The 55201-nt window shown below is 66.8% G+C and carries 50 protein-coding genes (1 of these 50 cut by a window edge); 28 read left to right on the top strand and 22 right to left on the bottom strand.

Features of this window, described 5'->3' with window-relative positions:
* Positions 1-55, top strand: partial view of a ubiquinone anaerobic biosynthesis protein UbiU gene (gene ubiU / locus ACQR1X_RS28785; protein WP_434881304.1) — the final stretch only. 923 nt of this gene lie to the left of the window's left edge; 55 of the gene's 978 nt are visible here — the last part of the coding sequence; its start codon lies off the left edge, out of view; the stop codon is at positions 53-55.
* A 35-nt stretch (positions 56-90) separates the two neighbouring features.
* Positions 91-981 carry a ubiquinone anaerobic biosynthesis protein UbiV gene (gene ubiV, locus ACQR1X_RS28790; RefSeq protein WP_316237552.1) on the top strand — a complete coding sequence of 297 codons (891 nt, stop codon included), beginning with the start codon at positions 91-93 and terminating at the stop codon, positions 979-981.
* A 240-nt stretch (positions 982-1221) separates the two neighbouring features.
* Here the strand turns inward: ubiV and ACQR1X_RS28795 are convergent, their stop codons facing one another.
* Positions 1222-2157 carry a LysR family transcriptional regulator gene (locus ACQR1X_RS28795; RefSeq protein WP_316237551.1) on the bottom strand — a complete coding sequence of 312 codons (936 nt, stop codon included), beginning with the start codon at positions 2155-2157 and terminating at the stop codon, positions 1222-1224.
* A gap of 108 nt (positions 2158-2265) precedes the next feature.
* Here ACQR1X_RS28795 and ACQR1X_RS28800 point away from each other — a divergent pair, with 108 nt between their 5' ends.
* Both ACQR1X_RS28800 and ACQR1X_RS28805 read left to right on the top strand, forming a co-directional pair.
* A complete protein-coding gene (locus ACQR1X_RS28800; protein WP_316237550.1) occupies positions 2266-2679 on the top strand; it encodes a hypothetical protein in 414 nt (137 codons plus the stop codon).
* 274 nt (positions 2680-2953) lie between these two features.
* On the top strand, positions 2954-3199 hold the full coding sequence (locus ACQR1X_RS28805; protein WP_316217440.1) for a hypothetical protein: 246 nt from the start codon (positions 2954-2956) through the stop codon (positions 3197-3199).
* Between the two features lie 138 nt (positions 3200-3337).
* Here ACQR1X_RS28805 and ACQR1X_RS28810 read toward each other — a convergent pair whose 3' ends face one another.
* Entirely contained in the window at positions 3338-4675 is a 1338-nt protein-coding gene (locus ACQR1X_RS28810; RefSeq protein WP_315803397.1) for an MFS transporter, read from the bottom strand.
* A 437-nt stretch (positions 4676-5112) separates the two neighbouring features.
* Between ACQR1X_RS28810 and ACQR1X_RS28815 the strand changes: the two genes are divergently transcribed.
* On the top strand, positions 5113-6138 hold the full coding sequence (locus tag ACQR1X_RS28815; RefSeq protein ID WP_315803398.1) for a histone deacetylase family protein: 1026 nt from the start codon (positions 5113-5115) through the stop codon (positions 6136-6138).
* Between the two features lie 223 nt (positions 6139-6361).
* Entirely contained in the window at positions 6362-7789 is a 1428-nt protein-coding gene (locus tag ACQR1X_RS28820) for a lysophospholipase (RefSeq protein WP_434900106.1), read from the top strand.
* A 13-nt stretch (positions 7790-7802) separates the two neighbouring features.
* On the opposite strand, the gene ppsA is transcribed toward ACQR1X_RS28820, so the two are convergent.
* The gene (gene ppsA, locus ACQR1X_RS28825) at positions 7803-10256 is read right to left on the bottom strand and encodes a phosphoenolpyruvate synthase (RefSeq protein WP_316217437.1); all 2454 of its coding nucleotides are present in this window, start codon (positions 10254-10256) and stop codon (positions 7803-7805) included.
* Positions 10257-10430: 174 nt separating this feature from the next.
* Between ppsA and ACQR1X_RS28830 the strand changes: the two genes are divergently transcribed.
* The gene (locus ACQR1X_RS28830) at positions 10431-11558 is read left to right on the top strand and encodes an SbmA/BacA-like family transporter (protein ID WP_315803401.1); all 1128 of its coding nucleotides are present in this window, start codon (positions 10431-10433) and stop codon (positions 11556-11558) included.
* Here the strand turns inward: ACQR1X_RS28830 and ACQR1X_RS28835 are convergent.
* The 3 genes from ACQR1X_RS28835 to ACQR1X_RS28845 are packed head-to-tail and all read right to left on the bottom strand — an operon-like array spanning position 11518 to position 14798.
* The gene (locus ACQR1X_RS28835) at positions 11518-12456 is read right to left on the bottom strand and encodes a 1-phosphofructokinase family hexose kinase (RefSeq protein ID WP_434900107.1); all 939 of its coding nucleotides are present in this window, start codon (positions 12454-12456) and stop codon (positions 11518-11520) included. The two genes, ACQR1X_RS28830 and ACQR1X_RS28835, sit on opposite strands and share 41 nt — an antisense overlap.
* A gap of 6 nt (positions 12457-12462) precedes the next feature.
* Positions 12463-13443, bottom strand: coding sequence for a glucokinase (gene glk, locus ACQR1X_RS28840; RefSeq protein WP_434900108.1), 981 nt, complete (start codon positions 13441-13443; stop codon positions 12463-12465).
* Positions 13444-13445: 2 nt separating this feature from the next.
* Positions 13446-14798 (bottom strand): GH1 family beta-glucosidase, encoded by a 1353-nt coding sequence (locus tag ACQR1X_RS28845; protein WP_316217434.1) that lies wholly within the window; start codon positions 14796-14798, stop codon positions 13446-13448.
* A 212-nt stretch (positions 14799-15010) separates the two neighbouring features.
* On the opposite strand from ACQR1X_RS28845, the gene ACQR1X_RS28850 reads away from it, so the two are divergent.
* The 5 genes from ACQR1X_RS28850 to ACQR1X_RS28870 are packed head-to-tail and all read left to right on the top strand — an operon-like array spanning position 15011 to position 20414.
* Entirely contained in the window at positions 15011-15961 is a 951-nt protein-coding gene (locus ACQR1X_RS28850) for an ABC transporter permease (protein ID WP_316217433.1), read from the top strand.
* 8 nt (positions 15962-15969) lie between these two features.
* A complete protein-coding gene (locus ACQR1X_RS28855; protein WP_316182444.1) occupies positions 15970-16836 on the top strand; it encodes an ABC transporter permease in 867 nt (288 codons plus the stop codon).
* Positions 16833-17843, top strand: a complete 1011-nt coding sequence (locus tag ACQR1X_RS28860; RefSeq protein ID WP_434900109.1) for an ABC transporter ATP-binding protein — start codon at positions 16833-16835, stop codon at positions 17841-17843. The genes ACQR1X_RS28855 and ACQR1X_RS28860 overlap by 4 nt, the downstream gene beginning before the upstream one ends.
* Before the next feature lie 14 nt (positions 17844-17857).
* Positions 17858-18892: an ABC transporter ATP-binding protein gene (locus tag ACQR1X_RS28865; protein ID WP_434885088.1), complete on the top strand. Its 1035-nt coding sequence runs from the start codon at positions 17858-17860 to the stop codon at positions 18890-18892.
* 34 nt (positions 18893-18926) lie between these two features.
* Positions 18927-20414 (top strand): ABC transporter substrate-binding protein, encoded by a 1488-nt coding sequence (locus tag ACQR1X_RS28870; protein WP_434894694.1) that lies wholly within the window; start codon positions 18927-18929, stop codon positions 20412-20414.
* 288 nt (positions 20415-20702) lie between these two features.
* Here the strand turns inward: ACQR1X_RS28870 and ACQR1X_RS28875 are convergent, their stop codons facing one another.
* Complete coding sequence (locus ACQR1X_RS28875; protein WP_315714266.1) at positions 20703-20864, bottom strand: hypothetical protein; 162 nt, start codon at positions 20862-20864, stop codon at positions 20703-20705.
* A 225-nt stretch (positions 20865-21089) separates the two neighbouring features.
* Here ACQR1X_RS28875 and ACQR1X_RS28880 point away from each other — a divergent pair, with 225 nt between their 5' ends.
* Both ACQR1X_RS28880 and ACQR1X_RS28885 read left to right on the top strand, forming a co-directional pair.
* Positions 21090-21983 (top strand): NAD(P)/FAD-dependent oxidoreductase, encoded by an 894-nt coding sequence (locus ACQR1X_RS28880; protein ID WP_434894695.1) that lies wholly within the window; start codon positions 21090-21092, stop codon positions 21981-21983.
* Between the two features lie 109 nt (positions 21984-22092).
* Positions 22093-22260, top strand: a complete 168-nt coding sequence (locus ACQR1X_RS28885; protein WP_315803409.1) for a hypothetical protein — start codon at positions 22093-22095, stop codon at positions 22258-22260.
* Between the two features lie 6 nt (positions 22261-22266).
* Here ACQR1X_RS28885 and ACQR1X_RS28890 read toward each other — a convergent pair whose 3' ends face one another.
* From ACQR1X_RS28890 to ACQR1X_RS28915, 6 genes are read right to left on the bottom strand one after another with little or no spacing between them, the layout of a single operon-like run.
* Positions 22267-23124: an ABC transporter permease gene (locus ACQR1X_RS28890; RefSeq protein ID WP_315803410.1), complete on the bottom strand. Its 858-nt coding sequence runs from the start codon at positions 23122-23124 to the stop codon at positions 22267-22269.
* Positions 23121-24050, bottom strand: coding sequence for an ABC transporter permease (locus ACQR1X_RS28895; protein WP_316217428.1), 930 nt, complete (start codon positions 24048-24050; stop codon positions 23121-23123). The genes ACQR1X_RS28890 and ACQR1X_RS28895 overlap by 4 nt, the downstream gene beginning before the upstream one ends.
* Positions 24050-25042, bottom strand: a complete 993-nt coding sequence (locus tag ACQR1X_RS28900; RefSeq protein WP_434900110.1) for an ABC transporter ATP-binding protein — start codon at positions 25040-25042, stop codon at positions 24050-24052. The genes ACQR1X_RS28895 and ACQR1X_RS28900 overlap by 1 nt, the downstream gene beginning before the upstream one ends.
* Positions 25039-26013 (bottom strand): ABC transporter ATP-binding protein, encoded by a 975-nt coding sequence (locus ACQR1X_RS28905; protein ID WP_434900111.1) that lies wholly within the window; start codon positions 26011-26013, stop codon positions 25039-25041. The genes ACQR1X_RS28900 and ACQR1X_RS28905 overlap by 4 nt, the downstream gene beginning before the upstream one ends.
* A gap of 4 nt (positions 26014-26017) precedes the next feature.
* Complete coding sequence (locus tag ACQR1X_RS28910; RefSeq protein ID WP_315803414.1) at positions 26018-27655, bottom strand: ABC transporter substrate-binding protein; 1638 nt, start codon at positions 27653-27655, stop codon at positions 26018-26020.
* A 49-nt stretch (positions 27656-27704) separates the two neighbouring features.
* A complete protein-coding gene (locus tag ACQR1X_RS28915; protein WP_316182448.1) occupies positions 27705-28526 on the bottom strand; it encodes a sugar phosphate isomerase/epimerase family protein in 822 nt (273 codons plus the stop codon).
* A gap of 215 nt (positions 28527-28741) precedes the next feature.
* On the opposite strand from ACQR1X_RS28915, the gene ACQR1X_RS28920 reads away from it, so the two are divergent.
* The gene (locus ACQR1X_RS28920) at positions 28742-29881 is read left to right on the top strand and encodes a hypothetical protein (RefSeq protein WP_434894697.1); all 1140 of its coding nucleotides are present in this window, start codon (positions 28742-28744) and stop codon (positions 29879-29881) included.
* A gap of 30 nt (positions 29882-29911) precedes the next feature.
* Here the strand turns inward: ACQR1X_RS28920 and ACQR1X_RS28925 are convergent, their stop codons facing one another.
* Together ACQR1X_RS28925 and ACQR1X_RS28930 are read right to left on the bottom strand one after the other, a co-directional pair.
* Complete coding sequence (locus tag ACQR1X_RS28925; RefSeq protein ID WP_434894698.1) at positions 29912-30556, bottom strand: Vgb family protein; 645 nt, start codon at positions 30554-30556, stop codon at positions 29912-29914.
* 32 nt (positions 30557-30588) lie between these two features.
* The gene (locus tag ACQR1X_RS28930; RefSeq protein ID WP_315803418.1) at positions 30589-31809 is read right to left on the bottom strand and encodes a helix-turn-helix domain-containing protein; all 1221 of its coding nucleotides are present in this window, start codon (positions 31807-31809) and stop codon (positions 30589-30591) included.
* Between the two features lie 87 nt (positions 31810-31896).
* Here ACQR1X_RS28930 and ACQR1X_RS28935 point away from each other — a divergent pair, with 87 nt between their 5' ends.
* Both ACQR1X_RS28935 and ACQR1X_RS28940 read left to right on the top strand, forming a co-directional pair.
* The gene (locus tag ACQR1X_RS28935) at positions 31897-32658 is read left to right on the top strand and encodes a DUF899 domain-containing protein (protein WP_434900112.1); all 762 of its coding nucleotides are present in this window, start codon (positions 31897-31899) and stop codon (positions 32656-32658) included.
* Between the two features lie 11 nt (positions 32659-32669).
* Positions 32670-32936 (top strand): hypothetical protein, encoded by a 267-nt coding sequence (locus tag ACQR1X_RS28940; protein WP_315803420.1) that lies wholly within the window; start codon positions 32670-32672, stop codon positions 32934-32936.
* A gap of 316 nt (positions 32937-33252) precedes the next feature.
* On the opposite strand, the gene ACQR1X_RS28945 is transcribed toward ACQR1X_RS28940, so the two are convergent.
* From ACQR1X_RS28945 to ACQR1X_RS28965, 5 genes are all read right to left on the bottom strand, one after another.
* The gene (locus ACQR1X_RS28945) at positions 33253-34038 is read right to left on the bottom strand and encodes an ABC transporter ATP-binding protein (protein ID WP_315803421.1); all 786 of its coding nucleotides are present in this window, start codon (positions 34036-34038) and stop codon (positions 33253-33255) included.
* Positions 34035-34808: an ABC transporter permease gene (locus tag ACQR1X_RS28950; protein ID WP_434900126.1), complete on the bottom strand. Its 774-nt coding sequence runs from the start codon at positions 34806-34808 to the stop codon at positions 34035-34037. Before ACQR1X_RS28950 ends, ACQR1X_RS28945 begins: the two co-directional genes overlap by 4 nt.
* A 254-nt stretch (positions 34809-35062) precedes the next feature.
* Positions 35063-36007: an ABC transporter substrate-binding protein gene (locus ACQR1X_RS28955; RefSeq protein ID WP_434900113.1), complete on the bottom strand. Its 945-nt coding sequence runs from the start codon at positions 36005-36007 to the stop codon at positions 35063-35065.
* A gap of 127 nt (positions 36008-36134) precedes the next feature.
* On the bottom strand, positions 36135-36872 hold the full coding sequence (gene hutC / locus ACQR1X_RS28960; RefSeq protein ID WP_434900114.1) for a histidine utilization repressor: 738 nt from the start codon (positions 36870-36872) through the stop codon (positions 36135-36137).
* Positions 36869-38227: a formimidoylglutamate deiminase gene (locus ACQR1X_RS28965; RefSeq protein WP_434900115.1), complete on the bottom strand. Its 1359-nt coding sequence runs from the start codon at positions 38225-38227 to the stop codon at positions 36869-36871. The genes hutC and ACQR1X_RS28965 overlap by 4 nt, the downstream gene beginning before the upstream one ends.
* 88 nt (positions 38228-38315) lie before the next feature.
* Between ACQR1X_RS28965 and hutI the strand changes: the two genes are divergently transcribed.
* The 10 genes from hutI to ACQR1X_RS29015 all read left to right on the top strand — a co-directional run bounded on the left by hutI (position 38316) and on the right by ACQR1X_RS29015 (position 50558).
* A complete protein-coding gene (gene hutI / locus ACQR1X_RS28970; RefSeq protein WP_434900116.1) occupies positions 38316-39530 on the top strand; it encodes an imidazolonepropionase in 1215 nt (404 codons plus the stop codon).
* On the top strand, positions 39527-41074 hold the full coding sequence (gene hutH / locus ACQR1X_RS28975; protein ID WP_316182457.1) for a histidine ammonia-lyase: 1548 nt from the start codon (positions 39527-39529) through the stop codon (positions 41072-41074). Before hutI ends, hutH begins: the two co-directional genes overlap by 4 nt.
* Positions 41075-41083: 9 nt before the next feature.
* Entirely contained in the window at positions 41084-42754 is a 1671-nt protein-coding gene (hutU, locus tag ACQR1X_RS28980) for a urocanate hydratase (RefSeq protein ID WP_434900117.1), read from the top strand.
* Between the two features lie 85 nt (positions 42755-42839).
* Positions 42840-43886: a magnesium chelatase ATPase subunit I gene (bchI, locus tag ACQR1X_RS28985; RefSeq protein ID WP_434900118.1), complete on the top strand. Its 1047-nt coding sequence runs from the start codon at positions 42840-42842 to the stop codon at positions 43884-43886.
* Complete coding sequence (locus ACQR1X_RS28990; RefSeq protein WP_434900119.1) at positions 43883-45625, top strand: magnesium chelatase subunit D; 1743 nt, start codon at positions 43883-43885, stop codon at positions 45623-45625. Before bchI ends, ACQR1X_RS28990 begins: the two co-directional genes overlap by 4 nt.
* A gap of 136 nt (positions 45626-45761) precedes the next feature.
* Positions 45762-46730, top strand: a complete 969-nt coding sequence (locus ACQR1X_RS28995; RefSeq protein ID WP_434900120.1) for an alpha/beta fold hydrolase — start codon at positions 45762-45764, stop codon at positions 46728-46730.
* A gap of 33 nt (positions 46731-46763) precedes the next feature.
* Positions 46764-47669, top strand: a complete 906-nt coding sequence (gene bchO / locus ACQR1X_RS29000; protein ID WP_434900121.1) for an alpha/beta fold hydrolase BchO — start codon at positions 46764-46766, stop codon at positions 47667-47669.
* Between the two features lie 52 nt (positions 47670-47721).
* Entirely contained in the window at positions 47722-49260 is a 1539-nt protein-coding gene (locus ACQR1X_RS29005; protein WP_316237534.1) for a phytoene desaturase, read from the top strand.
* Complete coding sequence (locus tag ACQR1X_RS29010) at positions 49257-50297, top strand: phytoene/squalene synthase family protein (RefSeq protein WP_434900122.1); 1041 nt, start codon at positions 49257-49259, stop codon at positions 50295-50297. The genes ACQR1X_RS29005 and ACQR1X_RS29010 overlap by 4 nt, the downstream gene beginning before the upstream one ends.
* A gap of 117 nt (positions 50298-50414) precedes the next feature.
* The gene (locus tag ACQR1X_RS29015) at positions 50415-50558 is read left to right on the top strand and encodes a hypothetical protein (RefSeq protein ID WP_315803434.1); all 144 of its coding nucleotides are present in this window, start codon (positions 50415-50417) and stop codon (positions 50556-50558) included.
* 782 nt (positions 50559-51340) lie between these two features.
* Here ACQR1X_RS29015 and ACQR1X_RS29020 read toward each other — a convergent pair.
* On the bottom strand, positions 51341-52180 hold the full coding sequence (locus tag ACQR1X_RS29020) for a hydratase (protein WP_434900123.1): 840 nt from the start codon (positions 52178-52180) through the stop codon (positions 51341-51343).
* A 20-nt stretch (positions 52181-52200) separates the two neighbouring features.
* A complete protein-coding gene (crtD, locus tag ACQR1X_RS29025; protein ID WP_434900124.1) occupies positions 52201-53730 on the bottom strand; it encodes a 1-hydroxycarotenoid 3,4-desaturase CrtD in 1530 nt (509 codons plus the stop codon).
* Positions 53731-53852: 122 nt separating this feature from the next.
* Between crtD and ACQR1X_RS29030 the strand changes: the two genes are divergently transcribed.
* Entirely contained in the window at positions 53853-54722 is an 870-nt protein-coding gene (locus tag ACQR1X_RS29030) for a polyprenyl synthetase family protein (RefSeq protein WP_434863819.1), read from the top strand.
* Positions 54723-55201 lie beyond the last annotated feature (479 nt).

Below are 55201 nucleotides of genomic sequence, written 5' to 3' on the forward strand. Positions count from 1 at the left end.
GTTCACCGAAGGGCAGGCCACCACGCAGGGCGCCTACCGCAAGACCTGGCGTTAGACGACATGACAATGGCGGATCAAGGCGTAGAGCGAATGCAACTCACTCTGGGACCCGTGCTCTACAATTGGCAGCCGGAGCGCTGGCGTGATTTTTACTTTCGCATCGCCGACGAGGCCCCGCTCGACCGGGTCGTGGTCGGCGAGGTCGTCTGCTCGAAGCGCGCGCCGTTCTTCGAACCCCATTTGCCTGAAGTCATCGAGCGGCTTATGGCTGCCGGCAAGCAGGTGCTGCTGGGGTCGCTGGTCCTGGTGTCGTTGCGGCGCGAGCGCCGGCAGACGGCAAGCCTCGCCGAGTTCGGCCACGGTCTGGTGGAGGTCAACGACCTCACCTGCCTCAAATCGATCGCCGGCCGGCCGCATGCCATCGGGCCATTCGTCAACATCTACAACGAGGCCAGCGCCGCGTTTCATGCCGCCCAAGGCGCCACCCGGATCTGCCTGCCGCCGGAGCTGCCGCTGTCCTCGGTTGCCGCCATCGCCGGCGCCGTGCCGGAGGTGGCGATCGAAGTATTCGCCTTCGGCCGTGTGCCGCTCGCGATCTCCGCGCGCTGCTATCACGCCCGCCTGCACAAGCTCGCCAAGGACAATTGCCGCTTCGTGTGCGAGCAGGACCCCGACGGCCTCGTCGTAACGACGCTGGACAACCAGGCGTTCCTCACCATGAACGGCGTGCAGACGCTGTCGCATGGGTGCTCAAACCTGCTCGGCGATCTCGATCGTCTGAAGCAGAGCGGCGTGACATCGCTGCGGCTATCACCTCAGGCCTGCGACATGGTCGCGGTGTCCGAGCATTTCCAGGCGGTCCTGGCGGGGCGCGTGGAAGCCGAAGCCGCAACGGGCCGCCTGCGCGAGATCTATCCGGACGTTCCATTCGCCAACGGCTTCCTGCACGGCGCCCCCGGGGCGTCCTACGTCTCGGGATAGGTACTGCCGCGTCCTTTCGAGGTGAACTCAGATGTGCTCAGTCTGCATGTTGACTGACCACGGATGGACGACGTTGCGAGACGACGCGCAGCCCGTTCTTGCCGGCATGCTGCAGATTGCTGACCGCGCCAAGGCGGAAGCCCAGGAAGCCGGGGAAATCGTGGTCTGTCCCCGATTTCCCCTCCCAAGCCGGCTGACGTCCTACACGCCGACCGCAGAGCCCAGCTGACGGCCGGCGCCTCATCCCGACTTGTCGCTGAACGTGGCGGGAAGCGTCGCGAGGAACGCCATGACGCGCTGCGTGCGCAGGGGCGGCCGGCGGTTGGAGGTGCGCAGCATCCATAGGGGCTCCGCCGGCGCCCGCCAGGGCATAAGCACTTCGACCAGCTGGCCGGTGCGTAGGTCGTCATGAAAGAGCCACGCCGGCCCCCAGCCGATGCCGAACCCATTCGCGATCAAAGCGACCGACGCGTGCGCGTCGTCGCAAATGTGCTTGGGCTTGGGCGCGACGCGAACGAGCTTTTTGCTGCGCGGATCGGTGAAACGCCAGGTCAGGATCTGCCCGCTCGCGGGATTGCGGAAGCCGACGTGGTCATGTTCGGAAAGCTCGTATGGAGTCGCCGGCGCGCCGCGCGCGTTCAGATACGCGGGCGAGGCGCAAGCGATCCAGGAGAACGTGCAAAGCCGCCGCGCCAGATGACCGGGCGCGCGATCGAGGGGGCCTGAGCGGATGGCGATGTCGACGCCTTCCGCCGCGAGATCAAGAATCTCGTTGCGGAACTTGATCTCGATCTCGATTTCCGGCCGCTCCCGCAGGAACGCGGGAAGTCTCGGCAGGATGCAGGCACGCGCGAACGAGGCGGGGGCGGTCACTCGCACCCGTCCGCCATCGTTACGCGTGGCTTCGCCGAGCGCGGATTGGACGCGATCGAGACTTTCGGCCAGCGCGCGTCCCGCCGCCATCAGCCGCTCGCCCTCTTCGGTCAGCGCCAGCGAATGGGTGGTGCGATGCAAAAGCCGTATTCCGCGAGCCTGTTCGAGGCGGGCGACCGCCTTGGACATCGCCGAGGTGGTCGTCCCCGCCCGCCGCGCGGCTTCGGCGAAGGAGCCCGCCTCGACGACGCGGACGAAGGCGAGGAGACGCGAGAGGTCGGGAGGCAAGGCTGTTGTGGACATTCAGTCCACATAGTCATGGCGACGGGGTCGCTACAAGAGGCCGTTCCGATGGGCCAAATGGGGAGCGTCAGCGCGCATGCTGCGCCGCTAGAAACCGCGAGAAGTCCCATGAACGCCATCGAAATCACGCTGCAAGCCCTCGACGCCGCCGAGCGCGCGATTCCCCCCGGCCAGCCGGTCTACATGCTCAATCTGCTGCGCTACCGCGCGTATGCGCGTTACGAGGACGGCTTCGACGCCGCGCCCTGTTCGGGCCGCGAAGCCTTCAACGAACGCTATAGACCGGCCTTCCGGCGTCTCGCAGCCGGTAAGCCGCTGGTGCGGATGTTTTCCGTGCCGGTCCTGGCGAGCCTCGTCGGCCCGCAAGGCGAACGCTGGGACGAAGCGGCGATCAATGAATACGGCGATTTCGCCGCCTTCCGCTCGATCGTCGACACCGAGACCTACCAGCGCGAAGTCGCCCCGCATCGGCACGCGGCGCTCGAGGATTTCCGGTTGTTCGCGCTCGCCAAGGCGATGTGAACGCATCGGGGCGCCGGCCTTCATTTGGCATCTCAGGACGTGGTTGGATCGCGCGCAAATGCGGTATTGGCGGACTATCCAACCGCCGCGAGGCCAGTTGGGCCGTTCGCAGGCAAAGAAGCAGAGCTTCCAAAATAGTGGGTCTCGCGATGTAGCGGACCCCCGCTACCCGCTTTCCTCGCATTTCCCTTGCTGGCGTGATATGCCTCTGCGTCGATCAGCAGGTTGAGATGGTGAGACTGAGTCCGTTTCCACCAGGTCCGGATTGCTCCAGTTGGCTCTGAAAATCTTACTTGCCGGCTTTGCCGTGTTTCCCTTGGTGCTGCTCTGGTTCGGAGGTCCAATTGTCTGGACCGCCCTGCGAACCGGGCGGCTGCTCGCTCGTGGAGCCGTCTACGATCGCGAGGTGCAGCCTAAGATGTACTTTTTTGGGTTGGTATTCTGGTTTTGCATATTTTTCGTTATGGCAGGGATTAGCTCATCCGTGCTCGTGCATGTCGACGACTGGATTCTCAATTAGACGCTATCCTGCGATTCTTCGTTCCTTCCGCCGCGCTGCCGCGCATCGCCCCGGAATGACGGCGAGGCACCGAAAAAAAACGGCGGCCCGGGGGGGGCCGCCGTTGGAGTCGAGACCACGCGAAGCTAAGCGTGGTGCTCAGGAGGCTCGGAGCTGGACGCGCTGGATCTTGCCGACGATCAGCAAGTAGGCGCACGCCGCGACCAGGGCGTTGAGGCCGACGAACACTAGTGCGCCGTTGAAGGAGCCGGTGGCCGACAGGATGTAGCCGATCACGATCGGAGTGGTGATGCTGGAGAGGTTGCCGAAGGTGTTGAACAGGCCGCCGGAGACGCCGCCGGCTTCCTTCGGCGAGGTGTCGGAGACCACAGCCCAGCCGAGCGCGCCGATGCCCTTGCCGAAGAACGCCAGCGCCATCAGGCCGACCACCAGCGCCTGGCCGTCGACATAGTTGCAGCCGATGATTGCCATCGACAGCAGCATGCCGCCGACGATCGGGATCTTGCGGGCGAGCGTCAGCGATCCCGTCTTGCGCAGGATGGCGTCGGAGATGAAACCGCCGAGCACGCCGCCGATGAAGCCGCACAGCGCCGGCAGGGTGGCGACGAAGCCGGCCTGCAGGATCGACAGGCCGCGCTCCTTGACCAGATAGACCGGGAACCAGGTCAGGAAGAAATAGGTCAGCGTGTTGATGCAGTACTGGCCGATATAGACGCCGAGCATCATGCGGTTCGACAGCAACTGTCCGATATGCGACCAGGTCGGACCACCGGAGGTAGCCTTGGCGTCCTTCGCGCCCTCCATGTCGACCAGCGCGCCGCCGTCCTTGATGTAGTCGAGCTCGGCTTGGTTGACGCTCGCGTGCTCCTTCGGTCCGTACATGGTCCTGATCCACATCAGGCCCATGAGGATGCCGAGCGCACCCATCACTGTGAAGACGTGGCGCCAACCGAACGCATGCGCGATCCAGCCCATCAGCGGCGCGAAGATCACGGTCGCGAAATACTGGCCCGAGTTGAAGAAGGCCGACGCCGTGCCGCGCTCGTTGCTCGGAAACCAGGCGGCGACGATGCGGGCATTGGCCGGGAAGCTCGGCGCTTCGGCGAGACCGACCAGGAAGCGCAACGCGAACAGCGCGGTGACCGCGGCGGCGCCGGAAAAGAAGCCGATCCAACCCTGCATCATGGTGAAGATCGACCAGATCACGATGCTGCAGGCATAGACCCAGCGCGAACCGAAGCGGTCGAGCAGCCAGCCGCCCGGCACCTGCGCGAGCACATAGGACCAGCCGAAGGCGGAGAACACATAGCCCATCGCGACGGGATCGAGATGCAGCTCCTTGGACAGCGAAGGTCCTGCGATCGACAAGGTCGCCCGGTCGGCGTAGTTCACGGTCGTGACCAGGAACAGCATGGTCACGATAAACAGCCGCACGCGTGATCGGCGCAATTCGGCCGTGGTTACGATAGCGCTCATGCGCTCCACCTCTCTTGTACGTTCCTCGATGACTGTCCTAGAGGAGAGGGAGGGCCGGGGTCCAAACCGAAGCCTGTATCAATCGATGCAAATTTTGGATCGATCCCCGGGGTCTCCATGCCGGTTGAAGCCTGGGGCTCGTCACCAGCCGCGGCTTGCGATGCATGAGCTGGTCAGGCTTGCGCGCCGAGGTTTTGCAGATTTCGTGGCGCAGTCGACCGCCGTCGCGGCGGATCTCTCCCCACATCCACCGCGCCTCACGCGCCGGATCGCCTGGATCCCGACGCACTCGCTGCCGAGAAGATACGATGCACAGCGTACCGTTCCGCCGGTTGGAAGCTGCCGGCACGGACCGATCGACGTGCGAACCATCCGTGCTTGTATCCGTCGTGACTGCGTGCACAATCGTCGGTGCGAGCGAACAGGAGCCATTGCGCGTGAAGGCCGTCTACACCGAGCTGCATCGCAGCCATGATCCGCAATTCTATCTGGTGCGTGGCGTCGTCAAGCGCACCACCGAGCAGCCCGAGCGGGCGGATCGTTTGCTTGCGGGATTGAAGGCCGGCCATCACGAGTTGGTCGCGCCGCTTCATTTCGGCCAGGAAGCTCGCGCGCGCGTGCACAGTCCGGAATACCTCAATTTCCTGGAAGAGGCGTGGGACGCCTGGGCCGCGCTCGGCGATGCCGGTGCGGAAATGATCCCGAACATTCATCCCGTTCGCAATGCCGCCACCTATCCGACGCACATCGTCGGGCGGCTGGGCTGGCACACGACCGATACCTCAGCGCCGATCGGGCCGGGGACGTGGGAAGGCGCCTGCGCCGCGACCGACGTGGCTGCGACCGCAGCGCAACTGCTGCTCGACGGCGAGGATGCGATGTACGCACTGTGCCGGCCGCCGGGCCACCATGCGTATCGGGACATGGCCTCGGGCTTCTGCTTCATGAACAACTCCGCCATCGCGGCCGCGCATCTGCGTCAGCGCCACGAGCGCGTCGCCATCCTCGACGTCGACGTCCATCACGGCAACGGCACGCAGGGCATCTTCTACGAGCGGCCCGACGTGCTGACCATCTCGATCCACGCCGACCCCACGCATTACTATCCGTTCGTCTGGGGCTATGCGCATGAGCGCGGTGCAGGCGCCGGGCTTGGCGCCAACCTCAACATTCCGCTGCCGCTCAAGAGCGGCGACGACACCTATCTCAAGGCGTTCGAGACCGCGGCCAAGACGATCCATGCGTTCGCGCCCGGTGCGCTCGTGGTGGCGCTCGGCCTCGATGCCTCTGAGCACGATCCGCTCAAGGGGCTCTCCGTGACCACGCCAGGTTTCCGTCGCATCGGCGGCGCGATCGCGCGGCTCGGCCTTCCCACGGTGTTCGTGCAGGAGGGCGGCTATCTCTCGGACATTCTCGGGCAGAACCTGACCGCGGTGCTCGGAGGCTTCGAAGCGGCGCGGTAGGCCTTCATCTCGTCCTCGCGATCTCTTCCTGGTGTGCCTGCAGAACGCCATCGCAAATCATTCGCATGGCGGCGCTTGACGTGCGGAGGCGAGCCGCGACGCGACCACGCGAGGCTCGACAGAGCAGGTGACTGGCGAAACATCCGGCTCCAATTGCTGCACCATTTAGCAAGTGCTAGGCTTTGCGAACTACCCTCGGCTGTAGTCGGCTCGGAGGGACGTGATGAAGCGGCGAATGATCGGCCTGGATACCCTGGTCGGGGGACCCGAAGAGGCATTGGCCCAGCCGACGGCCAAGCTGACCCCGTCGGAGCTCAGCTCCGCAGCCTCGGCCGGCCGGCCATCCCGCCGAAGGCTGCTGGCCTCAGCCGGCCTCGGCGCTGCGGCATTTTCTTTTTCCTCCGGCCCGTCTTTCGCGCAGCCACGTGACGGCGCAAGCCTCGGCCGGCCGGTGCGCGTCAGCAAGGATCGGCTCGATGCGCTCGCAGCGAAGCTTCACGCCGTCTTCAATGAGCAGAATATCTTGCCGCCATTCTCGGCCGACAAGCACGGGGCGCGGGTCGACGTCGAACTGCGCCGGCTGACGACCTACACGCGCATCCCCGGCACCGGTGAGCGCGTCAAGGTCAGCGGCCTGCTCGCGCTTCCCGCCGATCACAAGGGCGCACTGCCGGTCGTGTCGTGGCAGCACGGCACCATCCTGTCGTTCGACCAGGTCCCGTCCAATCTCGTCAAGCTGGCCGATCCGAACTACGAGCCGCGCGACAATGTCGATTCGATCGAGACGCTGTTCAACGTCCAGCGCCTGGTCGGCAACGGCTTTGCGTTGATCGCGGCCGACTATCTCGGCAAGGGACCGTATCGCCAGGGGCGCGGCGAGGCCTATGCGGTGAAGGACGCGACCGTGCAGTGCTGCCTGGACGTGTTGAACGCGGGTCTGCTCGCGCTCGATCACCTCGGCCTGCGAAAGACCGGGCTGTTCCTGAACGGCTGGTCGCAGGGTGCCTTGAACACGCAATGGCTGCGCCAGGAGCTGCAGCGGCGGCGCGTCGCGGTGGCGGCGAGCGCCACGCAAAGTCCGTTCAACAATCTTGCGGATTCGATGCGCTATTGGGTGTCCGCCCAACCGGGCAGCGCGTCGACCGACAGCACCTATCCGAAGCAGCCGATCTGGATCACGCCGTGCGTCATCGTCCTCCTGGGCAGCTATCGCCAGTATTACCGGCTCGGCGACCTGTTCAAGACTGCGATCAAGCCGCACCACGTCGCGCTGGCCGAGAAATACTGGGCCGGCTATAGCATGGACGAGACGTTCGGCAAGTCGGTGCCGCAGCCCTCGGATCTGCTGGTCGACGGCTTCTTCGAGCGCTTCACCCACGAGACCAACAGCCGCTTCCTCCGCCGCCTGGCCGGCAACAGCTCGACCTATTGGGACTATGACGCCCCGATGCGGTTCTACTACGGCCTTCTCGACGAGGCGCTGCCGCCGAGCCTCGTCAAGATGCCGCTGGCGGCCGACGGGCGCTTTGCGCAAGGCATCGCGGTCGCCGGCGCCAGCCATCGCGGCACGTTCCTGGCAAGCCTCTATGGCGGCGGCGACGTCATCGGCGGCGCTTCGACCGTGCTGGACTTCTTCAAGACCAGTTCCTGAATTTCGGCGATGATCAACTTGCCAGCGCCTGCGGCCTGTGGGTCGCGAGCTCCCGCTCGGCGGTGCGGACGATCTCCATGGTGCGCACGACGCTCGCCGGATTGACGCTGATCGAATCGATGCCGAGTTCGGCCAGATAGCGCGCGACTTCCGGATAGTTGGCCGGCGCCTCGCCGCAGATGCCGACATGGCGATGGTTGCGGTGCGCGCCCTCGACCGCCATCCGCAGCATCGCCAGCAGGCCGGGATCACGCTCGTCGAAATCGAAGGCGACGATGTCGGAGTCGCGGTCGACGCCGAGCGTGAGCTGGGTGAGATCGTTGGAGCCGATCGAGAAGCCGTCGAAATGTTTGGCGAACTCGTCGATCAGGATGACGTTGTTCGGGATCTCGCACATCATGTAGATCTCGAGCCCGTTTTCGCCTCTCACGAGGCCATGCCCGGCCATCGCCGCAATCACCTTGCGTGCCTCCTCCACGCGGCGGCAGAACGGGATCATGATCTTCAGATTGGAGAGCCCCATCGTGTCGCGCACGCGCTGCAACGCCGCGCATTCCAGCGCGAAACCGGCGGCGTAGGCGGGATGCGCATAGCGCGAGGCGCCGCGGAAGCCGAGCATCGGGTTCTCTTCCTTCGGCTCGAAATCGGAGCCGCCGATCAGGCTGGCATATTCGTTGGTCTTGAAGTCCGAGAGGCGCACGATCACCGGCCGCGGGTAGAATGCCGCGGCGATGGTGCCGACGCCTTCCGACAGCCGCTCGACGAAGAAGTCGGCGGGCTTCTTGTAGCGCGCGGTCAGGCGCTTGATCGTCGCGCGATCTTTTGCCGTGGTTACCTTTGCGGGCGTCGCCAGCGCCATCGGGTGGATGCCGATCGCCTGGTTGATGATGAACTCCATGCGCGCAAGGCCCACGCCATCGTTCGGCAGCAGCGCGGTCTTGAAGGCCAGTTCGGGGTTGCCGAGATTGACCATGATCCCGGTGCGCGGCTTCTCCAGTCTGTCGATCGCCAGGCGCTCGACATCGAACGGCAGTGCGCCGTCGTAGACATGGCCGGCATCGCCCTCCGCGCAGCAGACGGTGACCGTCGTTCCGGTCTTCGCGCGCTTGCTGAAATCCTCCGTGCCAACCACGGCCGGCACGCCGAGCTCCCGAGCGACGATCGCGGCATGGCAGGTGCGGCCGCCATGATCCGTGACGATCGCCGCCGCGGTCTTCATCACCGGCTCCCAGTCCGGACTGGTCGACGCGGCGACCAGCACCTCGCCGGGGCGGAACGCGTTCAGATCCTTGGGATTGCGGATCAAGCGGATCTTGCCGGTGGCGATCTTTTCGCCCACGGCGCGGCCGGTTGCCAGCGTCCTGCCGGTCTTCTTCAGAACGTAGGTCTCGATCGCCTCGGGCCGCCGCTGCGAGGCCACCGTCTCCGGCCGCGCCTGGATGATGTAGAGCGCACCGTCGCGGCCGTCCTTGGCCCATTCGATGTCCATCGGTGTCGGCCTGCCGGCCTTCTGCGAGTAGTGCGCCTCCACGACGATGGTGGCCTGCGCCAGCTCCAGCACGTCGGCGTCGCTGATGCAGAATTTCGCCCTGTCGGCCGGCGGCGTCGTCTCGGTGCGCGTCGTGGGGCCGCGGCTTCGTGCGCCGGCCTTTACGCCGGCTTTGGCATAGACCATCCGCTTGTCCTTGGCGCCGAGCCGGCGCGACAGCACGCTGCGGAAGCCGGCCGCGAAGGTCGGCTTGTGGACGTAGAACTCGTCCGGATCGACCGTGCCCTGCACGATGGTCTCGCCGAGGCCATAGACCCCGGTGATGAAGGCGACGTCGCGAAAGCCGCTCTCGGTGTCCAACGAGAACATCACGCCGCTCGCGGCGCGGTCCGAGCGTACCATCTTCATCACCGCCACCGAAAGCGCGACCTTGTCGTGGTCGAAACCGTTGTCGATGCGGTAGGAGATCGCGCGGTCCGTATAGAGCGAGGCGAAGCAGCGGCGGCACGCCTCGAACAGGTCCTTGGCGCCGCGAATGTTGAGAAAGCTCTCGTGCTGGCCTGCGAAGCTCGCATTCGGCAGGTCCTCGGCGGTGGCCGAGCTGCGCACGGCAACCGCGACGCCGCGGCCATACTCCTGCTCCAGCTGCTTGTAGGCCTCTGCGACCTCGTAGCGCAGGTCGTCACGGTCGGTCGCCGCGAAAACGATCGCGCGCGCCTTCGCCGCGCGTTTGGCGAGATCGGCGATGCGGCGCTTGTCGAGGCCTGCGAGCAGCTTGCGCAGCTCGTCGTCAGCGCCGGTCGCGCGCAAGGCATCGCGATAGGCGGCGGCCGTCAGTGCGAAGCCGTTGGGTACGCGCACGCCCTGCGACGCCAGCGCCGAATACAGCTCGCCGAGCGAGGCCGTCTTGCCGCCGACCCCGGGCACGTCCTCGATACGAAGGTCCTTGAACCAGCGGATGTAGCCGGGTGCCGTCATCAGTGATCTCCCGCATCGCAGCGCGAGCTTCAGTTTGTCGCGACGGGCGGCGGCTGCCTTGCGCAAGATCAAGCAGGGCGCTCCGCGAGCCCCTTAAATCGCGAGATGACAACGGTTCCACCATAGGCAAGGATGTTTGGTAAGACTCATCAATCGCACCCATCCGGATCACCAATGATCTCCGACGACGAGAACGAGGACGGCAATCGCGAATGGTCGCGGTTCTGGCTCACGGCGCGGCAATTCTGGCTCGGATCGACGGCATGGCGGGTCTGGCTGCTCTGCGTCGCCCTGATCGTCCTCGTGGTGCTTCAGCTCTACGTGCAGTTTCGGTTCAATTACTGGAACAGGGATTTCTTCGACGCATTGGAAGGCCGCGATCCGACGCGGCTGCGGCAGCAGGCCACTCTGCTCATTCCGCTCTGCCTGGCGAGCGTCGTGCTGGCGATCGTCTCGGTGTGGGGCCGCATGGTGATGCAACGCAACTGGCGGCAATGGTTGAGCACCAAGGTGATCAACTATTGGGTCGAGAACGATCGCTATGCGCGGCTCGCGACGGTGCAGGGCGATCTGAAGATTCCGGAGTATCGTATTGCCGAGGACATCCGCATCGCCACCGATGCACCGATCGACTTCGTGGTCAGTGTGATCTCCTCGCTGCTGACGGCGGTCGTGTTCGTCCAGGTGCTGTGGCAGGTTGGCGGATCCATCGGTTTTGCCGTAGCCGGGCACCAGTTGTGGATTCCAGGCTATCTGGTGGTCAGCGTCGTCATCTATTCCGGGCTGGTGACCGGGGCGATGCTGTGGGTCGGTTCGCCGCTCACGCGCGTCATCCAGACCAAGAACCAGGCCGAATCGGAGCTGATTACCGCAGCACATCACTTGCGCGACATCGGCGAAGGCATCGCGCCCAAGCAGGAAGAGCGCAGCGTCATTGCTGGGCTGTGGATGGCGCTCGACCGCACGATCCGGCAATGGAAGCGGCTGTGCTGGCAGCTGATGCGCAATACCCTGGTGTCTCATCTGAATTCGCTGCTCGCGCCGATCATCGGTCTCGTGCTGTGCGCGCCGAAGTTCCTCGATGATCAGATGACGCTGGGCGAACTCACCCAGGCTGCCGCCGCGTTCACGCTGGTGCAGGGGTCGTTCAATTGGATGGTGGACAATTTCAACCGCCTCGCCGAGTGGATGTCGTCGCTGGAGCGCGTCGGCGGGTTGCTGCTCTCGCTGGATCGGCTCAACGGTGATACGGCAAGCGATGTCACGCCGTCTCGAGCCGCACATCAGCCAGCAGACGGCTGACGTCGGCGGGATCGGACAGCGCGGTGCCGGTGCGCAGCAGCGCCGCGGCACCTGCGGCGACTGCAAAGCGAAACGCTTCGTCCAGCAGCTCGCCCGCGGCGAGCTTCGCGACCAGCGCGCCGAGAAAACTGTCGCCGGCGCCGACTGCGTTGACCGGCACCATCGTCAGCGGCTGAGCGCGCAGCACGCGGTGGCGGGTGACCAGCAGGGCGCCGAGATGACCCATGGTCAGCGCGACGGCGCCGGCCTTGCCGCTCGCGACCAGCGCGTGGGCGGCTTTCTCCCAGGCCGTTGCATCGGGCAGCGCGCCGCCGACCAGCTCTTGCATCTCGTGCAGCGACGGCTTGATCAGGTCGACCCCGCCGGCAACCGCCGCAGCCAAAGCTGGTCCCGAGGTGTCGAGCACGAATTGCGCGCCGTTTGATCGTGCAAGCGTCGCAACGCGCGCGTAGAAGTCGGCCGGCACGCCACGCGGCAGGCTGCCGCTGCCGACGACGAACCGGGGGAACGGATCCTGGGCCGCGAGCAGGGTAAGGCCGGCCTGCCACTCGGCCTCGGTCAGCGTCGGACCCGGCAGGATGAAGCGATAGGGCTGGCCGCTGACGCGCTCCTGGACGAAGAAATCCTCGCGCGTGTCCTCGGCCGTTGCCCAGGTGTGGCTGGCGACGCCTTCCTTCTCGACGAGTTGCTTCAGCAGCAGGCCGGTCGGGCCGCCGACCGGATAGAGCGCAGTGACGTCGCCGCCGAGTCGGGCGATGACGCGGGCGACGTTGATGCCGCCGCCTCCGGGATCTCGCTGTTGCGTCGTGCCGCGCAGCTTGGCCACCGGCACGATTTTCTCGACGGTCGTCGAGACGTCGACGGCCGGGTTCGGCGTGATCGTGACGATGTCGCTCATTCGATCTCAGTGCGTCGGGGAGCCGCCGCTCGCGGTGATGCCGGCCTCGAAGAACGATTTGAGGCCGAGAAAGCTGATGTCGGGCTTGGTGACGAGATGAACCGGGATCGGACGCAGATAGCTGTCATAGCGCCCCTTGCTCTCGAACTGCCGGCGGAAATCGGATCTGGCAAAGTAGTCCGGAAACCGCGGCGGAATGCCGCCGGCGATGTAGACGCCGCCGCGGGCGCAGAAGGTGAGTGCGAGGTTGCCGGCGACAGCGCCGAGCCAGGCGCAGAACATGTCGAGCGTCGCGCGGCTGGTGGCGCAGCTGCCGTCGAGCGCGGCGTGGGTAATCGCTGCGGCATCGCGCTGCGGCACGTCGACACCATCCACTGCCGCGACGGCTCGATAGACATTCTCGAGGCCCATGCCGGACAATGCGCGCTCGATCGAGACATGGCCGAAGCGCTCGCGCATCTTCGCCAGCACGGTGGCCTCGCGCGCCGTCGTCGCCGGCAGCGTGGCATGACCGGCCTCGGTTACGGCAACCGTGGGGTGGCCGTCGCCCGGCAGATAGCAGGCGGCGCCGAAGCCAGTGCCCGGGCCGATCACCAGCATCGGTGCGCCGTCGACCGCGGCGCTTCCGCCAAGCGAAAACAGGTCGTCGGGATGTAGCGCTGGCAGCGACCAGCCGACCGCCTCGAAATCGTTCAGGAGCTTGGCCGAGCGCAGCTTGAACCGCTCCGCCAGCTCGGCGCCGTCGATCACCCAGGTCGAGTTGGTCAGCATGCCGCGATTGCGTTCGATCGGGCCGGCGACGTCGAGCACGGCCGCGTTGGGCGCTCCGCCGGTTGCTTGGCGCGAGAGGAAGTCGGTGATCGCGTCAGCGATGGTCGGAAAATCCGCGACCTTGAGATGAGCAACCTCGCCGATGGTGCCGCCGTCAAGCAGCGCGAAGCGCGCATTGGTGCCGCCGATGTCGCCCAGAAGAACGCGTTCGCTCATCCTCACTCTTCCGCCCGGTTGTGCCGCCCGGCGGGATCGTCGGATGCCCGGTGAGCCGCAATCATGTTCGAATACCACCGCGCCGACGCCTTGGGAATGCGGCGCTGGGTGGCGCGATCGACATAGACAATGCCGAAGCGCTGCGAATAGCCTGCCCCCCATTCAAAATTATCCAGGAGCGACCAGACGAAATAGCCGCGCACGTCGGCGCCCGCCGCGATCGCCTGTTCCATCGCGGTCGTATACGCCTTGAGATAGCCGATCCTGCCGTCGTCCTGGATGCTGCCGGATGCATCGACGATGTCATTGGCCGCCGTTCCGTTCTCCAGGACGTAGATCGGAAGCCGGAACCGGCTGTGGATGTCCAGGAGCGTATCGCGGAACGCCTCGGGCACGACAGGCCAGCCGATTGCGCTGCGCGGCACTTCCGCGGGAGGCGGTCCGAAGCTGGCGCCCATCAGGTTGCTGCCCGCCTTGACGTAGTGCGGCGAATAGTGATTGAGGCCGAACCAGTCGACGGGGCGAGCGATCTGCGCCATGTCGCCGGCTGCGATATAGGGTGCGACGGCCTCCTGGAGCTCCGGCGGGTAGCAGGCAAAGGCCTGCGGAAACGGGAAGGCATCGTTCCAATAGGCGGCGAGCCGCAAGGCGGCCGCGGCGTCCTCCGCACTGTCGCTCGCAGGGTAGCAGGGCTGCCGATTGTGGATGGCGCCGATCGAGGCGCCGGCCACGTCCCTGCGCAGCACGTCGACGGCGCGGCCATGGCCGAGATTGACGTGATGAATGGCCTTGTGCAGGGCCGCGCCGTCGGCGATCCCCGGCGCGTGCCAGCCGAGGCCGTAGCCGAACAGGGTGAACACGCACGGCTCGTTGAAGGTCGCGAAGCGCTTGACCCGGTCGCCATAGCGCCGCGCGACCAGCGCGGCATAGTCGGCGAACCAGCCGGCGATGTCGCGGTTCTGCCAGCCGCCGAGCGCCTCCAGCGCCTGCGGCAGGTCCCAGTGGTAGAGACAGAGCCACGGCTCTATCTCAGCGGCAAGCAGGGCGTCGATGAGGCGGTCGTAGAAGGCGAGACCGGCTTCGTTGGCCGCGCCGCGGCCCTGCGGTAGCAGCCGCGGCCAGGCGACCGAGAACCGATAGGCATTGAGGCCGAGATCGCGCATCAGCGCTACGTCCGCAGCGTAGCGATGATAGTGATCGCAGGCGGTCTCGGCGGTGTCGTTGTGGCTCACCCGGCCGGGGGCGCGCAGATAGACATCCCAGATGCTGTCGGCGCGGCCGTCGAGGTGCGCTGCGCCCTCGATCTGGAAGGCCGAGGTCGAGGCGCCCCAGAGAAAGCTCGGACGGATGGTCATGATCGAGATGGGCCCTTGCGTTGTTGCGATCAGCCGCATGATGGCGGTCGCCGGCGCTCCGCCGTTGACCGGGATCAAGCGGGAGATACCCCGGCCGGTGCGGTGTGCGAAGGTGCCTGCGTCGGGCAATGGCAATCATGCAGGCAACGGGCTTGCATCAGAGCCGAAAGCTGTGGAACGTGCGGCCGCCGAAAACTGGAGTCCCGGCGCGAATGAGCGTTTTTCTGCTGCGGCGCTTCCTGACCCTGCTGGCGACCCTCGTCGGCGCGTCGCTGATCATATTCCTGGTGCTCGACGCGCTCCCGGGTAACGCCGCCCAGATGCTGATGGGCGCGGATGCCTCGCCCGATGCGGTGAGGGCGCTGACCGTCAAGCTCGGGCTGGATCAGCCGCTGGCCTGGCGCTACCTGCACTGGATCGGCGGCCTGCTGACCGGCGATCTCGGCAACAGCTACGCCTATGGAACGCCGGTGGCCGAACTGATCCGCGAGCGGCTGGCGATGACCATTCCGCTCGCGATCCTGGCCATGGGACTCACGACCGCGCTGGCGCTCGCGGCCGGCATCTACACCGCCGCCAATCACAACCGGCTCGGCGACGTCGGCGTGATGTCGCTGACCCAGATCGGCATCGCCTTGCCGAACTTCTGGTTCGCGATCCTCCTCATCCTGTTGTTTGCAGTGAAGCTGCAATGGCTGTCGGCCGGCGGCTTCCCCGGCTGGGAGGACGGCATCTGGCCGGGCCTGCGCGCGCTGCTGTTGCCGGCTGTGGCGCTGGCCGTGGTGCAGGCCGCGATCCTGGCGCGGGTGACGCGCTCGGCCGTGCTCGACGTGCTGCGCGAGGATTTCGTGCGCACCGCGCGCGCCAAGGGCCTGACCAAGCGCGAGGTGCTGTGGCAGCACGTGCTGCGCAACGCGATGATCCCGGTGCTCACCGTGATGGGGCTGCAATTCGCCAATCTGCTCGCCGGCACCATCGTGATCGAGAACGTGTTCTATCTGCCCGGCCTGGGGCGCCTCATCTTCCAGTCGATCGCCAACCGCGACCTGATCGTCGTGCGCAACTGCGTGATGCTGCTGGCGGCGATGGTCATCATCGTCAACTTCGTGGTCGATGTGCTGTATGCGGTGATCGATCCACGCATCAAGGTGCACGAGTTGTGAGTTCTGCCGTGGTCGTTCAAACGGGCGCTGCGCCTGCGTCCAATGCGTTCTGGCGCCGCGCGCTGCGCCATCGCAGCTTCACGGTCGGCGCGCTGCTCTGTCTGCTGGTGCTTGGCGCCGCACTGCTGTCGCTGGTATGGACGCCATGGTCGGCCTATGAGATCGACGTCGCATCCAAATTGCGGCCGCCATCAGCAGCGCATTGGCTGGGCACCGACGTGCTCGGCCGCGACATCGTCTCGCTATTGCTGGTGGGTGCCCGCGCGACCATTCTGGTCGGCGTCATCGCCGTCGGCATCGGTCTCACCTGCGGCGTCTGCCTCGGCCTGGTCGCAGCCGCCCGGCGCGGCTGGACCGAGGAGCTGATCATGCGCTTCAGCGACTTCACCTTCGCCTTTCCCGCGGTGCTGTCGGCGATCATGCTGGCGGCGGTGATCGGGCCGGGCATGGCGACGTCGATCGCCGCGATCGGCATCTTCCAGATCCCGGTGTTCGTGCGGGTCACCCGCGGCCAGGCCGGCGCGATCTGGGCGCGCGAGTTCATCCTGGCGGCGCGTGCCGCCGGCAAGGGCCGCTTCCGCATCACCATCGAGCACGTGCTGCCGAACATCCTGTCGATCCTGATCGTGCAGGCGACGATCCAGTTCGCGCTGGCGATCCTGGCTGAGGCGGCGCTCTCCTATCTCGGCTTGGGTACCCAGCCGCCGCAGCCGTCCTGGGGACGGATGCTGAACGATGCGCAGACATTGCTGTTCCAGTCGCCGAGCCTCGCCGTGTATCCCGGCGCCGCCATCGCGCTCGCGGTGCTCGGCCTCAACCTGCTCGGCGACGGCCTGCGCGATCTGCTCGACCCGCGGCTGGCGAGGCAGCGATGATTGCAAGCGATCAGCCTCTGCTCGATGTCTCGGGTCTCGGCATCCGGCTCAATACCAGCCGCGGCTCGGCGCAAGCTGTGCGCGAGGTCTCCTTCGCGCTCCGGCGCGGCGAGACGCTCGGCATCGTCGGCGAGTCCGGCTGCGGCAAGTCGATCACCGCGCTCGCTCTGCTTGGGCTTCTGCCCGATAGCGCCGTCGTTAGCGGCAGCATCAAGCTTGATGGCCGCGAGCTGGTCGGTCTTGGTGAGGCCGATTACTGTAAGCTGCGTGGCAACCGCATCAGCATGATCTTTCAGGAGCCGATGACCGCGCTCAACCCGATGCACACGATCGGCCACCAGGTGGCCGAGCCGCTGCTGCGGCATACCGGCTGCACGGCGACCGAGGCGAAGCGCCAGGCAATCGCGCTGCTCGACCGCGTCGGTCTGCCGGACCCCGCCCGACGCTACGACGCCTATCCGCACCAGTTCTCCGGCGGCCAGCGCCAGCGCATCACGATCGCGATGGCGCTTGCCTGCAAGCCCGACGTGCTGATTGCCGACGAGCCGACCACCGCGCTCGACGTCACCATCCAGCGCCAGATCCTCGATCTCATCGCCGATCTGGTCGCCGAGCGCGGCATGGCAATGATCCTGATCTCGCATGATCTCGGCGTGATCGCCGAGAACGTGCAGCGCATGATCGTGATGTATGGCGGCACGGTGGTCGAGAGCGGCACCACCGACGCGGTGTTCTCGCGCATGGGTCATCCCTACACGCAGGGCCTGTTCAGGGCGCGGCCGCGGCTCGGGGCCCGCAAGGGCACGCGCCTCTCGACCATTGCCGGCACGGTGCCGGAGCTGGCCGATCTGCCGGCCGGTTGTCCGTTCGCAGATCGCTGTGGGCTGGTGATCGACGCCTGCCGCACCGCGCTGCCGTCTCTGGGCGAGATCGGCGCCGGGCACGGCGTCCGCTGCATCCGCGCCGATGCCGCGCTCGCGCGTGACCCGGTGGGAGTGGTCGCTTGAGCACCGCCGCGCAGATGTCGGCCGAGACGCCGCTGCTCGAGGTCACGGATCTCGTGCAGCGCTATGCGCTGCCGCGCGAGAGTCTGCTGCGGCCGCCCGGCGAGGTGCTCGCGTTGAACGGCGTGTCGCTGTCTTTGATGGCGGGCAAGAGTCTCGGCATCGTCGGTGAGTCCGGCTCCGGCAAATCGACCTTGGCGCGGCTGATCATGGCGCTGGAGAAGCCGTCATCGGGATCGGTGCTGATGGCTGGACGCGATCTCCACCGCCTTTCGGCGGATGAGTTGCGGCGCGCCCGCCGCGAATTCCAGATGGTGTTCCAAGACCCGTACGGATCGCTCGATCCGCGCCAGACCATTGCGCGCATCGTCGCCGAGCCGCTGACCGCTCTGGAGTCTCCTGATCGCGAAGTCCTGCGCACGCGCGTGGCCACGGTGCTGCGGCAGGTCGGATTGCGCGATGCCGACATGGACAAATATCCGCACGAGTTTTCCGGCGGCCAGCGCCAGCGCATCGCGATCGCGCGGGCGTTGATCACCCAGCCCAGGCTGATCGTCGCCGACGAGCCAGTCAGCGCGCTGGACGTGTCGGTGCAGGCGCAGGTGCTCAACCTGATGCAGGACCTGCAGGAGCAGTACGGCCTCAGCTACGTGCTGATCAGCCATGACCTCGCGGTCGTCGACTATCTCTGCGACGAGGTCGCGGTGATGTATCTCGGCCGCATCGTCGAGCGCGGGCGGCCGGAGGACCTGTTCGGCCAATGCGCGCATCCTTATACGCGCGCGTTGCTCGACGCCGTGCCTCGCGCGCAGGCTGGCGCTGTCAGGCGCCGGCGTACGGACGTTGCGATCGCCTCGCAGTCATCGGGAGCCGCCGGGTGTGCCTATGCGCCGCGCTGTCCGCTCGCCGATGCGCAGTGCCGCACGACGGCCCCCGCATTGCGAACGCTCACGGGAGCGCATTCGGCCGCCTGCCATAAAGCGGAAAGCGTGATGACGCTGCCGGCGCTCGTCGCAACGGAACAGCAGCCACTTGTCTCGAAGCCGCTTTGACGCGTAATTTGGTTTCCTCAGGGAGAAACAAACAATGTTGAAAAGACTATCGATCATCGTCTTGGCCGCGCTCGTTGCGGCCGCAGCGCCGGCTCTCGCGCAGAACAAGAAGGACAGCGTCGTCGTCGGCATGACCTTGGAGCCGCCGGGGCTCGATCCGACCAGCGCGGCCGCGGCGGCCATCGCCGAGGTGACGCTCTACAACGTCTATGAGACGCTGACCAAGATCAACGAGGACGGCTCGGTTTCGCCGCTGCTGGCCTCGAGCTGGCAGGCCTCGTCCGATCTGAAGAGCTACACCTTCAAGCTCGCCAAGGGTGTGAAATTCCAGAACGGCGAGGCGTTCGACTCCGCCGCGGTGAAGTTCTCGTTCGAGCGCGCCGGCGCCGCCAACAGCACCAACAAGGACAAGGCGCTGTTCCAGGCGATGGAGTCCGTGACGGCTCCCGACGCCGAGACCATCGTCGTCAAGCTGAAATATTCTGAGCCCAACCTGCCGTTCCTGCTCGGACAGGCCACCGCATCGATCATCGAGCCGAAGAGCGCACCGACCAACGCGACGCAGCCGGTCGGCACCGGGCCTTACACGCTGGGCGCCTGGGCCAAGGGCTCATCGCTGACCTTGAACAAATGGCCCGAGTATCGCAACGCCGCTGCCGTGAAGCTGTCCAAGGTGACGATACGCTTCATCTCCGATCCGGCGGCGCAGGTCGCGGCGCTGCTGTCCGGCGACGTGGACGCCTTCCCGCGCGGCACAACGGCGCGCACCTTGCCCCAGTTCAAGTCCGACCCGCGCTTCACCGTGCTGATCGGAGGCTCCAAGGCGAAGACCATCGTCACCATCAACAACAAGAAGAAGCCGCTCGACGACGTTCGCGTCCGCCGCGCGATCCTCGCCGCGATCGATCGCAAGGCGATGATCGAAGGCGCGGTCGACGGCTTGGGGACGCCGATCGGCAGCTTCTACGTGCCGGGCTCGCTCGGCTATGTCGACACCACCGACATCAATCCCTACGACCCGGAGAAGGCGAAGAAACTGCTCGCCGAAGCCGGCGTGACCACGCCGCTGCAACTGTCGTTGCGGCTGCCGCCGCCGGCCTATGCGCGGCAGGGCGGCGAGGTGCTTGCGGCTCAGTTGGCCAAGGTCGGCATCGTCGCCAAGATCGAGAACCTCGAATGGGCAGCGTGGCTGTCACAAGTGTTCAACGGGCCGCATGATTTCGACCTGACCATCGTCTCGCATGTCGAGCCGTTCGATCTCGTGAAGTTCACCGAGAAGAACTACTATTTCGGCTATCAGTCGGAGGCCTTCGACAAGCTCTATCAGAAGATCGTCGATACGCCTGATGAGACCGGGCGTGCCAAGCTGCTCGGCGACGCCCAGCGCATGCTGGCGACCGATGCCGCTGCGGGCTTCCTGTTCCAGCCGCAGTGGATCACGATCATCAACAAGAAGCTCAAGGGGGTCTGGAAGGACGTGCCGCAGTTCGAGAATGATTTCTCGAGCTGGTCGTGGGAATGATTGTCGCCGCTCTTCGTATAACACCGCAGTGAAGCTGCACGATACAGCGCCCTCTCCCCTTGTGGGAGAGGGCATCGCCGGCCTATCCGCGTGCGCGGTGGGGTGAGGGGTATTGCTAGCGGTATTGCTCCGAGTACGGCTCTCGCGGCGGGAGACCCCTCACCCAACCGCGTTTGCCGCTCTGTCCTACTTGTCTCTCCCACAAGGGGAGAGGGCGTATAAGCAGCGGCCGTGCTTTCGCAAATGATTGTCTGGTGGCTTCGATGAGCCACACGATCCTTGTCCAAATCAGTTCGGCCAATCGATCGGCGTGAAGCGCAACTGCCGCCGCCGCATCTCGGCCTGGAGCTCCTGCGCATACTGCTTGGCCCGATCACCGATCAGGCGGTAGGGGCCCCCGATCCGGCTGTCGGCGGCCACCTGCTTTCGGACACTTTCGTAGTACGCCATCAAGCTTTCATCGGTCGAATTTACAAATCGCATCCACGCGCCCTCGCAACAAATCCCCCTCGCTGCCAAGTTTGCACGGCTTTTCCGCCGCGGCAGCGACATAAGTTAACACTCGATGGCCGTGAATGGTTCCATTCTTGTTCCGGCGTCTCCGCCAGTTGACAAGAGGATCAGGAACCGTTCCGCCTCCCGACATTTGGTTCCGTTAGTTGAACGAGAGCGACAATGCACACCGAAGTACTTATCATCGGCGGCGGTCCCGCAGGCCTGATGGCCGCGATCTACCTCGCACGGTTCCGGCGCCGGGTCGTGATCGTCGACAGCGGCGCGTCGCGGGCGGCGCTGATTCCCCGGAGCCATAACCTGCCGGGTTTTCCGAACGGCATGCCTGGAAGCGAGCTGCTCGCACGGATGCAGCGGCAGGTCGAAGAACTTCACGTTCCGATCATCCGGAGCACGGTGAGCGCTCTCGACACGCGCGATGCAGATCTCGTTGCGACTCATGAGCGCGGAACGGTCACCGCACAGCGCGTCATCCTCGCAACGGGGATTGTCGACAAGCAGCCGCCGTTGGCCGATTGGCGAGCGGCGGTCGGTGACGGCGAGCTGCGCTATTGTCCCGTCTGCGACGGCTTCGAAGCCATCGGCCACAAGATCGCTATCGTGGGCGAGCTCGCCGATGCCGCCGGCAAGGCGCTGTTCATGCGCGTCTATAGTTCGGACGTCACCTTGATCCCGATCGATGATGCGCAGGATGCGGCGAAGCGGCAGGAGCTTGCCGCCGCCGGCGTTCGGGTGACGCCGCAGCTGCATGCGTTGCAGCGCCGGGACGGTGCGCTCGAAGCGTCGTTCGTCGATGGCAGCCGCGCGCGGTTCGAGATCGTGTATCCCGCGATGGGGGCCGATGTCCGCTCCGACCTCGCCATCCGGCTCGGCGCGCGGCATACGACTGAGGGCTTTCTCGAGGTCGATGTCAAGCAGCGCTGCGGCGTCGCAGGACTCTATGGCATCGGCGACGTCGTCACCGACCTGCATCAGATCGCGGTGGCGTTCGGCCATGCCGCGGTCGCCGCCTGTCACGCGCATCATTCATTGCCGATGCGCCATGCGGAACCATAGCGGCAAGGCGGCGTGGAATTGATCACAACCTGAAATCGCGATATCCCATGTGAGTGCCGTTTGCGTTGATGTGTCGGGCCATGATCTTATGGACAGAAGATCGGCATGCATGACTGCGGCATTGAGTTGTCGCGAGGAGGCCGAACGCGATCCGGCCCGCCGCGATCAGTGGTTGCAGCAGGCGTCGAAATGGATGGCGCTGGCGGGCGAGCAGGCGGGGCATGCCATGATCGTCTGCGAGCATGGTGCCGCGGCTCGTCACGACGCTAGCCGTTGACCATAGCTATTGCAGCGTCGGGTCGAGCCGGTCGCGCAGCCAGTCGCCGATGACGGACACGGCGAGCGTCGTCACAACGATCGTGACCGCTGGCGCCAGCATGATCCACGGCGCGCGCGTCAGATACTCGCGACCATAGCCGACCATGTTGCCGAGGCTCGTCATCGGCGGCTGCACGCCGAGCCCGAGAAAGGACAGGCCGGACTCCAGCAGGATGACTTCCGGAAACACCAGCGTCATCGACACGATCAGAGTCGAGGCGATGTTCGGCAGGATGTGCCTGAGATAGACCCGCTGCGGCGTCGCGCCGAGCTGGCGCACGGCGGCGGCGTAGCCTTGCGCATTGGCGGAGATGGCGAGCCCGCGCGCGATGCGTGCGTAGCGTTCCCAGCCGAACAGGCCCATCAATCCAATCAGCAGCGGCAGCGAATTGCCGAAGAAGGCGAGCACGGCGAGCGCCAGGATCAGGAACGGCATGCTGGCCTGGAAGTCCGCCAGCATCAGGACCGCCTGCTCGACGAGGCCGCGGAAATGCGCGGCGAGAAAGCCGAGCGTGGTGCCGGCGATGGCGGAGATCGCCGTCGCGCCGAACGCAATCAGCAGCGAGATCCGGATCGAGACGATCAGCCGTGACAGCACGTCACGGCCGAGCTCGTCGGTGCCCAGCCAATGCGCCGGGTTGCCGGGCAAGGACAGGCGATTGCGCAGATCGAACTTGGTGAAGCCGTATGGCGCGAGCTGATCGGCGAAGATCGCCAGCAACAGCATCGCGACGATCCAGCCGACGGCGATGGTCACGGAGACGGGAATATTCGGCCAGCGCGGCCGCCGCGCGGCGGGCGATTTCAATGCAAGGTCGGTCATGCCTCTGCTCCCTTGCTGCGCAGCCGCGGATCGAGCAGGCCGTAAAGGAAATCGACGATCAGGTTCGACGTGACCATCGTCATCGCCACCAGCAGCAGGATGCATTGCACGACCGCGAGGTCGCGGTTGGCGACGGCGACGACCAGCAGACGGCCGACGCCGGGCCAGGAGAACACGCTCTCGACCACGACAGCGCCGGCGATCAGGCTGCCGACCATGAAGCCGAGAATGGTGACGGTGGGGATCGCCGCGTTGGGCAGCGCGTGATTCGTGATCACCCGGCGCCACGGCACGCCCTTGGCCGACGCCGTTCTGATATAGGGCTGACCGAGGATTTCCAGCATGGCGCTACGCGTGAACCGCGCCAGCACCGCGGCGCCGCCGAAGCCGAGCGTCACGATCGGCAGGATGGCATGACGCCACGAGTCCTGTCCGCCCGAGGGCAGCCAGCCGAGCTGCACCGCGAAGATCAGCACGAGGATCAGCGCCAGCACGAAGCTCGGCACCGTGAAGCCCGCGACCGCCGTGATCATCACGGCGCGGTCGATCGCCGATCCCCGATGCAGCGCGGCGTAGACGCCAGCGGGAATGCCAAGCAGCACTTTCAACAGGAACGCCGGGGCGGTCAGCGCCAGGGTCGCGGGGATGCGCTCGATGACGAGCTGGATCGCGGGCCGGCCATCACGCATCGAGCGGCCGAGCTCACCCTGGCCGATCGCCCTGAAGTAGTCGAGATATTGCATCCAGATCGGATGATCGAGGCCCCAGGCCTTGCGGAACGCTTCGATGACCTCGGGCGGCGCTTCGGGCCCCATGATCATCAGCGCGGGATCGCCCGACAGCCGGAGCACGATGAAGGCAAAGGTAACGACGAGCGCGATCGTCAGCAGCGCACGCGCCAGGCGGATGGCGAAATAGCGCAGCATCACGCGGCGTCCTGGGTCTGCGATTGCTGCCCCGAGACGAGATGACAGGCCACCTGGCGCTGCTGATCCAGCGCGGTGAGCACGGGCTCCTCGTGGGCGCAGCGGGCGGTCGCGTGGCTGCAGCGCGGATGGAAGGCGCAGCCGGCGGGACGCGCCGCCGGATTGGGCGGGTCGCCCGTCAGCACGATGCGGTTGGTGCTGCGGCGTCCCGGAGCAGGGGAGGCTGATACCAGCGCCTGCGTGTAGGGGTGCTGAGGCCGCGCGAACAGATCGTCGGCGTCGCCATACTCGACGATGCGGCCGAGATACATCACCGCCACCTTGCTGCTGATCTGCCTGATGACGCGCAGGTCATGGCTGATGAACAGCATCGTCAATCCGAGCTGGGCCTGCAGGTCGACCAGCAGGTTCACGACCTGCGCCTGGATCGAAACGTCGAGCGCGCTGACCGGCTCGTCGCAGACGAGGAAGTCTGGCTTGGTCGCCAGCGCGCGGGCGAGCACGATGCGCTGACGCTGACCGCCGGACAGGGCGCCGGGATAGCGGGCGCCGTGGCTGTCGTTGAGATCGACCGCCTGGAGCAACTCATGCACGCGCGCGTCGCGCTCGGCTCTGGTGCCGATGTCGTGGATGTCGAGCGGCTCGCGGATCTGCAAGGCCACGGGAAGTCGTCGATCGAGCGCGCCGAGCGGATCCTGGAAGATCATCTGCATGCGCGCGCGCTGGGCGCGCCACGCCGCCGAGCCGGGTGCAGCGACCGGCGCGCCGTCGAAGCGCACGCTGCCGTGGTCAGGCGCCTCGAGACCGAGCACCATGCGGCCGGTGGTGGACTTGCCGGAGCCGGACTCGCCGACGATGCCGAGTGTCTCTCCCTTTTGGATCGAGAAGCTCAGGCCATCGACGGCGTGGACGGATGCGGGACGCCCGAACAGGCCGGACCGCATCCGATAGGTGCGCGAGATCCCGGAGACCTCGACCAGCGGCGCTGTCATTCGGCGGCGAGCTCCACCGGCAGGCGCTGCGGCCGCAGGCAGGCCACCGCGCGGTCTGGCTCCACCGGCGCCAGCGGCGGCACGCCGGCGTGGCAGCCGTCGCCGGCAAACGTGCAGCGCGGCGCGAAGGCGCAGCCGCTCGGCAGCGCGCGCGGATCAGGCACCGTGCCGGGGATCGCCTGTAGCCGCCGCCTGATGCCATCGAGCGGCGGCAGCGCGCCGATCAGGCCCTGCGCATAGGGATGCCAGGGATCGTCGAACAGCCGCGTGGCGGGGGCGCGCTCGACGATGCGGCCGGCATACATCACGCAGACGCGGTCGCAATTCTCGGCGACGACGCCGAGGTCGTGGCTGATCAGGACCATCGCCATGTTGAACTCGCGCCGGATGGCCGACAGCAGATCGAGGATCTGCGCCTGGATGGTGGCGTCGAGCGCAGTGGTCGGCTCGTCGGCGATCAGGAGGTCGGGCTGGCCGGCGAGCGCCATCGCGATCATGATGCGCTGGACCTGGCCGCCGGAGAATTCGTGCGGATAGGCCGACAGCCGCCTGACAGCATCGGGGATGCCGACGAGATCGAGCAGCCTCAGCGCCTCGATGCGCGCGGCCTCGCCGCGCAGGCTGCGATGCAGCGCCAGGCTTTCACACAGCTGGCGCCGGATCGTGAGCACCGGATTGAGCGCGCTGGCGGGATCCTGGAAGATCATCGCGATGCGGCGGCCGCGCACCTGGTCGAGCACCTTGCCGTCGGCGCCGAGCAGCTCGCGGCCTTCGAGCCTGGCCGAGCCTGATACTTGCGCTTTGCCGGGCAGGAGACCCAGCGCCGCGAGCCAAGTCACCGACTTGCCGGATCCGGACTCGCCGACGAGGCCGATGGCCTCGCCCTTGCCGATGTCGAGATCGATGCCGTGCAGCACAGGCGTGCCGTCGAAGGCGACCTTCAGGCCGGAGATGCTGACCAGCGGCGCCACGGCGTCACGCTCCGTAGTTGCCGGTGCGGAAGTCCATCGCGAAGGCCGGCGAGGCCTTCCATTTGATCGACTTCGGCTTGGCGGTGAAGGTCGCGTTCTGGTGCAGCACCGTATAGGCGGGGTCCTCGCGCTCGGCGATCTCCAGCATGCGGCGGAACGCCTTCTTGCGCGCCTCGCGATCGGTCGAGGTTTCCAGGAACTCCGACAGCCGGTTGAGCTCGTCGTTGCTCCATTCGCCGACCTGCTGCTGCTGGCCGTTGGGGCCGTGCTGGGCGACCAGCGACGACACCGGATCGTTGAAGGCGGCCGAGTTCGACCAGTCGCGCACCGCGCGGGTCGGGCCGCGCTCCAGGATCTGCGACCAGTTCTCCTTGGTCTCGATCTGAACGTTGAGGCCGACCGCCTGCCACATCTCGACCAGCACCTGCGCGGTCGCGACCTGGTTGGTGTAGTAGTTGTTGAGCAGGCGATAGGGGATCGGGTCACCCTTGTAGCCGGCCTGCTTGAGCAGGTCCTGCGCCAGCTTCGGATCGAACGCCGGCACGCTCCAGTCGGCGATGAACATGTCGCCGTAGAACTCCCATTGCAGGCCCTTCGGCACCTGCGTGCGGCCGGCCCACAGGCTGTCGACGATGGCCTGACGATCGATCGCATGGGTGAAGGCGCGGCGCACCAGGGGATTGGCGAGCTGCGGATGGTTCTTGTCGAACACGGTGAGACGGTGATTGAGGATGGTGCCGCCCTGGACCTCGAACGCCGCGTTCTTCTCGATGCCGGCGATCTGGTCCGGCGGGATGTCGCAGGCGAACTGGTATTCGCCGGACAGCAGGCCGTTGATGCGGCTCGCGACCTCCGGCACTTCCAGGAACCGGATGCGCTTCAGCGGCGGTCGGCCGCCCCAATATTCGTCATGAGCCTCGAGCGTCAGCGACACGTCGGGCTTGAACTCGACGATCTTGTAGGGACCGGTCGTGATCGGCTTGCGCGCCCAGTCGAGATAGCTCGCAGCCTCCTCCCAGCCGCGCCGGCTCATGATGTCGGAGCCGTAGCGCATCAGGCGGCCCTCGATGGTCACATCGGGCGTCGCGTTGACGAAGCGCACGGTGTATTTGTCGACGGCGTCGACGCGGACGAGGTCCGGCCACATCCGGCGCGCCACGCCGATCACGTCCGGCGGCAGCTCCTTGCCGGGGCGCGGCGTCGGGATCTTCTCGAACGCCTTGATGGTGGTGCGGCTCTTGGCTTCGCTGTCGCCGAACATGCGCTCGCGGCTGAACGAGAACACGACGTCCTCGGACGTCATCTCGTCGCCATTGTGGAACTTGACGCCCTGGCGCAGCTTCAGCTCGACGGTCTGGTCGTCGATGCGCTTCCACTCGGTGGCAAGGCCGGGGACGGCTTCGAGATTGCCGCGGAAGTTCTTCGAGATCAGGCTTTCCCACAGCGACGAGTAGAACACGCGCTCGCCGACATTGGACTGCTCGCGCAGCACGTCGAGCACGTTCGAGTTGGTCACCTTCTGCACGGCGATGGTGACCGAGGGACGGTTGTCGGCTTGCGCGATCGACACGCGCGGCAGGATGAAGCTGCCGCCGATCGCGGCGCCGGCGCCGAGCAGGCCGCGGCGGGTGAGCTTGGTCATGGCAATCTCTCTGTGGTCTGAGGTCGTCTGAAAGCGCGAACGTGGTGGCTTACTGAGCCAGCTCGAGCGAGGCGAGATACGCCGCGCCGGCCTTGACGTGATCATGGTTGCGCAGCTCGAGGATCAGGCGCGGATTGGAGGTGAGGCGCGCCAGCGCGCGAAACACCGCCACCCAGCGGATGTTGCCTTCACCGGGCGCCCAGTGACGGTCGGCATAGCCATCGGTGTCCTGGAGATGCACGTGGGTCAGCATGTCGCCGGCGGCGTCGACGTAGTAGTCGACCGGCGGTGCGCCCGTCGAATGATGCGCGTAGTTGGCATGGCCGGTGTCGAGCGAGACGCGCACCTTGCTGCTGCCCAGCGCCTTCGCCAGGCCCACGCGATCGAGCGGATCCTTGTCCTCGATGTTCTCGATCACCAGCTCGCAATTGGCCTGTTCGGCGGAAGCGATCACATCGGAGAGCGTCGCCCTGACACGCTCGATCAGCGCCTCGCGGTTGTCCGGCAGCATGTCGATGTTGTTGTAGTCCCAGGTCGTGTAGGGCGAGTGGATCACCATCTGCGTGGCGCCGAGGAACTCGGCGACCTCGAGCCCCTGCAGCAGGCGCTTGGTGACGGCGCGGCGGATCATCGGATCGTGGCTGTCGATCTTGAAGCCCCAGAACGGGCCGTGGATGCCGAGCCGGCCGGTGTGGCCCGACAGCATCGACTTGATCTCGTTGGCAGTGCTGCGCCAGTCGCTGTCGAGAAGATCCGCCCGGAAGAAGTCCTGGATTTCGAGATCGCGCTGGCGTTCGAGCAGCCAGTCGCGATGCGCGGGAATGGACTTGACGGAGAGGGCGGCGCCGAGCACCGGCAGCGTGGTGGTCATGTCGAGGAAACCTTTGGCCTGCGTGAGACCCGGCAAGCGCTAGCGGAGTTCGATGACGCTCCCATGAAGGGCTGTGGAGGACGACCGCGACATGTTGTGCCTGCGCCGGCACGAAGCCGGTCAGCAGATCAATCCCTGGGGTAGTCGCGCATTCGTCGCTGCTACTTGACGTAGCCGCGGGAATTGCAACAATGCGGCGAAAACGGGGAATTGGGATGACGGTGCGGCGGGCGATCCTTGGAACGGTACTTTCACTTCTGGCGCTGACGGCGATATCTGCGTTGAACGAGACTGCGCATGCGAAGGGGCCCTACGGCTCCGTCTCCGTGGCCGGTTGGTCGGGCGGCGCCTACACCGACGACAACACCGGGAAGTTCTCGAGCTGCATCGCATCCGCCAGCTACAAGAGCGGCATCAATTTCGGCGTTCTCGCGCTGCCGACCTACAACTGGGCTCTCGCCTTCATCCATCCTGGCTGGTCGCTCTCGCAGGGGCAGAAGTTTCCCATCGTGCTCAGCTTCGACGGGCGCAATTCCTACAATGTCGAGGGCTCGATGTGGTCGGCCAACATGGTCGTCGTGCCGATGCCGAACGACTCCAGCCTGATCAAATCGTTCAGGGCGGCTCGGACGATGTCGGCCTTCGCGCAGGGCAATCTGTTCCAGTTCGATCTGAACGGCACGTCGGTGCTGCTGCCGTCGCTGGCGAATTGCGTGCGCATGATCAATGCCGGCGGATTGGCGGCAGCGACGAATTTCACGGTGCAGCCCGGTGCTCACTCGGCGCAGCGTCAGGCAGCTCCTGCCGGCGCCGCGCCCGCCGCAACCGCCAGCACGCAGCCGTCACGTGCCGCGGAGGATTCTCCCGAGCTGCAGTTGGAAGCGATGCAGATCGCCTCCAACTTCATCCTCAAGGCCTCGCTGTCGCATCCGGCCATTCTGGGCGGAGGCGAGCGGCCGGTGTGGCTGACATCGGGCGGGGTCGCCTGGAAGGCGGACAACGCCACCGGCTTCGTTCGGATCGTGCCGCCACAGCGCAATGTCGACGGCCTGGAAGTCGCCGCCACGATCATCGGCAACGACGCGCGCGACTGCAAGGGCAAGTTCATCTCGGCGCGCAACAGCGAGCTGGTCGACAGCGCCGTGGTGTTCCGCGGCATGTCCTCCTGCGAGGACAGCGAGAAGTCGGATATCGCCGAATACTTCATCTTCCCGCGCAAGGCCGGCGGCTTCGTGCTGTTCTCGGTGGTCACGCCCACCAGGCCGGTCGGTGGCGGCGGTGGCCAGCAGCTGCAGACGCGCGAGGAGGCCAACGCCAATTTCCGCAAGGCGGCCTACACCTCGATCGGCAAGTAGGCCACTTCCTGTCGCGGAGCCGTCAGCGGCTCACCCTCGCGCCCGCTTCGGCCGCCTGATCGCGCGCACCTTGCCGCTGTCGCCGCCGCCGCAATACAGCGTCTCGCCGCCGTCGGATTCCATGCCGGAGACACCGGTGCCGGCGGGCATGTCGAGCTGATCGAGCACCTCGCCGGTGGCGGGATCGATGCGCCTGATGTCGCTGACGTCGTCCTCCCAGGTGCCGTGCCAGAGCTCGCCGTCGACCCAGGTGACGCCGGTGACGAAGCGCGTGCACGGAATGCTGCGCAGGATCTTTCCGGTCGCAGGGTCGATCTGGTGGATCTTGCGATCGCGATAGGCGCCGACCCAGAGCGATCCCTCCGCCCAGGCAAGTCCGGAGTCGCCGCCACCCGAGGGCGCCGGGATGGTCGCGAGCACGCGGCCGTCGTCGGGATCGACCTTGTGAATGCGATCTTCCGCGATCTGATAGAGATGCCGGCCATCGAACGCCGTGCCGGCGTGAGAGGGGAGATCGATGGACGTCCGCACCGTGCCGTCAGCGGGATCGAACGCCTTGATGCTGCTGCCGGTCGCGATCCACACCTGCCGGCCGTCATAGCTGACGCCGTTGACGCGCTCGGCGCCGTCGAAGGGGCCGTACTCGCGAGTGATCTCCGCGGCTGCTCGTGTCATGTCTGCCATCCTCTGCTTCCGATGGACCCACGCTAGTCGAGCGACGACCACGCGGGGAGTAACAACGCCGTCGCGAATTCCGGCACGACCGGACAGGTCCAGCGTTGCGCGCGGCCGCGGCCGAACGACTGCACCTTCCCAGACGATGCGAGTTCGTCGAGGGCACGCTGCACCGTTCGCTGGCTTGCGCCCAGCGCCAGCGCGAGGCCGGAGCTCGACCAGGCCTCGCCATCGGCAAGGCAGGCGAGCACGGTGGCGTTGTCGTCCTCGATCGGCTGCGCCAGCACGACGACCTCGCGATCGTCACACGGCACCAGGGCGAAGCCGTCGCGCGTGGCATGGATCTCGGCGAGGCCTTGGAGCAACTGGCGCAGCCGTCCGATCTCGACGCGCAGGCGCGCGCGGTGCGACTCGTCGGCCTCCTTGCCGCGGAACGCATGCGCGATCAGCTCGGCCCGCGGCACGTCGTCGGGCGCTCCCTGGGCCAGTCGCCGGGCGAGTGCAAACAGCACCGGGCGCCGCGCCAGCGGCACGATCTGGCTCGCCTGGCGTACCGCCAGGCGGCAGGCATCGATGATCAGCCGGTCCGACCGCAACAGCCGCTCGACGTCGTCGAGCTGCAGCAGGCGTTCCTCGCCACGCCGGATCATCCGCGCCGCCGGTGCCGACAGCGCCGACGAGGCCCGCTCGATCTCCGCCCGGAGCTCGGGAATGCGGGCCTGCTGCGCCGACCGCGCGGCGCGTTCGAGCGCCGATCGCGCGGTCTTCGTTTGCAGCCGGCGCAAGGCCAGTCCGGCCACGATCAGTTCGTAGATCGTGCGGGCCGCCGGCAGCAGTGGCGAGGGATCGAGATCGGCGAGGCCACGCTCGGCGTCATCGAGGTGCCCGACCAGCACCATGCGCCTGATCTCGAGGCTGCGCGCATAGGCAGCGTTGGCGCGGTCGCCGTGCTGCTCCAGGGTCTCGCGCGCCGCCGCGAGCGACTTCGTCGGCCAGCCGAGGTCGCGCGCTGCAAGGGCGATCTCGGCCTCGGCGACGGCGCAGCGGGCGCGGGCCAGAACCGCCTTGGGACCGAAGCTTCGCGCGGCCTGCCGGAGCAGCGCCTTCGCGCGCCCGAAATCGCCAAGCCGCGCCATCGCGATGCCGCGCAGCGCCAGCGCCGGGGGATCATCGCGCAACGCGACCCGGTTCAATGCGCCGAGCGGATCGCCCGCGGCGAGCGCCTGCGCCGCCGCCGAGATCAGCGAGTCCATGCAAATCCCGCCATACTTGTCACTCCCGGTCGCTCTCCTGCCGATCCTAGTCTGAGCTGCGGTCAACACGCAAAAAGGATGACGACCATGACCATGCATATCACCGGAACGCGCGAAGATTGGTTGAAGGCCCGGCTCGACCTGCTGCAAGCCGAGAAGGAACTCACCCGCCGCAGCGACGAGGTGGCGGAACGCCGCCAGGCCCTGCCATGGGTGCGCGTCGACAAGGCCTATCGCTTCGACACCGAGGACGGGCCGGCGACGCTGCCAGACCTATTCAAGGGCCGCTCGCAGCTGCTCGTCTATCACTTCATGTTCGGCCCCGACTTCCAGGCGGGCTGCCCGTCGTGCTCGATGATTGCCGACGGCTTCAACGGCTTCCAGGTCCATCTCGCCAATCACGACGTGATGCTGTGGGCGGTGTCGCGCGCACCATTGGCGAAACTGAAAGCCTACAAGGCGCGAATGGGCTGGAGCTTTCCCTGGGCGTCATCGGCGAGCAGCGACTTCAATTTCGACTTCAACGTCGCGATCACCGAGGAGCAGCAGCGCCAGGGCGGCAGCGAGTACAATTATCGCACCAGTCCTCCGCTCGGGGCGTCCGATGTGCCGGCGATGGTGGCAGAGATCGCCGCCGGTGCCGGGACCGACGGCGCGACCTTCATGCGCGACCGGCCGGGCATGAGCGCCTTCATGCTCGAGGATGGTGTCGTCTATCACACCTATTCGAGCTATGCCCGCGGCCTCGACGGCCTGTGGGGTGCCTATCAATGGCTCGACCGCGCGCCCAAGGGACGCAATGAGCAGGGCGTCTGGTGGCGCCGCCGCGACGAGTACGGCACGCGCTAAGGAGCAGAGCCATGGCGTTCTTCCCGACCAGGATGCGCGTGATGCCCGACATCGCCAATGGTCTCCGCTACGCTGCGGCGCCGACCTTCGCGCTGATGGCGGTGCTGAACGCCATGGCCCGCGACGGCCGATCAGACGTGATCTGCTCGGCCATGCCGGCGGGTGCGCCGCTCGGCGACATGACCGTGATGTATCTCCTGATGAGCGCGTTCCATCTGGTGCCGTGGTTGAAGCGAATTGGAGGAAGCCTCCATAGGAATCGATGCGATGTGAGCTGATCGTCGACGCAGCAGTGAGCTATGCAGCTAAGAGTGTCCTTGCGGAGAGAGACCCTCACCCAAGCGAGTGTATGGATGAGCCGGCGATGCCCTCTCCCACAAGGGGCGAGGGCACTGCATTGTGCAGTCTTGCCGCGGCCCCAATTGGAACGCGTCGCTCGAGATCGCTTCAAGCGCGGTGGCCACTATTGCGCCCTCCCCTTGTGGGAGAGGGCATGTACGACAGAGCGGCAAACGCGCTTGGGTGGGGGTCTGTCTCCGCGATCCCGCTCGCAGAGGCGGCGCTGAGCGAGGCCACTTAGCTGGCGGCCACTTCTCACGCCTCCGCCGCCACCTTCAGCGCTTCCGCGCGAATTTCTTCCACCAGCCGCTCCTTGAGCGCTACGAATTCCGGCGAGGTCTTGACCTTGTAGGAGCGCGGATGCGGCAGCTCGATCTTGATGTCGGCCTTGATGCGGCCGGGCCGCGCGCTCATCACCAGCACGCGGCTGCCAAGGAAGATCGCCTCCTCGATGTCGTGGGTCACGAACAGCACCGTCTTCTGGTCGCGCTCCCAGATGCCGAGCAGCATCTCCTGCATCAGCACCCGGGTCTGGTTGTCGAGCGCGCCGAACGGCTCGTCGAGCAGCAGGATCTTCGGATCATTGGCCAGCGCGCGGGCGATCGCGCAGCGCTGCTGCATGCCGCCGGAGAGCTGCTTGGGCCAGTGGTTCTCAAAACCCTTGAGGCCGATCTGCTGGATGAAGCGGTCGGCGATCGCGTTGCGTTCACTCTCCGGCACGCCGCGTTCGCGCAGGCCAAAGGCGATGTTCTCGCGCACGGTGAGCCAGGGAAACAGCGTGTAGGACTGGAACACCATGCCGCGATCGGCGCCGGGCCCTGTCACTTCACGGCCATCGAGCAGCACCTTGCCGCTGGTCGGATGATCGAGCCCGGCGACGATGCGCAGCAAGGTCGACTTGCCGCAGCCGGAGGGCCCCAGGATCGTGACGAAGTCGTTGTTGCCGATCGTGAGTTCGACCGGCTCCAGCGCGCGCGTCGGCGCATGTCCCTGGCGGGCCGGGAAGATGCGCGTGACGTTGTCGATGACGAGCGTGGTCATGCCAGCTTCCACGGGAACAGCCAGGCGTTGAACGCCTTGAACAGGAAGTCCGAGATCAGCCCGATCAGGCCGATGACGATGATGCCGAAGATGATCTGCCCGGTGTTGAGCAGCGCCTGGCTGTCGGTGATCATGTGGCCGATGCCGGAGGACGAGCCGATCAGCTCGGCGACGATGACGTAGGTCCAGGCCCAGCCCAGCACGAGCCGCAGGATCTCGGCGATCTCAGGGGCCGCTGACGGCAGCAGCACCCGGCCGATGATGCCACGATCGCTGGCACCGAGCGTATAGGCGGCTTCGACGAGATCGCGCCGCGTGTTGCCGACGGTCACCGTGATCATCAGGATGATCTGGAACACCGAGCCGATGAAGATGATCAGCAGCTTCTGCAGTTCGCCGATGCCGGCCCACAGGATCAGCAGCGGAATGAAGGCCGATGCCGGCAGATAGCGGGCGAACGAGACGAACGGCTCCAGGAACGCCTCGACCGGCTTGTAGGCGCCCATGAGCAGGCCCAGCGGAACGGCGATCACGGCCGCTAGCACGAAGCCGCCGACGACGCGCCAGACCGTCATGCCGATATCGTAGAGGAAGCCGAACTTGGTGAGCAGATCCCAGCCCTCGTGCAGCATGGTCAAGGGATCGGCCAGGAAGGTCTTCGGCACGTAGCCCCCGAACGTCGCCAGCGCCCACGCCGCGACGAACACGACGAAGAAGGCAAGGCCGAGCGCTGTTCTTGATCGGGCGCTGACGGGATCGAGAGGACGGATCACGGATCGGGCTTTCGGGTTGGATGCGGCCCGCGAGGTGACGCGGGCTGCGGATGGTGACCTCGAATGAGTGGCTTCAGGGGGCGGTGCTAATGCTGCGCACGATGCATCAAGCTCGTCATTGCGAGGAGCGAAGCGACGAAGCAATCCAGAGTCTCACCCCGGCCCTGGATTGCTTCCGCCTTCGCTCTACAAGCTTCGGCGGACACGTCGCTCCGCTCGCAATGACGACGTCATATAGAACGGGTTTCGGCCTACTTGATGAAGCTCGCATCATAGAGATCCTCGATCTTCGGGATCTGCTTGATGATGCCGACCTCGAGCAGGAGCTCGGCCGCGTCCTTGTTGAAGGTCTTGAACTCGGTCTCGAAGAACTTCCGGCTCGCAGCCTTGTCCTGCCAGCGCAGATATTTGGCGGAGTTGCCGAACTGCTCGCCGCTCTGCTTCACGTCGGCGCCCATGATCTCATAGGCCTTGGCCTGGTCCTTGGCGATCATGTCGAGCGCCTCGAAATAGCTGTCGGCGAGCGCCTTGGCGGCCTTCGGGTTCTCGGACAGGAATTTCGGCGTGCAGCCGAACGTGTCCATCACCATCGGATAGTCGAGCGTGGTGGCGATGATCTTGCCCTTGTCGGGGGCGGCGCGGACCGTCGAGAGATACGGCTCGTAGGTCATCGCGGCGTCGTTCTGGCCGGCGACGAAAGCCTGCGCGGCCGGGCCCGGCTCCATGTTGACGACGGTGACGTCCTTGATGCTCAGGCCGTTCTTCTTGAGCATCCAGGCCAGCCCGAAATAGGGCGAGGTGCCCGGCGCCGATGCCGCCACCGTCTTGCCCTTCAGGTCCTTGATCGAGGCGATGTCGTTGCGTACGGCCATGCCGTCGGCGCCGTAGCTCTTGTCGAGCTGGAAGATCTGCTTGGTGGCGACGCCGTTGGCGTTCCAGGAGATCCAGGTCTCGACCGTCGTCGCCGCGCACTGCACGTCGCCGGCGGCAATGGCGAGGTGGCGATCCTTCTGCGGGATCTTCTTGATGGTGACGTCGAGCCCGTTCTTCTTGAAGATGCCGGCCTCCTTCGCCAGCGTCAGCGGCGCGAAGCCGGTCCAGCCGGAAATGCCGATGCCGACCTTGACGTCGTCGGCGTAGGCGGTCGTCGAGGCCAGGAGCGCGGCCGTTACTGCGAGAAGCCCTAGTCTGCGCATCGTCATCGTCCTTTGCTGTGAGAGGAAGCTTGTCGTGCGGCTCGCAGCCGTGATGGCTGCGATCTCCGCTTGTCTTTGCATGCGTGCTTGCAAATCCCGTGCTCAGATCGGGCGCGCATGAGCCGTCTCATTCGCTGCCCCTGAATCGTGCTACCAGGCGGTGCTGCTCGCCGGGATAGATCAGCCTGACAGCCGTGAGCGGCTGCCCCTTGCGCCAGGTGTGGCGTTCGATCACGAGGCAGGGTGCGCCGACCGCGATGTCGAGGCTTTCGGCAATTGCATCGTCCGCGACGATGGCGCTGATCGCGTGCTCAGCCTCGGTCCAGGGCACGTGATGCAGCAGCCATGAGCCTGGCGGATCGATCTTGAAGTCGGCCTTGGCCGCATCGGGCACCGCGTCGAGATCGATCAGGCGATCCTCGATTGCGAACGGGACGTTGTCGGCGCTGTGCCGGCAGCGGATCGCAATCACCTTGCACGGTTTCTTGACGCCGAGCCGCTCGCGATCGGCCGCATTGGCCGTGCGGCGGGTCGAGGAGATCAACTGATAGCCGTAGGCGCGGCCGAGCGCGCCGATCTCGGCGCGGATGTCGGGGATCTTCAGCACCGCCGACAGGAATTGCGGGCGCCGCACGAACGTGCCGGCGCGACGTCGTCGCTCGATCAGGTCGGCCTGGGCGAGCTCTGAGAGCGCCTTGTTCACGGTCATGCGCGAGCAGCCGTAGCGCGCCATGATCTCGTGCTCGAACGGGATACGATGTCCGGGCGGCCATTCGCCGGTGAGGATGCGGCGCTCGATGTCCTGGCGGATCGTCTTGTAGAGCGTGCCGGCGCCCGGCTTGACGCGATCCTCGGCGAGGCTCATGCGAGCAGCCTCCGCACCGCCGTGTTGAAGCCGCGCCGGGCGGCCTCGCGCGAACGATGATGGCCGCCCTGGACGACCTTGGCGCCGCTCGCCCAGACACAGTCGATGGCGTCGTGCGATGTCGCGAAGATCCAGCCGTCGAGCAGCGCATCCTGCGTCCGCCCTGCGAGCGACGGATGCGACAGATCGAGCGTGACGATATCGGCACGGCCTCCGACCTGGAGCCCGGCGTTGGATTGCGCCAGCGCCTGAGCGCCGCCGGCGAGAGCGGCATCAAACAGCGTTCGGCCCGTCGACGCATGCGGGCCCGACGTCAGCACGTTGCGCTCGCGATGCGTCAGCCGCTGACCGTATTCGAGCTGGCGCAACTCGTCGCTGACGCCGACTAGCACGTTCGAGTCAGTGCCCACGCCAATGCGCCCGTGCGCGCGCAGATAGTCGCGCGCCGGGAAGATGCCGTCGCCGAGGCTGGCTTCGGTGATCGGGCAAAGGCCGGCCGTCGCGCCGCTCCGCGCGAGCGCCGCCGTTTCGTCGGCCGTCATGTGCGTGGCGTGGATCAGGCACCAGCGCGCATCGACGGTGTGGTGATCGAGCAGCCATTGCACCGGACGCCGGCTCGACCAGGCGAGGCATTCCTCGACCTCTTTGACCTGCTCGGCGGCATGGATGTGGATCGGGCCGCCGTCCGCGAGCGGCAGCAGGGCCATCAACTCATCCGGTGCGAAAGCGCGCAGGCTGTGCGGCGCGATGCCGAGATTGGCGCCGGGGAGCGCGCTGATCGCCTTGCGGGAGGCCGTCAGCAGCTTTGCGAACTGATCGACATCGCAGATGAAGCGCCGCTGGCCATCATGCGGCGCCGCGCCGCCGAAGCCGCCATGCGCGTAGAAGCTCGGCAGCAGCGTCAGGCCGATTCCGGATGTCTGGGCAGCCGCGGCGATGCGCACCGCCATCTCGGCGATATCGGCGTAAGGCGTGCCGTCGCGATGGTGGTGCAGATAATGGAATTCGCCGACCCGTGTGAAGCCGCGCTCGAGCATCTCGACATAGAGCAGCGTCGCGACCGCCTCGACATCCTCGGGACGCATCGACAGCGCGAAGCGGTACATCGTCTCGCGCCACGTCCAGAACGTGTCGGTGGAATGTCCGCTGACCTCGGCAAGCCCGGCCATGCCGCGCTGGAACGCGTGGCTGTGCAGACTGGCGATGCCGGGGATCGCGACCTCATGTTGTTCGTCGTCGGAGGTCGGAGGGACGCCCGCGGAGACTGACGTGATCGCGCCGTTGCTGATGACGACCTGCACGTCCTCGGCCCAACCCGTGGGCAGAAGCGCGGATGCGAAGTGCAGTGACGCCATGTTTGATAAGCCCGCTGGACAGAACGGCGGAAGCGAGTTTATGTATAGACATATCGCCCGTCAAGCTTTCGTGAAGGTGGGAGGCAACATGGCCGAGCGTTTCGACGGGATCTGGCGCAATGCGCGGCTGGCAACGCTGCGCGAGAGCGCGGCTGGTCTTGGCGTGATCGAGCAGGGCGTGGTCGCTGCCCGCGACGGCCGCATCGCCTTTGCCGGTCCGCAATCGGATTTCCCGGCCGACGCTGATGCACCCGAGCTGATCGACTGCGACGGCCGCTGGATCACGCCGGGCCTCGTCGACTGCCACACGCATCTTGTTTACGGCGGCGACCGCGCCCATGAGTTCGAGCTAAGACTGGCCGGTGCGAGCTACGAGGAGATCGCGCGTGCGGGCGGTGGCATCGTGTCCACGGTTGCGGCGACGCGCGCCGCAACCGAAGAGAAGCTGATCGCCGGCGCGCTGCCGCGACTGGACGCGTTGCTCGCCGAAGGCGTCACCACGATCGAGATCAAGTCCGGCTACGGCCTGGAGACCGCGACCGAGCTGCGGCAATTGTCTGCAGCCCGCGCGCTCGGCGGCAGGCGGCCCGTCTCCGTGCGCACCAGCTTTCTCGGCGCTCATGCGCTGCCGGTCGAAGCGGATGGCGACAAGGATCGCTATATCGATCTCGTCTGCAACGAGATGCTGCCGGCAGTCGCCAAGTCCGGGCTCGCTGATGCCGTCGATGCCTTCATGGAGACCATCGCCTTCTCAGCGGCGCAGACGACGCGTGTCTTTGCCGCGGCCAAGATGCACGGCCTGCCGGTCAAGCTACATGCCGATCAGCTTTCCAATCTCGGCGGCGCGGCGCTTGCGGCCGAGTTCGGCGCGTTGTCGGCCGATCATCTCGAGCATACCGACGAGGCTGGCGCGGCCGCGATGGCCCGGAGCGGCACTGTCGCCGTGCTGCTGCCCGGCGCGTTCTATTTCATCCGCGAGACGCAGAAGCCGCCAGTCGATCTGTTCCGCAAGCACGGCGCGAAACTCGCGCTCGCGACCGACTGCAATCCCGGCTCGTCGCCGCTGACATCCTTGTTGCTGGCCATGAACATGGCGGCGACGCTGTTCCGGATGACCGTCGACGAATGCATCGCCGGCGTGACGCGCGAAGGCGCGCGTGCCTTGGGCGTATTGGGCGAGACCGGCACGCTCGAAGCCGGCAAGCGGTGCGATCTGGCGATATGGGACATCGGCCGTCCTGCTGAACTCGTCTATCGCATGGGCTTCAATCCCCTTCATCAGCGCGTCTGGAGAGGGCGATGAGCACGATCGTTGCGGCGCCCGGCCGCGTCAGTCTCGACGACCTCGCGCACGTCTACGCGGGCGGGCCGCTTGCGCTCGATCCATCCTATTGGCCGCGTGTTGACGCTGCCGCGGCCATCGTCGCCAAGGCGGCGCAGGGCGCCGAGCCGGTCTATGGTATCAACACCGGCTTCGGCAAACTTGCCTCGAAACGCATCCCGCCGGAGCAGACCGCACAGCTCCAGCGCAACCTGATCCTGTCGCATTGCTGTGGTGTCGGGCCCGCCACGCCAGAGCCGGTCGTGCGGCTGATGATAGCGCTTAAAATCATCTCGCTCGGCCGCGGCGCCTCTGGCGTGCGCCGCGAGATCATCGAGCAATTGCAGGCGATGCTGGCGCAGGGTGTGTGTCCGTTTGTGCCACAGCAGGGCTCGGTCGGTGCGTCAGGCGATCTCGCGCCGCTCGCGCATATGACGGCGGTCATGATCGGGGAAGGCCAGGCCTTTCTTGACGGCCGGCTGGTGCCCGGGCGCAAGGCGCTCGCGTGTGCCGGACTTGCGCCGGTCACGCTCGGACCGAAGGAAGGGCTCGCGCTCATCAACGGCACGCAGTTCTCGACGGCCTATGCGCTCGCCGGCCTTTTCCGCGCGCATGATCTGCTCGACGCGGCGCTGGTGACGGGCGCGCTGTCGGTCGATGCCGCGATGGCCTCGACCGCGCCGTTCCGTCCCGAGATCCAGGCGCTGCGCGGCCATCCCGGTCAGATCGCGGCCGGCCGCGTTCTGACCGTGCTGCTCGACGGCAGCGATATCCGCTTATCGCATCTCGAAGGCGACGAGCGCGTGCAGGATCCGTATTGCCTGCGGTGCCAGCCGCAGGTCGCCGGCGCGGCGCTCGATCTGCTCACCCAGGCGGCGCGCACGCTCGTCACTGAAGCCAACGCCGTCACCGACAATCCGCTGGTGCTGGTCGAGACCGGCGAGATCATCTCGGGCGGTAATTTCCACGCCGAGCCGGTGGCGTTTGCCGCCGATCAGATCGCGCTGGCGCTGTCCGAGCTCGGCGCGATCAGCGAGCGGCGCATCGCGACGCTGGTCGACCCCGCGCTGAATTTCGGCCTGCCGCCGTTCCTGACGCCGGAGCCCGGACTCAATTCCGGTTTCATGATCGCGGAGGTGACGGCGGCAGCGCTATTTGCCGAGAACAAGCAGCGTGCGCTGCCCTGCTCGATCGACTCCACGCCGACCAGTGCCAATCAGGAAGATCACGTCTCGATGGCCGCGCACGCGGCGCGGCGGCTGCACGACATGGCAGACAATCTCGCTGCGATCATCGGCATCGAGCTGCTCGTCGCCGCCCAAGGCATCGAGCTGCGAGCGCCGCACAGTACCAGCGCGGCGCTGTCTGCTGTCATTGCCGCGCTTCGCGCGCATGTGCCGGCGCTGGAGCACGACCGCTACATGGCCGACGATCTCGCCAAGGCCACCGCGCTTGTCAGCGGCGGTGTGCTGGCCGGGGCTGCGACGCATGCACTCGGACGCGATCCGTTCCCCAAACTTGGATGAGAGGGACCCATGAACCGACGCCTGGACAATGAACGGGTGATCCGCGCGCCCCATGGCAGCGAGATCAGCGCCAAGAGCTGGCTCACCGAAGCGCCGCTGCGCATGCTGATGAACAATCTCGATCCTGACGTGGCCGAGAAGCCCAGCGAACTGATCGTCTATGGCGGCATCGGCCGCGCCGCGCGCGACTGGGACAGCTTTGATCGCATCGTTGCCTCCTTGCGCAAGCTCGAAGCCGATCAGACGCTTGTCGTGCAGTCCGGCAAGCCGGTCGGCATCTTTCGTACGCACCCGGACGCGCCGCGCGTCCTGATCGCCAACTCCAACATCGTGCCGCATTGGGCGACGCTCGATCACTTCAACGCGCTCGATAAAATGGGCCTGATGATGTACGGCCAGATGACGGCCGGCTCCTGGATCTACATCGGCAGCCAGGGCATCGTGCAGGGCACCTACGAGACGTTCGTCGAGGTCGGCCGTCGCCACTATAAAGGCGATCTCGCCGGCAAATGGATTCTGACTGCTGGCCTTGGTGGCATGGGCGGCGCGCAGCCGCTGGCAGCCACGATGGCCGGTGCGTCGATGCTCGCCGTCGAATGCCAGCCGAGCCGCATCGAGATGCGGCTGCGCACCGGCTATCTCGATCGCCAGGCCGCGACGCTCGACGAGGCGCTGACACTGATGGCCGAGGCTGCCAGCACCAAGAAGGCGGTGTCCGTCGGCCTGCTTGGCAACGCCGCCGAGATCTTTCCGGAGCTGGTGCGCCGTGGCGTCCGTCCCGACATCGTCACCGATCAGACCAGCGCGCACGATCCGATCAACGGCTATCTGCCCAAGGGTTGGACGCTCGCCGAATGGGAGGCCAAGCGAGCGTCTAATCCCAAGGCGGTGGAGCAGGCGTCCAAGACGTCGATGGTCGGCCACGTCCAGGCCATGCTGGATTTTCACGCCATGGGCATTCCGACGCTCGACTATGGCAACAACATCCGCCAGATGGCGAAGGACATGGGCCTCGCCAATGCCTTCGATTTCCCCGGCTTCGTGCCAGCCTATATCCGTCCGCTGTTCTGCCGCGGCATCGGCCCGTTCCGCTGGGCGGCTTTGTCCGGCGATCCCGAGGATATCTACAAGACCGACGCCAAGGTGAAGGAGCTGCTGCCCGACAACAAGCATCTGCACAACTGGCTCGACATGGCGAGGCAGCGCATCAAGTTCCAGGGCCTGCCGGCGCGGATCTGCTGGGTCGGGCTCGGCGACCGCCATCGCCTCGGGCTTGCCTTCAACGAGATGGTGGCCCGCAGCGAATTGAAGGCGCCGATCGTGATCGGCCGGGACCATCTCGATTCCGGCTCGGTGGCGAGTCCGAACCGCGAGACTGAGGCGATGAAGGACGGCTCCGACGCCGTGTCGGATTGGCCGCTGCTCAACGCACTGCTCAATTGTGCGAGCGGCGCCACCTGGGTGTCGCTGCATCATGGCGGCGGCGTCGGCATCGGCTATTCGCAGCATGCCGGCATGGTGATCGTCGCCGACGGCACGGCGGACGCGGCGCGGCGGCTGGAGCGCGTGCTGTGGAACGATCCGGCCACCGGCGTGATGCGCCACGCCGATGCCGGCTATGAGGACGCGATCGCCTGCGCCGACGCCAATGGTCTCGATCTGCCGAGCCTCGCTCGTTGAAGCGCTGATGGGTTGAAGAGCGGCCCCTGATTGTGGTCTCATGCTGGCAACGCGGCGGGAACGCGTCGCGGCGCAGGGGACGCTCATGGGAATCGCCTTTCCGTTCTCGGCCATCGTCGGCCAGGACGAGATGAAGCTGGCGCTGATGATCGCTGCCGTCGATCCGAAGGTTGGCGGCGTGCTGGCCTTTGGCGATCGCGGCGCCGGAAAATCCACCGCGGTGCGCGCGCTCGCCGCGCTCTTGCCGCCGATGAGCGCCGTGATCGGCTGTCCCTATCAATGCGATCCGGCCGACGTCGCCGCGCAATGCGCCGCGTGCCGCGCGCGCTCCAAGCCGAGCGGCAAGGCGAAAAAGCCGGCGGCGTTGAAGGCGCATCAGGTGCCGATTCCGGTCATCGACCTGCCGCTCGGAGCCACCGAGGACCGCGTCGTCGGCGCGCTCGATCTGGAGCGTGCGCTGGCTCATGGCGAGAAATCGTTCGAGCCGGGATTGCTGGCGCGCGCCAACAGAGGCTTTCTCTATATCGATGAGGTCAATCTGCTGGAGGATCATCTCGTCGATCTCCTGCTCGACGTCGCCGCCTCCGGCGAGAACGTGGTCGAGCGCGATGGCCTCAGCATCCGCCATCCCGCCCGCATCGTGCTGGTCGGCACCGGCAATCCGGAGGAGGGCGAGCTGCGGCCGCAACTGCTCGATCGCTTCGGTCTCTCGGTCGAGGTCAAGACGCCCGCTGACCTGCCGACGCGCATCGAGGTGATCAAGCGGCGTGACGCGTTCGAGACAAATCCCACGGCGTTCGTCGGGCATTGGGAGAAGGAGGAGGCCAAGCAGCGCAAGCGCATCCTGGCCGCGCGCGAGCACATCGGCTCGGTGAAAGTCGCCGATCGCGAGCTGGAGCAGGCGGCGCGGCTGTGCATGGCGCTCGGCACCGATGGCCTGCGCGGCGAGCTCACCTTGATGCGTGCGGCGCGCGCCGCGGCGGCGCTGGACGGCGTTAAGGCGGTCGATGACGGCCATCTCAAGACGGTGGCGCCGATGGCGCTGCGGCACCGTCTCAGGCGCAATCCGCTCGACGATTCCGGCTCGTCGGTGCGGGTCGAGCGCGCGCTCGCCGAGCTGTTTGCAACGTGAGCGACGGCGCTACGATCTGGGCCGATGCGATGATCGCGGCCGCGCTGGTGGCGATCGATCCGCCGGCCGCGTCGGTGCTGTTGCGTGCGGGCGCGGGACCGGTGCGCGATCAGTGGCTCGATCTGTTGCACGACTTGATGCCGTCGTCGACGCCTTTGCGCAAGCTGCCGCCGTCGATCTCCGACGATCGCCTGCTTGGCGGCATCGATCTTGCCGCGACCTTGCAGGCGGGGCGGCCGGTGCTGCAACGTGGGCTGCTCGCCGATGCCGATGGCGGCGGGCTGATCGCCGTGATGGCCGAGCGCATGTCGCAGTCGACGGTCGCACATCTCTGTGTTGCCCTCGACACCGGGGCTATCAGCATCGAGCGCGATGGCATGTCGCTGCGCGCGCCGGCTCGGCTCGGACTGATTGCGCTCGACGAGGGCATCGGTGATGAGCGCGTGTCGCCTGCCTTGGCCGACCGCCTGGCCTGCCATCTCGATCTCAGCAAAGTTGCGCGCGTCGATCTCGGCGAGAGCCTGTTCGACTCGTCCGACATCGCAGCAGCGCGTGCGCTGCTGCCGCAGGTCCGTTTGCCGGACGAGGCGATCACGGCGCTGACGACGACGGCCTGTGCGCTCGGCATCGACTCGCTGCGCGCGCCGCTGCTCGCCTGTCGCGTCGCGCGCATCGCAGCGGCGCTTGATGGCAAGGTCGAAGTCGCAGACTCGCACGTCGCCTGCGCCGCGCGGCTGGTGCTGGCGCCGCGCGCCACCCGGCTGCCTGCAGCGGATGACGAGACCGAGAACAGCGAGGCGCCGGAGCCCGAGAATGAGTCGGCCGAGAGTGAGGACGACGACCGCAGCGAGAACGGTCCGCTCGAGGATCGCGTGCTCGAAGCGGCGCAGGCGGCCATTCCACTCGACCTGCTGAAGCGGCTGCAGGAGGAACGCGCGACCCGCGTCCGCAGCAGCAGCGTCAGCAAGCAGGGCACCGCTCAGAAGGCGCCGAAGCGCGGCCGTCCGATCGGCGCGCGACGCGGCGAATGGCGCGCCGGGGCGCGGCTCAACGTGCTCGAGACTCTTCGCGCGGCAGCGCCGTGGCAGCCGCTGCGGCGGCGGACGCAACGTTCCGGCAAGAGCGGCCGGCTGATCGTGCACAAGGACGACATTCGCATCACCCGCTTCAAGCAGCGCTCGGGCACCACGACGATCTTCGTCGTCGATGCCTCCGGCTCGTCGGCCTTGCAGCGCCTTGCCGAAGTCAAGGGCGCGGTCGAGCTGCTGCTCGCCGAATGCTACATCCGCCGCGACGAGGTCGCGCTGATCGCGTTTCGCGGCAAGGGCGCCGAGCTCCTGCTGCCGCCGACGCGCTCGCTGACGCGCGCCAAGCGCAGTCTCGCGGCGCTGCCCGGCGGCGGCGGCACGCCGCTGTCGGCGGCGATCTTCGCCGCGACCGAGCTCGCGCTCGCCGTGAAGGCCACGGGCCAGGCGCCGACCATCGTGCTGATGACCGACGGCCGGGCCAATGTCGCGCGCGATGGCGGCGGCCGCAGCGAGGCCGAGGCGGAGGCGCTGGTCGCTGCGAAGCAGCTCGCGCTGACCGGCATTCCGGTCGTGCTGGTCGATTCCTCGCCTCGCCCGCAGGACAAGGCCGCGCAGCTCGCCGGTGCGATGCAAGCGCGTTACGTCGCGCTGCCTCATGCCGATGCCGCACGGTTGTCGCAGGCCGTCATGGCGCAAGCCGGCCGCGGCTGACGGCGCTGGAACCCGCGGCGTCAAGCGGCGTTCCAACGGTGACTGACAAGACGTTCGGTCATCGCTATGCTCGTCCCGGTCGGTCGGCAGTGGTGGACTCTGCTATCCGCAGGAAAAAGCCAGACAGGAGCACGCCATGCAGGTCGCTTCGACCACACAGAGTGATCATGCCTCTGCTCCGGGCGTGGTCACGATGCCCCCGCCGTTGTCCGCGCCGCGCTTCGAACTTACGGATGCGCGCGTCGGACGCATCACCTGCTATGGCGATGGCCCGGCGGCGCCGGGCGATCGACGGCCGCTGTTGCTCATTCACAGCGTCAACGCCGCGGCGACGGCCTACGAGATGAAGCCGCTGTTCGAGCACTACCGCCAGACGCGTCCCGTCTATGCGCTCGATCTGCCGGGCTTCGGCCTGTCCGACCGTGCCGATCGCATCTACACACCGCGCATCATGACCGACGCGATCCTGCTCGCGGCGAACGAGATTCGCCGCCGTCATGGCGACGCCGCGATCGACGCCGTCGCGCTGTCGCTCGGCTGCGAGTTCGCCGCGCGCGCCGGCACCGAGGCGCCGAACCTGTTTCGCACCTTGGCGCTGCTCAGCCCGACCGGCTTCGATCGCCGCGCCGAGGCCGCGGCCAAGACGGCTGGCAACAAGGACACGACCCGCGCCATGCCGTGGGTGCGCAACATCCTCAACGTCTCCCTGTGGAAGCACGGATTCTTCACCCTGCTGACCTCGCGCGCCAGCATTCGTTTTTTCCTGCAGAAGACCTTTGGTCGCAAGGACATCGACGAGGGCCTTTTGGAATACGACTACATCACCACGCACCAGCCCGGCGCCGAGAACGCGCCGTATTCGTTCGTCTCCGGCTATCTGTTCAGCACCAATGCCGTGAAGCTCTACCAGGCACTGGCGATGCCGGTCTGGATGGTGCATGGCGTGCGCGGCGATTTCGTCGACTATCACGGCAAGCACGCCGTCGAGGCTCTGCCCAACTGGCGGATCGAGGTGATGCGGACCGGGGCGATGCCGCATTTCGAACAGCTTGATAAAGTCGTCGCCAGCTATGATGATTTCCTGACGCGCGCGGCCGATCGTTGACGGTGCCGGCGGCGTCCAACCGCGTGGGCCGGCATGAGCGACAAGCCGAACTGGAGCGTCGACGGCAGCGACTGGCCCAACCGGGTGGCCAGCCGCTTCGTCGAGGCCGCGGGCCTGCGCTGGCACGTTCAGATCATGGGCGAGGGGCCAGTCGCGCTGCTCGCCCACGGCACCGGTGCCGCGACCCATTCCTGGCGCGATCTCGCGCCGCTGCTCGCCAGGCACTTCACCGTCGTCGCGCCGGATCTCTCCGGCCACGGCTTCACCTCCACGCCGCATTGGCGGCGGCTGTCGCTCGACGGCATGTCGCGCGATCTCGCTGGTCTCTGCGAGAAGCTTGCGATCGCGCCTGAAATCGCGATCGGCCATTCCGCGGGCGCGGCGATCCTGACCCGCATGACGCTCGATGGCCTGATCACGCCGAAGCTGATCGTCAGCCTCAACGGCGCCTTTCTGCCGTTCGGCGGCGCGGCCGCGCAGTTCCTGTCGCCGCTCGCCAAGATGATGGCGCTCAATCCGCTGGTGCCGCGGCTGTTCGCCTGGCGGGGCCGCGATCCGGCGGCGGTGCATCGGCTGCTGAAGGGGACCGGCTCGACGATCGACGCGACAGGCGAGCGGCTGTATCGGCGGCTGGTCGGCAGCCCCGGCCATGTCGGCGCCGCGCTCGAAATGATGGCGAACTGGGACCTGCATCCGCTTGGGCGCGAGCTGCCGCGGTTGAAGACCGCGCTGCTCCTGGTCGCGGCCGCGCATGACCGTGCCATTCCGCCAGACGTCGCGCGTCGCGTCCAGCAATCGGTGCCTCAGGCGCAGCTCGAACTCATTGATGGCCTTGGTCATTTGGCCCATGAGGAGCAGCCGGCGAGGATTGCGGGCCTGATCGTCAACGCCGCCGAGCGCGCGGGCGTGCTCGCGGTGCAGCAGGAAATGTCAAACTAGATTGACATTTTTTGGCTAGCGAAAACGTCAGTTTCAATTTACGCTTTCGCCCATGCTCGACGTCTCCACCATCAAGGCCGCTGTCCCGGCTGCGCTCGGAGACCGGCCGCATGCGGTCGTGATCGGCTCCGGCTTCGGCGGCCTCGCCGCAGCGGTCCGGCTCGGTGCGCGCGGCTATCGCGTCACCGTCTACGAGCAGCTCGACGCGCCCGGCGGCCGCGCCTACGTGCATCGCCAGGACGGCTTCACCTTCGATGCCGGCCCGACCATCGTCACCGCGCCGTTCCTGTTCGAGGAGCTATGGCAGCTGTGCGGTCGGAGGATGTCCGACGACGTCACGCTCAAGCCGATCTCGCCGTTCTATCGCATCCGGTTCGACGACGGCACCGTGTTCGACTGCTCGGGCGACCCGGCCGAGATGCGCGCCGAGGTGGCGCGGCTGTCGCCCGGCGACGTCGACGGCTACGAGCGCTTCATGAAGGCGAGCGAGGCGATCTTCAGAAAGGGCTTCGAGGAGCTTGGCGACGTGCCGTTCCTGTCGTTGATGGACATGGCCAAGATCGCGCCGGCGATGATCAAGCTGCAGAGCTTTCGCTCGGTCTATGGCCTCGTCTCGCACTATGTCCGCGACGAGCGGCTGCGCGTGATCCTGAGCTTCCATCCGCTGCTGATCGGCGGCAACCCGTTCACGACCACGTCGATCTACTGCCTGATCGCCTATCTCGAGCGGCGCTGGGGCGTGCACTTCGCGATGGGCGGCACCGGTGCGCTGGTGACGGGTCTCGTCGGCTTGATCGAGGGGCAGGGCGGCAAGGTGCGCTGCTCGGCACCCGTCGCCGAGATCACGACCAGGAATGGCGTCGCCACCGGCGTGCGGCTGGCGTCGGGCGAGACCATCGCCGCGGATGTCGTGGTGTCCAATGGCTGCGCGGCCTGGACCTACAAGCATCTGCTGCCGAGCATGCGGCGCCGGCGCTGGACCGATGCGCGCATCGACCGTGCGCGCTATTCGATGAGCCTGTTCGTCTGGTATTTCGGCACGAAGCGCCGCTACGACGACGTTCAGCATCACACCATCCTGCTCGGCCCGCGCTATCGCGAGCTGCTCGACGACATCTTCCGCCGCAAGGTCCTGGCGGATGATTTCAGCCTCTATCTGCACCGGCCGACCGCCACCGATCCGTCGCTGGCGCCCGATGGCTGCGATGCCTTCTACGTGCTGTCGCCGGTGCCGCATCAGCAGAGCGGCATCGACTGGTCGGCGACGGCCGAGCCGTTCCGCAAGCGGATCGAGACCGCGCTGAGCGACACGCTGCTGCCGGACCTTGCCGGCGAGATCGTCACGTCGCGGCTGCTGACGCCCGATGATTTCGAGCATCGCCTGTCGTCCTATCGCGGCGCGGCGTTCGGGCTCGAGCCGGTGCTGATGCAGAGCGCCTGGTTCCGGCCGCACAACAAGAGCGAAGAGGTCGAGCGGCTCTATCTGGTCGGCGCGGGCACCCATCCTGGCGCCGGCCTGCCGGGCGTGCTGTCCTCGGCGCGTGTGCTCGATGATCTCGTGCCCGCGCCGCATGAGCTGGAGCGGCGATGAGCTGGCAAACGGACATTGCGATCTGTCGGCGGATGTTGCGGGGCGGATCGAAGACGTTCTTTGCCGCCTCGAAAGTGCTGCCCCGCGCGGTCGGCGATCCCGCCGTCGCGCTCTACGCGTTCTGCCGCGAGGCCGATGATGCGATCGACGGGCCCGGCCGCCGCGTCGACGCCGTCGAGCTGCTGCACGAACGGCTCGACCGGATCTATGATGGCGCGCCGGACGACAGTCCCGTCGATCGCGCGCTGGCCGGCGTCGTGGCGCATTTCACGATTCCGCGCGCGCTGCCGGAGGCGCTGCTCGAAGGTCTCGCCTGGGACGCCCAGGGGCGCCGCTATGAGACCCTGAGCGACGTGCTCGCCTATGCCGTGCGCGTCGCCGGCACGGTCGGCGTGATGATGTCGCTGCTGATGAACCGGCGCGAGGCCGGGACGATCGGACGCGCCTGCGACCTCGGCATCGCCATGCAGCTCACCAACATTGCCCGCGACGTCGGCGAGGACGCGCGCGCTGGCCGGCTCTATCTGCCGCGGCAATGGCTGCGCGAGGCGGGCCTCGATATCGAGACCTGGCGTGCCGCGCCGTTCTTCGACGACCGCATCGGCCGGGTCACCGCGCGACTGCTCGCAGTCGCCGACGTGTTCTATGCGCGCGCTTCCGCAGGCATCGCCGATCTGCCGTGGAGTTGCCGGCCCGGCATCCATGCGGCGCGGCTGATCTATGCCGAGATCGGCCGCGAGGTCGCACGTGCCGAATTCGATTCGCTGTCGCGGCGCGCATTCGTCTCGATGCCGCGCAAGCTGCAGCTTCTCGGCAAGGCCGCGGTGATGTCGCTGCTGCAGGAGCAGCCGTCGCTGGCGCCGCCGCGGCCGGAGGCGCGCATTTTGATCGAGGCGGTCGTCGCGGCGGATGCGCAGCGCCCGCACGCGATCGCGCCGCCGCGCCGGACTGTTCACGATCGCGCGCTGTGGGTGCTCGACCTGTTCGAGCGCCTGGAGCGACGCGATCAGTTGTTGCGCTCGGGGCGGTCGTCGTAGCGAGGCGAGGTCGTCGGCATGACGGTAAGGCGGCCGGCGCGGATTGCAGCGCTCGGAAAGTCGCGCGTGAGACGCTCAGATGCAGAAGGCCAAGGTCAGACCCGCGAGTGACGCGCCATGAGCGAGATGGGGGGCCTGCTCGAATTCGTCGTCGTCGCGATGTGCATCGCCGGCTGGCTCGTCCTCGAATGGCAGGGCCGCCGCCTCGACCGCCAGCGCGCCGAGCGCGAGGCCAGGGAACGCGAAGCGGAGAAGCGGTAGGGTGGGGGGAGGCGGATTCACGTCTCAAACAGCGATCGACATAGCTTCGCGTTCTCGCGGCAGATGTTGCCCGAGCTTTGCGATCAGGTCGTCCCTCGCGAGAGTGCAGAGGGCGCAGGGAATGCCGGGTGAAGGCCCCACCCATGGCCCGCCTGCAGAAAAAATGCAGGCGGCAGGTACCACAGGCAAAGCCGGTTCAACCGGCATTCCCTGCGCGACGGTCTTCACGCTTATACGCAGTCTCCCTGGTGCGCCGGGCTTGTTGGCCACCATCACCACGCGGCACATCAGCGCCATCGCGGCTTGATACCAGCGTCGGGGTATCAGGACGCTGCGATTTCACGTCCGCAAGCTGCCGTTCGTCCGCGCATCCGAAGACACGCTGCGGCAAAATCGCGGCCATCGCATCCCCACCTCGCGTGTCGTGACGATCGCGCGCTACGCCCCTCTGCGGTGAGGCGGGATGCGCGGAGATAATCATGATTCACGAAAAATCGCAAGAGATTTATTTTTATCGGAAGTCGGCGCCATGTTCTCAGTCGTCGTCCCAGCGAACGCCGGGACCCATACCCCCAGGGAGCGGTTTGAGGCAGGCTGGCTATTGGCATTTTGCCCATCATTAAGGCCGCGGCGTATGGATCCCGGATCGGCGCTGTGACGCGCTGGGGCGCGTCACGGCTTGTCCGGGACGACACCTGTTGGTTTGTCGCGAAAGCACACGCCCTGGGGCGAAGCGTTTGCGTTCTTATCGGCCTCTTGATCAACCTCGTCCTCTCCGGCCCTCACCACCGCGGCATCCGGAACGGCAGCATGGCCTGCACGATCGGCATGTGGAAGCGGTCGAGCGACAGGCTCTCATGCATCACCGCGACATCCTCGCCGTGCAGACGGGCGGCGAGATGGGAGCGCGCGTAGAACGGGGCGTCCTCCAGCGTGCTCACGACGCGCACCGGTGCGTCGGCGTCGGCGCGGGCGCTGCGGTCGACGCGCCACAGCGTCTTGCGCAAAGGCGCCTCCGTGAGCGGCGTGATCGATTCCAGACGGCCCGCGGGGTCGACGTGCAGCGCGAGCGACGTATCGGCGCCGTCGCGCGCGACCGTGTCATAGGAGATCACGGTGCCGGTGCGCGTCGCCGCGCGCGACCATTGCCAGCTCTGGAAGTCGCGCTCCAGCGGCGCGTCGCCATGGTTGATGTCGAAATAGCCGTCGCCGCGCCAGTGCAGATCCGGATGATCGAAATCGACCGACACGCGGCAGCATGGCGCGATCGGCTGCCAGCGGTGGCGTCCCTCGGCATCGAGCGTGAACGCGATCTCGTTCAGCGCCGTCGGTACGACGCGGACGCGACCGCGCAGTGGCAGCGGCCAGGGCACGCTGACCTCGCTGATCTCGATGGTGAGCTCGCGGCCGTTCCAGGCGAGGCTGCTCGGACCGAGCCCGAGGCTCGCAGGCTCGCGCGTGATTGCACCGCGTCCGCGCTCGGTCATGGCCCAGCGCCGCGCGCGCGCGCCATAGAGCGCAACGTTGAGCGCACAGTGATTTTCGGGATCAGCCGCTCCCCGCCGCCGCACCCACGCGTAGTACGGCGAGAACACGCTGCCGACGAAGGCGATGAGCGTCATGCCGAAGCGGCCGTCATCGCTCAGCGCGTCGACATACCACCACGCATAGCCGTGGTCCGGGACAATGCGGTCGAAGCGAGGTCCGCGGTCGCCCGTGCAGCGGCCATCCGGCCCGACAGCGCCGCCATCGGCACGCCCGGTCCCGGATGCGCGCTGCCCCCCGCCACGTAGAGCCCCGGCAGCCTGGTCGGCGCGCCCGGCCGCTGGAACGATGCCATCCAGCCGTGCGAGCTGCGGCCGTACAGCGCGCCCCCCGTGCCCGGAAACATCCGGTTGAAGTCCGTCGGCGTTGTCACGCGGGTCAATTCCGGCGTCGTCGCGATGCTGAGGCCGCAGCGCTGCAACAGGTCGAAGGTCTGGCGGGCACATTGGCTGATCTCCGAGGGAGCGAAGCGATGATGATCACCTGACGCGGGCGCGTTGATCAGGACGAACAGCGGCTCGTTGCCGCCGGCCTCGCGCGGCTGGTCGTCGCGATCCTGCGCGCAGACATAGACGGTGGGCTCGGCCGGCATCGCGCGGCGGTCGATCAGCTGATCGAACTCGGCGCGGTAGTCGCGCGAGAAGAACACGTTGTGCCGCACCAGCGGAAAGCCGTCGGCCCGCGCGAGGCAGCTCCAGGTCATCGCCGAGAGCGAGCGCGCGGCCTGCGGGATCGCCGGTAGCGCGCGCGCGGCGTCCACACCAAACAGCCCCTGCGCCAGCGCGGCGACATCGGCCGTCGCGATGACGGCGTTGGCGGTGATCTGCTCACCGGTCGCGAGCCGTACGCCCGCGGCGCGACCGGCGCTCGTGACGATGCCGGCGACCTCGCTGTCGTAGCGGATGCTGACGCCGTGGCGCCGCGCCAGCGCGGCCAGGCACGCGGCGAGCTCGTGCATGCCGCCGTCGATCAGCCACACGCCGGCCTGCTCGACATGGGCGACCAGCATCAGCGTCGCGGGCGCATGGAAGGGCGACGAGCCGCAATAGGTCGCGTAGCGGCCGAACAACTGCTGCAGTCGAGGATCGCGAAAATAGCCGCCGAGCGCCTTCCACAGCGTCTGGAACGGACGGATCGCGGTGAGATCGCGGAAGCCGGCATTGCGCAACAGATGCGTCATGCTCGGCGCCGGCGTGCGGATGAAGGGATCCCTGAGCACCTCGAAGATGCGGCGGGCGTCGCGGCAGAACGCGCGATAGCCCTCGGCCTCGCTGCGTCCGGCGAAACGACCGATGGCGTCAGCGGACCGGTCCTCGTCGGCGAACAGATCGAGCGTGCGGCGATCGGTCCAGGCGTGGCGGGCGAGAACGTCGAGCGGGGTGAGGGTGAGGTGATCGTCGAGCGATGTGCCGATGTCGGCGAACAGCTCGTCGAACACCCAGCGCATCGTGAACACGGTGGGGCCGGAGTCGATCCGGGCAGGGCCGATCGCGATCTGGCGCATCTTGCCGCCAGGCGCGGCGGCGCGCTCGATCACGGTCACCTCGGCGCCACGCGCGGCGAGGGTGAGCGCGGCGCTGAGGCCGGCGATGCCGGCGCCAACCACGATCACGCGGTGATCGGCCATTGCTTTGCACTCCTGTCCGCCCGGCCTGACGCAGGAATGTCTAGCATGATTTACAATGTTGGTGTAAGTTGAAATTTACATAGGCGAGGGCCGGCATGGGCCTCGCGGCAGGGGAGGCTGGCATGGACGTGATGGCCCGGATCGAGAAATCCCTCGTCACAGCGGTCGCCCTGGCCGACCGGCCCGGATGCCCGCCGCGCCTCTCGGCCGCCATGCAGGCCGCGGTGTTTCCCAAGGGGGCGCGGGTTCGTCCGCGGCTCTGTCATGCGGTGGCCAGCGCCTGCGGCGACGACGAGCCGGCCGCGACCGATGCGGCGGGATCCGCGATCGAGCTGCTGCACTGCGCCTCGCTGGTGCATGACGATCTGCCGTGCTTCGACAACGCGGCGCTGCGACGCGGGCGGCCCTCGGTGCATGCCGCGTTCGGCGAGCCGCTCGCGGTGCTCGCGGGCGATGCGCTGATCGTGCTCGCATTCCAGACGCTCGCCAAGTCGCGCTGCTCGCCGCTGCGGCTGGCGCAGCTGATCGCGACCATCGGCGATGCCGTCGGCGTGCCGCATGGCATCTCGGCCGGGCAAGCCTGGGAGTGCGAGCCGCAGATCGACCTGTCGCGCTATCACCGCTCCAAGACGGGCGCGCTGTTTGCGGCGGCCACTGTGTCGGGCGCCGCTGCAGCGGGGCATGAGAATCCGGAGGCGTGGCGTACGCTGGGCGAGACCATCGGCGAGGCCTATCAGGTCGCCGACGACATCCGCGACGCAGCCAGCGACGAGGAGGAGGCGGGCAAGCCCGTTGGCCAGGATGCTGCGCTCGGGCGGCCGAATGCCGTGCTGATCTATGGCCTCGCCGGCGCCGTCAGCTATCTGCACGATCTCGTCGCCGACGGCATCCGCACCATGCCGCCCTGCGCCCACGCGCACGAGCTGCGCATGCTGATGGAGCAGGAAGCCAAGCGCCTGGTGCCGCGCCGCCTCGCGGCGTCGGCGGCGTGATGTTTCGGCCGCGTTGAATGGCAACGCTCGCGCCGCGCGCACAGTGCCCACCCTCCCCTGGAGGGGGAGGGGCGCCGAGCATGCGCGCAGCGGCATGCGCGGCGGGGTGGGGTGACGGACTGTCCGCGCCTGTGGTGCTGATGGCTTCGCGGGCGCCGGTGCCGGCAAACCTGATGTTGCCTCGAGCCATCCTCACCTGTTTCCGGGCTCACCCCACCCCACCGCGCGCGTTGCGCGCGGTGACCCTCCCCCTTCAGGGGAGGGCAATCGCATGTGGAAATTCCGGGCTGTCGCGACGAACGATCCTGCAAGTTAGTTACTCCGTCATGCCCGGGCTTGTCCCAGGCATCCACGTCGTTCTCAGCATGCCGGCCGACGTGGATGGCCGGGACAAGCCCACGACTGTCCGGTTCAGCTTCCGCATATTGCGAGGCTCAACTGTTGTGGGTTTTTGGCAAGTTGGGGTGGCCCCGTGAGCA

The organism is Bradyrhizobium sp. HKCCYLRH3073 (genome assembly GCF_051167995.1).
Taxonomy (GTDB): domain Bacteria; phylum Pseudomonadota; class Alphaproteobacteria; order Rhizobiales; family Xanthobacteraceae; genus Bradyrhizobium.

Excerpts from the sequence above, each read along its gene's own strand:
- ACQR1X_RS28910 (WP_315803414.1), bottom strand. The coding sequence starts at position 27,655 with ATGACCAAGCTCACCCGCCGCGGCCTGCTCGGCGCCGGCGCCGCGATC.
- ACQR1X_RS28830 (WP_315803401.1), top strand. The coding sequence starts at position 10,431 with ATGATCTCCGACGACGAGAACGAGGACGGCAATCGCGAATGGTCGCGG.
- ACQR1X_RS28925 (WP_434894698.1), bottom strand. The coding sequence starts at position 30,556 with ATGACACGAGCAGCCGCGGAGATCACTCGCGAGTACGGCCCCTTCGAC.
- ACQR1X_RS28965 (WP_434900115.1), bottom strand. The coding sequence starts at position 38,227 with ATGGCGTCACTGCACTTCGCATCCGCGCTTCTGCCCACGGGTTGGGCC.
- ACQR1X_RS28900 (WP_434900110.1), bottom strand. The coding sequence starts at position 25,042 with ATGACAGCGCCGCTGGTCGAGGTCTCCGGGATCTCGCGCACCTATCGG.
- ACQR1X_RS29010 (WP_434900122.1), top strand. The coding sequence starts at position 49,257 with ATGAGCTGGCAAACGGACATTGCGATCTGTCGGCGGATGTTGCGGGGC.
- crtD (WP_434900124.1), bottom strand. The coding sequence starts at position 53,730 with ATGGCCGATCACCGCGTGATCGTGGTTGGCGCCGGCATCGCCGGCCTC.
- ACQR1X_RS28920 (WP_434894697.1), top strand. The coding sequence starts at position 28,742 with ATGACGGTGCGGCGGGCGATCCTTGGAACGGTACTTTCACTTCTGGCG.
- ACQR1X_RS28795 (WP_316237551.1), bottom strand. The coding sequence starts at position 2,157 with ATGTCCACAACAGCCTTGCCTCCCGACCTCTCGCGTCTCCTCGCCTTC.
- hutH (WP_316182457.1), top strand. The coding sequence starts at position 39,527 with ATGAGCACGATCGTTGCGGCGCCCGGCCGCGTCAGTCTCGACGACCTC.
- ACQR1X_RS29030 (WP_434863819.1), top strand. The coding sequence starts at position 53,853 with ATGGACGTGATGGCCCGGATCGAGAAATCCCTCGTCACAGCGGTCGCC.
- bchI (WP_434900118.1), top strand. The coding sequence starts at position 42,840 with ATGGGAATCGCCTTTCCGTTCTCGGCCATCGTCGGCCAGGACGAGATG.
- ACQR1X_RS28835 (WP_434900107.1), bottom strand. The coding sequence starts at position 12,456 with ATGAGCGACATCGTCACGATCACGCCGAACCCGGCCGTCGACGTCTCG.
- ACQR1X_RS28820 (WP_434900106.1), top strand. The coding sequence starts at position 6,362 with ATGAAGCGGCGAATGATCGGCCTGGATACCCTGGTCGGGGGACCCGAA.
- ubiV (WP_316237552.1), top strand. The coding sequence starts at position 91 with ATGCAACTCACTCTGGGACCCGTGCTCTACAATTGGCAGCCGGAGCGC.
- hutC (WP_434900114.1), bottom strand. The coding sequence starts at position 36,872 with ATGAGCCTCGCCGAGGATCGCGTCAAGCCGGGCGCCGGCACGCTCTAC.
- ACQR1X_RS28915 (WP_316182448.1), bottom strand. The coding sequence starts at position 28,526 with ATGACCACCACGCTGCCGGTGCTCGGCGCCGCCCTCTCCGTCAAGTCC.
- ACQR1X_RS28860 (WP_434900109.1), top strand. The coding sequence starts at position 16,833 with ATGATTGCAAGCGATCAGCCTCTGCTCGATGTCTCGGGTCTCGGCATC.
- ACQR1X_RS28870 (WP_434894694.1), top strand. The coding sequence starts at position 18,927 with ATGTTGAAAAGACTATCGATCATCGTCTTGGCCGCGCTCGTTGCGGCC.
- ACQR1X_RS28935 (WP_434900112.1), top strand. The coding sequence starts at position 31,897 with ATGACCATGCATATCACCGGAACGCGCGAAGATTGGTTGAAGGCCCGG.
- ACQR1X_RS28955 (WP_434900113.1), bottom strand. The coding sequence starts at position 36,007 with ATGCGCAGACTAGGGCTTCTCGCAGTAACGGCCGCGCTCCTGGCCTCG.
- ACQR1X_RS28850 (WP_316217433.1), top strand. The coding sequence starts at position 15,011 with ATGAGCGTTTTTCTGCTGCGGCGCTTCCTGACCCTGCTGGCGACCCTC.
- ACQR1X_RS29005 (WP_316237534.1), top strand. The coding sequence starts at position 47,722 with ATGCTCGACGTCTCCACCATCAAGGCCGCTGTCCCGGCTGCGCTCGGA.
- ppsA (WP_316217437.1), bottom strand. The coding sequence starts at position 10,256 with ATGACGGCACCCGGCTACATCCGCTGGTTCAAGGACCTTCGTATCGAG.
- ACQR1X_RS28930 (WP_315803418.1), bottom strand. The coding sequence starts at position 31,809 with ATGGACTCGCTGATCTCGGCGGCGGCGCAGGCGCTCGCCGCGGGCGAT.
- ACQR1X_RS29015 (WP_315803434.1), top strand. The coding sequence starts at position 50,415 with ATGAGCGAGATGGGGGGCCTGCTCGAATTCGTCGTCGTCGCGATGTGC.
- glk (WP_434900108.1), bottom strand. The coding sequence starts at position 13,443 with ATGAGCGAACGCGTTCTTCTGGGCGACATCGGCGGCACCAATGCGCGC.
- ACQR1X_RS28845 (WP_316217434.1), bottom strand. The coding sequence starts at position 14,798 with ATGACCATCCGTCCGAGCTTTCTCTGGGGCGCCTCGACCTCGGCCTTC.
- ACQR1X_RS28880 (WP_434894695.1), top strand. The coding sequence starts at position 21,090 with ATGCACACCGAAGTACTTATCATCGGCGGCGGTCCCGCAGGCCTGATG.
- ACQR1X_RS28800 (WP_316237550.1), top strand. The coding sequence starts at position 2,266 with ATGAACGCCATCGAAATCACGCTGCAAGCCCTCGACGCCGCCGAGCGC.
- ACQR1X_RS28885 (WP_315803409.1), top strand. The coding sequence starts at position 22,093 with ATGACTGCGGCATTGAGTTGTCGCGAGGAGGCCGAACGCGATCCGGCC.
- ACQR1X_RS28890 (WP_315803410.1), bottom strand. The coding sequence starts at position 23,124 with ATGACCGACCTTGCATTGAAATCGCCCGCCGCGCGGCGGCCGCGCTGG.
- ACQR1X_RS28895 (WP_316217428.1), bottom strand. The coding sequence starts at position 24,050 with ATGCTGCGCTATTTCGCCATCCGCCTGGCGCGTGCGCTGCTGACGATC.
- ACQR1X_RS28865 (WP_434885088.1), top strand. The coding sequence starts at position 17,858 with ATGTCGGCCGAGACGCCGCTGCTCGAGGTCACGGATCTCGTGCAGCGC.
- ACQR1X_RS28875 (WP_315714266.1), bottom strand. The coding sequence starts at position 20,864 with ATGGCGTACTACGAAAGTGTCCGAAAGCAGGTGGCCGCCGACAGCCGG.
- ACQR1X_RS28810 (WP_315803397.1), bottom strand. The coding sequence starts at position 4,675 with ATGAGCGCTATCGTAACCACGGCCGAATTGCGCCGATCACGCGTGCGG.
- hutU (WP_434900117.1), top strand. The coding sequence starts at position 41,084 with ATGAACCGACGCCTGGACAATGAACGGGTGATCCGCGCGCCCCATGGC.
- ACQR1X_RS28940 (WP_315803420.1), top strand. The coding sequence starts at position 32,670 with ATGGCGTTCTTCCCGACCAGGATGCGCGTGATGCCCGACATCGCCAAT.
- ACQR1X_RS28945 (WP_315803421.1), bottom strand. The coding sequence starts at position 34,038 with ATGACCACGCTCGTCATCGACAACGTCACGCGCATCTTCCCGGCCCGC.
- ACQR1X_RS29020 (WP_434900123.1), bottom strand. The coding sequence starts at position 52,180 with ATGACGCTCATCGCCTTCGTCGGCAGCGTGTTCTCGCCGTACTACGCG.
- ACQR1X_RS28995 (WP_434900120.1), top strand. The coding sequence starts at position 45,762 with ATGCAGGTCGCTTCGACCACACAGAGTGATCATGCCTCTGCTCCGGGC.
- bchO (WP_434900121.1), top strand. The coding sequence starts at position 46,764 with ATGAGCGACAAGCCGAACTGGAGCGTCGACGGCAGCGACTGGCCCAAC.
- hutI (WP_434900116.1), top strand. The coding sequence starts at position 38,316 with ATGGCCGAGCGTTTCGACGGGATCTGGCGCAATGCGCGGCTGGCAACG.